The following is a 57,671-nucleotide window of genomic DNA, read 5'->3' as shown; positions in this document are numbered from 1 at the left end:
TTTTTGATAAGATGCAAGATCTGCAGCAGTAATTGCAGTTGACATAGAATGCCTCCTCAATGAGAAAAATATTAAAACAATGTGATCATATTACCACATTACGCCTCAGGTGTGGGCCGTAAGACGTCGGCATATTCTGGATGCGTGTCAAAAGCATGGCGCGCATAGGTGCACAACGGCTCCAAAGTTTTGCCTTCAGCGCGGGCTTGGTCGACTACCGCTTGGATCAATTGTGCGGCAACGCCTTGACCGCGCAGTGAGTCGTCAACATAGGTTTTGTCGATCACATACGAGTCAGCATCAATGTCAGGAAAAGTGACTTCTGCCAGCAATTTGCCATTGGTTTCGTTGAAAATGCGATTTGGTTCATGTTGAAATTCCATAATGCACCTCCGATTTACTTTAATTTTAAAGCCTTGGGCCCCTGAATTCAACCGACGGCGTGGTAAGATACTCCTAGTAGAAACTATTTTGGAGGATGTTATGTCGCAACGAGGATTTGAGATTGTATCAGCGTATCAAAATGAAGGCTTGAAACTGCCCCAACGGCAAACCGCCAATGCCGCTGGGTATGACTTTTTTGCCCGGGAAGATTTTGTGTTGAAATCAATTTGGCGCTATGACTTTATTCGCTTATTTCGCTTGATCAAAAACGAGCACCCCTTGACACCAGATGACATGCAGCGCGCGTCGAGTATTTTAAAGCCGCTATTGGTGCCGACTGGGATCAAAGCTTACATGCAACCCAATGAAGTGTTGATCTTAGCCAACCGTTCATCCAATCCGTTAAAGCGCGGGTTAGTGATCCCCAATGGCATCGGGGTGATCGATGCTGATTATTACAACAACCCGTCAAATGAAGGGGAGATCTTCATTCAAATGGTCAACGCCTCACCGCGCGATGTGGTGATCGCCAAAGGTGAACGCATCGGCCAAGGGATCTTCATGCCATATTTGTTAGCTGATGGCGATTTAGGTAACGGCAACCAACGCACTGCCGGGTTCGGGTCGACTGGCGTGAAGTAATCATTTTGAAAAAGAAGATTTTAGCCCAAGTTGCGTAATCTATTAACAGGAGGGAAGCGCCATGGCAAAAACGACCACGCGTTATGTTTGCAGCAATTGTGGACGCAGTTTTGCGTCTTATTTAGGGCGCTGCCCGAATTGCGGCGCTTGGAACACCATTGAAGAAGAAGTCGTCGCCGCCCCAGCTGCCGCCAAACAAGCGGCGCCACGCCACACGAGCGACGGCCACCAGATCCGCCCGCAACGCTTAGATCAAGTCGAGATCCAAAAAGAAACGCGTATCGGCTCAGGCTTAGGCGAACTCAACCGGGTGTTGGGTGGCGGCATCGTGCCAGGCAGCTTGATTTTGATCGGTGGCGATCCTGGGATCGGGAAATCAACACTGCTTTTGCAAGTGTCAGGCACTTTGGCGCATGAAGGTAGCAAAGTGTTGTATGTGTCAGGCGAAGAGTCGGCTAGCCAAATCAAAATGCGCGCCGGCCGCCTTGGCGTGGGCAAATCGGGGATGTACTTGTACCCAGAAACCGATATGCCTAGCATCGCCCAAGCCATTGACGACATGCAACCAGATTATGTAGTGATCGACTCGGTGCAAACCATGAATGTCCCAGCAATGAGTTCGGCAGTGGGGTCTGTGGCGCAGATCCGTGAAGTCACGGCAGAATTGATGCGCATCGCCAAATCCAACACCATCACGATTTTCATCGTCGGCCATGTGACCAAAGAAGGCGCCATCGCGGGGCCGAAGATCTTGGAACACATGGTGGATACGGTGTTGTATTTTGAAGGCGATATGCACCACACGTATCGGATGTTGCGCTCAGTAAAAAACCGTTTTGGGTCGACTAATGAAATCGGCATTTTTGAAATGCACCAAGATGGGCTTAAAGAAGTGGCCAACCCCAGTGAATTGTTTTTGGACGAACGCTTAGCCGGCGCGACTGGCTCGGCTGTGGTGGTGTCTATTGAAGGCACGCGGCCGATTTTAGTGGAGATCCAAGCTTTGATGACGCCGACGCAATATGGCAATGCCAAGCGCACCAGTTCTGGGATCGACCACAATAAAGTGTCGTTGATCATTGCGGTACTGGAAAAACGCGCCAACTTGATGCTGCAAAATCAAGATGCCTATTTGAAAGCCACTGGCGGTGTGCGGCTGGATGAACCGGCGATCGACTTGGCAGTGGCGATGGCGTTGGCCAGCTCTTATCGCGACAAAGAAATTTTGCCAACGGATTGCTTTGTCGGTGAAATTGGGTTGACGGGTGAAGTGCGGCGAGTCAACCATATCGAAGATCGGATCAAAGAAGCGGCGAAACTTGGGTTTAAACGCATTTTTGTGCCTAAGAATAACCTGCAAGGATGGACGTCTCGTGATAAGATTGAGGTAATCGGTGTCACAAGCATTGCAGAGGCATTACAACGCGTTTTCGCGTGATAGTGATGAGAAATTTTGAAAGGAGGCTTGCATGATGAAAAAACGCGTGATCGCCTTAGTGTTTGGCTTAGTCGGGATCGGCTTAGGCCTAGGCTTTTTACCCGCATTGTGGCAATTGTTGAATCTCGGGGATTCGACTTGGCTCAACAATGCGCTGGTCGATGCGCTGTTGGGACTATTGATCTTTTTGATCTTAGCGGAAGTTTCCGCTGGTTTCATCATTCGCGAGTTAAAGCAAATTGAAACATACTTAGGGAAACAATCCCCAAGTTATCTGTTGTTCGGGAGTTTAGGGACCATTATCGGGTTGGTATTAGCTGCCATTATTTCGATTCCTTTTAATAATTTACCCAACCCATTTGGGGCTTTGATCCCGATCATTTTGATGTTGTTTTTAGGTTATTTAGGGTTTCGAGTGGGGACAACGCGCCGCGATGAGTGGCGCAAGTTGTTGAACATTCGCAAACAGCCTAAAGACACCGGCGAATCTGGCGATATCTTAGCACGCAAAGCGGGCGATAATTTCCGCAAGTATAAGCTGTTGGATACGTCAGTGATCATTGATGGCCGCGTGGAAGCCATTGCCAAAACCGGCTTCATCGAAGGAACCTTGTTGGTGCCAACGTTTGTGGTGCATGAGTTGCAATTGATCTCAGATTCTGCCGACGCGTTGAAGCGCGGCCGTGGTCGGCGGGGGTTGGATATTTTGAACCGCATGAAAGAAGACCCAGAGTTGCATGTGGAAATGTATGATGGCGACTTTGAAGATATGACCGAAGTTGACTCAAAGCTGTTGAAGCTGGCCAAAATGCTAGATGGCATTGTGATGACCAACGACTACAACTTAAACAAGGTGGCCCAATTTCAAAATGTCCCAGTGCTCAACATCAATGCCTTGGCCAATGCCTTAAAGCCAGAAGTCTTACCTGGCGAAGGGATGACAGTTAAAGTGATCAAAGCGGGGACTGAACGGCAACAAGGCGTCGCTTATTTGGAAGATGGCACCATGGTAGTGGTTGAAGATGGGCAATTTTACATCAATCAGCCATTAGCGGTGATCGTCACCAGTGCGATCCAAACCGCAGCTGGCCGCATGGTCTTTGCCAAACCGGCTCATCAACAGAAATCCTTGAAAGATGGCCCAGACAAACATCCTGCTGCTAAAACTGGCAACAATAAATCAACGCCTAAGCGTCGTTGATCGCTGAAGACTCGACAGTATGCCGGGCCTTTTTTTGTTATTTAATTCCTGATGTGGTCAGGAATTTTTATTTTCCGCGTATAATCAAGTCAAACACTTGCGAATCGAGGGATACAGATGAACCTAACAGATGAGATCAACCAGATCAAAGCCATGGGCCATGTGCGTCATTTTGATGTTGGTGAGGATCTGTTGTGTGAAGGCGATCAAGCGCAAAGCTTATTTTTCATTGAAAAAGGCGCAGTCCGTTTGTGGCATAACGATGATGGCCGCGATATCACCTTGCAGTTTTTCTTTGAAAACCAAGCTGTGGCGTCGTTTGAAAGCTTTTATCTGCGGGAGCCGAGTTTGTTTGCCATCACTGCCATTGAAAAAACCACGGCCTTGGCGATCGATGGCGACTTGTTGCGCCGTCAGTTGAAAAGCGATCCTGAGATCATGGCGGCGTTCACCGATCATATTTCGCATCGGTTCATCGATTACGTCAGTTATTTTTTAAACCGCATCGAGCAGTCCCCAGAAACTCGCTATCGCAGTTTATTGGCTAGCGATCCAGCTTTAGTCAAGCGCGTGCCGCAATATGAACTGGCGACTTATCTGGGGATCACCCCAGTGTCATTATCACGAATTCGCAATCGCGTCAAAAAATTTCCGGCTGATTAACAAAGGTTAATGTCGAAGGCCGCTGAAGACGATATGCTGACTTCATCAACTAATGGAGGTCAGTAAAATGACAAAAACAGTAATCGTAACATCTCATCCGTATGATGGTAGCTTCTGCCACGCCTTAATGGAAGCGGCTAAAGCTGGGGCAGAAAAACAAGGACATACCGTTGACGTGATCGATTTGGAAGCCGATCACTTCGACCCCGTGATGCACAGTGCCGACTTGATCGGGTTTTTGAAGCATCACGCCCAAGACGAACAAGCCATTGACTATATTCAACGGTTAAAACAAGCCGATCATTTGATCTTGGTTTTCCCAATTTGGTGGGAATTGATGCCAGCGATGATGAAAGGGTTCATCGATAAAGTGGTGTTTCCTGGGGAAACGTTTGATTACACCAAAGGCGGTGCCGGCATGTCGTCAACGTTGACGAATCTGAAGTCGACGACGATCATGACCACTATGAACACGCCAAAAGCCTTGTATCGCTGGATCTTTGGCGATGCGATCCAACGCGCTTTGGTGCGTGGCACGTTCAAGAAAATGGGCATGAAGCATGTCAAGTGGTTAAGCTGCAACATGGTGAAAAAAAGCAGCGATGCCAAACGCCAAAACTGGTTGGCCCAAGCTGAAAAAATTGGCGCCCAACAATAATGATCTACTAAAGTCGCAACTTGGTTTGCGGCTTTTTTAGTGCCATGACCCAATTTACATGAAAATTTTTATTTTTTCTTGGCAGGGGTTTTCTGAAAGTGTATGATAGGCAATTGGCATTGATTCAATTGGGTCAACACGCGTTGTTGACCGATTCATCTTCAGGAGGAATTATTTTTATGCAAATGGAACCAGATCTTAATCCAGACACCAAAAGCTATATGAAGTGGCCGATGTTGACGTTGTTGACGTTCACCACCATCGTTGGCTTTGAAGATGTCATCTATCCGTTCCAGAACCAAGGTTTGTCCGTGATCTTCTCATGGGTGTTCATGGCCGTCGCTTATGTCTTGCCTTACGGGTTGATCTCAGCGCAAATGGGCTCAACGTTCAATCAAGCTGGCGGCGGTTTGGCCAGCTGGTCCAAACACGCGTTAGGCGAAGGGGCCGGGTATTGGACCGGTTGGATGTTTTGGGCCAGCTTGATGCCTTATACTGTCGATGTCGCCAATTCCGTGATCGTGTCGCTGTCTTGGACGATCTTAGGCAACAACACCTTAGACAAGTACATGAATAATGTGATGTTTGGGATCTTCACGTTTGTGGTGATCGGCTTGTTCTTGTTGTTCCAAAACTTAGTCCAAAAATCTTTGGAAATTTTAGGCATGTTAGCTGGTGGCGCCATGTTTGTGATGACAGTGCTGTTTGTCATCATGACGGTAGTCGGCTTGAAACAAGGCGTGCACATTGCCACGCAACCGTTCACTTGGTCTGCGTTTATTCCCAAATTCGACACCCATTATTTTGCCACGACTGGGTTGTTGGTGTTCGCCGTGTCTGGGGCTGAGGTTGGGGCGGCTTATGTCACCAAGTTGCGCAATCCAAGATCCGAATTTCCTAAAGCAATGTATTTGTTGATCGTCTTGACCGTATTTTTAACGGTATTTGGGTCATTGGCGTTAGGCGTGTTCTTCAACGCCCATCACTTGCCAAACGACTTAAAAATGAACGGGGCCTTTTATGCGTTTGAGCGTTTAGGCGAAAGCTTAGGCTTAGGCAAGTTGATGTTACACATTTACTCGTTTGTTTCCTTCATTTATATGTTGTCACAACTAGGCGTGTTGTTGGATGCTTCCAGTCGCGTGTTGTCAGGGGATTCGTCAGATCGTTACATGCCAAGTTGGATGCGTAAGCTCGACCGTACTGGCCGGCCGATCCATGCGTACACGTTGACGGCGCTACTTTGCTTGTTCTTACTGTTATTGTCAGGAACGCTACCTTCTATCAACTCGATTTTTAACTGGTTGTTGAACTTAAATGGGATCGTGACGCCTTATAAGTCTTGCTGGTTATTCTTAGGCTTTATCGCTTTGCGGTTGCATGAGGAACGCTTTGATTCCCCATTTGTCTTCATTAAAAACAAAGGCTTGGCGATCACTGTTGGCGTTTGGGGCTTCTTGTTTGCCTTTATCTGCGCCAGCTTAGGCGTGTTACCACAAGAAGGCGCATTATGGTCTGGCTTGTGGTGGCATGAATTGATCATGAACATTGTGTCTGTGGCGGTGTTGTTTGGCGTCGGTGGTATCATGCCGATCTTAGCGCGGCGTGAACAAAAGCAGCAGTCTTTGCTCAAGCATTAAGGTGACACGGTGCAATTGTTGCTGGTGTTTCACCAGTAAAACCGCTATCATAAATGTATAGTCTTTTATGAAAGCTGTGAGTGCAATGTTTTGGATCATTTTATTGGTGGTATTTGCCATCGTGTATTGGCGTTATCGCAGCTGGTTTGAAACCCCTAAAGGTCGCTTAACTTTAGACGTGGTGATTTTGGTGATCGTGGCTGCGTTAGCGTTGCTTCATGGATTTAAAGGCTCGATGGTGATGTGGATCGAAGCTTTGATCGGATTAGTTTCGATTTACGATGCTGTGATCCAGATCCGCCAATTGCGTCAAAAATAAATTTTTCAGTCGCTGTCTCGCGTTGAGGCAGCGACTTTTTTGGCAATTGATGATAGCGCTTGCATTATTGCCGATGGCTTGAGATAATCCGCTTGAGGGGTGAGGAAATGCATAATCGCTTTTATCAAGCGTCAGGGCTTCAGGCACTGTGGGCTTTTGGCGCCAATGTCGTGAATGTTAAAGGCCGCTCCAGTCGTCGTGAATATTGGTGGGTGTGTTGCTAGCATGTTGAGTCCAGTGGGGTTGCTGGCGATCGGAGCGGATCGGTTGCGTCAAGTGCCAATGATCGTTTATGCACTGGTTTTGGTCGTGATCTTGGTGCCGAGTGCGACGCTTCAGATTCGCCGATTGCGCGAAGCTGGGATCGATTTGCGTCAAGGCATTGCGGTGATGCTGATCGAGTTAGGCGCGGCGATCGTTTTTTTGACGCTGCGTGGTTTGATCGGCCAATTGGCTTTGGTCACGTTGTTGGCAAGTGGTGGCGGGTTATTATGGTGGTCGGCCAAACCCAGCATGAAGTGAGGGGATTTTTTCTGCAAGTGATGTGTGTCTGTGGTACACTAGTAACGCATTGTTTAAGAAAAATGGAGGCGTAATGCATTGGCAGATCGACCAATTCGGGTGCGCTATGCACCAAGTCCTACCGGCCATCTTCATATCGGAAATGCCCGGACGGCACTGTTCAACTATCTTTTCGCACGTCATTACAATGGCACGATGGTACTTCGTATTGAAGATACCGATCAAAAACGTAACATTGCTGATGGTGAAAAAAGCCAAATCGAAAACCTGCACTGGTTAGGGATTGATTGGGATGAAGGTCCAGATAAAGGCGGCGACTTTGGGCCGTATCGTCAGTCTGAACGCAAAGACATCTACATGAAATACATCAACCAACTGCTGGCTGAAGGCAAGGCTTACGAATCTTACAAGACTGAAGAAGAATTGCAAGCCGATCGTGAAGCCCAACAAGCCAACCACGAAATGCCTCATTACGTATACGAATATGAAGGTTTGACTGAAGCACAAAAGCAAGCCAAGATCGACGCGGCCAAAGCCAAAGGATTGACGCCGGTCATTCGCTTCCATATTCCAGAAGATAAAACGTATGAGTGGCAAGATATCGTCAAAGGTGATATTTCCATTGATGGCAATACCATCGGCGGCGACTTTGTCATTTTAAAGCGCGACGGGATGCCAACTTATAACTTTGCCGTTGTTGTTGATGATCATTTGATGCAGATCACTCACGTTTTGCGTGGGGATGACCATATCGCCAACACCCCAAAGCAAATGGCTGTTTACGATGCGTTAGGTTGGGAAGCGCCAGTCTTTGGCCACATGACCTTGATCATCAACGGCGCCACTGGCAAAAAGCTTTCCAAGCGTGATGAAAATGTCCTGCAATTCATCGAACAATATCGCGAATTAGGCTACTTGCCAAACGCCATGTTCAACTTCATCACCTTGTTAGGCTGGTCGCCTAAAGGGGAAGACGAGATCTTCACCAAAAAGGAATTCATCAAATTATTTGATGAGCACCGCTTAAGCAAGTCACCAGCACGTTTTGACCAAAAGAAACTCGAATGGGTCAACAACAAGTACATCAAAGAGACCCAACCTTCAGAGCTGACGGCTTTGGCGTTGGAGAACTTGATCGAAGCTGGCCGCATCCCTGCCGATCCTGACGCCAACACCATTGAATGGGCGCGGCAAATGATCAGCTTGTACATCCCACAAATGAGTTACACCCAACAAGTGGTCGACTTGTCGAGCATCTTCTTTGAAGATCGCGATGAATTGACTGAGGATGAAATGAAAGAACTTCAAGATGACAACGCCTTGCCGATCATCAAGTTATTGAAGCAAAAGCTTGAAGACTTAGATGTGTTCACGGCTTACTTCATCAACCAAGAAGTTTATCAAATTCGCTTGGCGTTAGGTGTTAAAGGTCGCAAGCTGTTCATGCCGGTGCGCATCGCTGCCACCTTCCACATGCATGGCCCGCAATTGGCTGAAACCATGGAACTCATGGGTCGTCAAAAAGTCATGGCCAACATCGATCGCGTCTTAGCCTTGATCGAAAAATAAGTCTCATTGAAAAATCATCTCCTTGTGAGGTGATTTTTTTTCATCTCGCCAGCGAAGACTTTCACACGTAAAATTAACCAATTTCTCATGCTTGGGGTACAATCAGACGTATCCAAAGCACACAGGAGGGGCTTATGACGCAAAATATTGCTGTATTAGACACCTGGCAACCTGAATTCGTGGCATTGCGCCGCATGTTACATGCTCATCCGGAACTGGGCTTGGCCACGATCGAAACTGCCAAGCTGGTGGCGGCTAAACTGCGCGACTATGGCTTTGCTGTCAGCGAGCATGTCGGCGGCTATGGCGTCGTCGGTCAATTGCGCCGCGGCCATTCTGCCAAAACCATTGGCTTGCGCGCAGATATGGATGCCTTGCCGATCACCGAAGCCACGGGACTGGCGTATCAAAGTCAAGTGGCTGGCTTGATGCACGCGTGCGGCCATGACGGCCACATTGCCACGATGCTGGCCACAGCGCGGTATCTGGCGGAATATGGTGAATTTGATGGCACCGTGAATGTGATTTTTCAACCTGGTGAAGAAGGGGTGCACGGCGCGGCGAAAATGATCGCCGATGGCTTATTTGACCGCTTCCCTTGTGACATGTTGTTTGCATTTCACAACTGGCCGCATTTAGATGATGGCACGATCTATTTGCAACCAGGGGCAGTGATGGCCAGTTCTGATCGCATGCGCATCACCATTCAAGGGCATGGCGGCCACGCGTCTGCGCCTGAGCGCACCGTGGATCCGATCGTTGTCGGCTCGGCGTTGATCCAAAGCCTCCAATCCGTGGTGGCGCGTAACACCTCGCCTTTAGATGCAGCAGTCGTCACAGTAGGAAGCTTTTTGGCTGGGGCCGCAGAAACTTATAATGTGATCCCAGATTCTGCGCAACTGTTTTTAAGCATTCGCACGCTGGATGAGGCGGTGCGCGATGCCACGATCGCCCATATCGATCAAATCGCGCAAGGCGTTGGCCAAGCTTATGGCGCCGATATCCGCTGTGAGCATTTTCAGATCTCTGCGGCTGTGATCAATGCCAAATCCCCAGTGAAGCTGGCGCAACAAGCGGCCAAGCAAGTGTTTGGCGACAAGATCCGCACCCAATTTGACCCAGTGATGGCCTCAGAAGATTTCGCTTATATGCTTGCGCAAGTGCCTGGGTGTTATGCGCTGATGAGTGGTGGGAAAAACAAGCCTTATGTGCACACCAGCCGTTTTGATTTTGACGACAGACTGATCGCCCCAATGGCCAGTTATTTTGTCCATATCGTCCAATCGTACCTGAAATTATAAACAGATGTTTGTAAAAAGTAGATTGACAGATAATTTGAATACAATTAAAATGTGCAACATACGGTGAACGATTGCCAATCGTTTTCTCATAATCGTTCACTGGCAACTGAATCATTTCACTTTACCACTAACGAATGCGCGTCTTTTACGCCAATGGGGGGATTCAAATGTCACATCCAATGAAATGGGCCACCGTCACTGTCGTTTTTGCCAGTTTAGGCGTCTTGCTGGCGGCTTGTGGACAACACACCACTACCGCCAAGCAAAAAGTCTTCAAGTCCACTGTCAATGCCAATCCAGACACGTTAGATCCTGCCCAGTATACGCTCAGCGTTTCTGCAGAAGTGATCAACGCCGAACAACAAGGCTTGTACACGCGCGACGCCAATAACAAAGTGGTGCCAGGGGTGGTGAAAGCTTATACCACTAACGCCAACAAAACGGTATACACTTACACCTTGAAACACACCAAATGGGCCAACGGCAAACCCGTGACCGCCGCGGATTTCGTGTATGCGTTTGAGCGGTTGGCCGATCCTAAAGTCGGCGCCAGTCAAGCAGCACGCGTGGATTTTTTGCAAAATGGCCAAGCTGTGCGTACCGGCGCCAAGCCGCTATCAAGCCTTGGTGCCAAAGCGTTAGGCACTTACAAGTTGCAGCTGACGTTATCTGAGCCGTTGACTTATTTGAAAGATTTGTTGACCGGTACTGCTTATATGCCTGTCAACCGCGCGTTTGCTACTAAAGCTGGTAAGAAATTTGGGACCAGTTCAGCGTATGTCTTAGCCAATGGGCCTTTTAAAGTCAAAGGCTTCAGCGCCAAAGACGACACCTGGACTTATGTGAAAAATTCACAGTTCTGGAACAAAAAAACGGTGAAACTCGATCAAGTCTCTGTGCGCGTGGTCAAAGACTCCAGCACTGCCGCCAACTTGTTTAACACCGGCAAAATCGATTATGCGGCGTTGACGTCAGAAAACCTCAGTCGCTTCACCAACAATAAGGCGCTCCATCAAATCACGACGCCAACGATCGGGTATTTAAGCATCAACGCCAAGCGTTCGGCCACCGCCAATGTCCACTTGCGCCGGGCGATCGCAGAAAGTTTTGATAAAGGCAAATTCGCCAAGAATGTCTTAAAAGACGGCTCCAAAGCCTTAGATGGCCTGATCCCCAGCAACTTATCCACCAATCCTAACACCGGTGTCGATTACCGCAAAGATACTGGCAATTTGATCACGTTTGACCCAGCTGATGCCAAAGTTGAGTGGGCCAAAGCCCAACAAGAACTTGGCAAGTCAACGTTGAATTTGACCTTGTTGACGGCAGATACTGAAGACGCCAAAAATGCCGGCGAATTCTTGCAAGGCCAAATTTCGTCGCATTTGCCAGGGTTGCACATCACGTTAAAGTCGATTCCGTTAGCTCAGCGGATCGCCTTGGAGCGTTCAGGCGATTATGATATCGCCTTTGGGACTTGGGCACCGGATTTTGACGATCCGATCAACTTCTTGGATATTTTCCAATCCAGTGGCCAGTTGAATTTCTCGCGCTATGATTCTAAAGCCTATGATGCTGACTTGGCCAAGATCCACGGGGCTTTGGCGGCACAGCCTGAAGCGCGCTATCAAGCGTTGCAACAAGCCGAAACGCGCTTGATCAAAACCGACGTGGCCATTGCGCCAGTGTATCAAGTGGGGTTAAGCTATGTGCAAAATCCGAAAACGTCGCATTTGGCCATCATTCCGTTTGGTTCCACAGTCAACTATCAATATATTGAGGTGAAGTAAGATGAAACCATTGATCGCCATCATTGCCAATCAATATGATTTTGCAGAAAAAGTGTTTCACAATCATCCGGCCACGTATGTCCCCCAGTTTTACGTTGATGCAGTTTATGCCGCAGGCGGTACGCCGGTGATCTTGCCCCTAGTGGCCAAAGAAGCCGCTAATCGCTATGTCGACCAATTCGATGGCTTCTTATTAACTGGCGGACAAGGCGCGTCGCCGTTTTTATACGGAGAAGAGCCGCAACCGTTGATGGGGCAAACATCGCTGCGCCGCGATGAGTTTGAATTGGATCTGATCCAAGCGGTGCGCGCTTCTGACAAGCCGATCTTAGGGGTGTGCCGGGGGATGCAAATGCTCAACGTTGGCTTAGGCGGCACGCTTTGGCAAGACTTGCGCTACCGCCAGCAGCCAGTAATCAAGCACATGCAAGTGCCAACACCTGATACGCAAGGGTCACATTATGTTGAGCTCACCGCAGGCACTTATTTGGCCAAAGCCTTGGGTACCACGCATTTGGTCAATTCGCTTCACACCCAAGCGCTAAAAGACGTGGCCGCTGACTTGACAGTCATCGCACAAGCCCATGATGAGGTGATCGAAGCGGTGCAATCCAATGACGCTCGCCATCGGATCTTTGGGGTCCAGTGGCATCCGGAAATGTTATACGCCAACGATCAAGCTCAGCTGGCACCATTTGAGCATTTGGTGGCGTTGGCTGAAGGATAACGTGAAAGCAGTTTTGTGCCCAACGCATGAAACTGCTTTTTTGTATGGCGCAAAAAAACAGACCATCTGGATGATGGCCTGCTAAAATTCGGCAAAATTTTATCAAATGACGTGGAAGTTACTGACGAGAGTGGATCAAATCGCGTAACTCGCCGATCAATTCGTTCGGATGGCGAGTGGCGCCAGCAACGGTTTTGATGTTCAACAAGTCCATGGCAGTTAAGTTATGTGAAATCGAGTTTTTCCCATAAGAGCCAGTGCCTAACGTCAATGAAGGGGCGAGTTTGTTGAACAAGCCACCGATGCCGCCAAGCGATGCTGGGGTGTTGACCAATACACGGCAAGCAGGCATTTGTTCGCCAAATTCGTCTGCCAACTGGCTATCAGTGGTATGAATGGCTGCGGTGTGCCCTAAGCCGCCGTATTCCAACAATGCACGGCAAAGCGCAAAGCCTGAGCGGTGATCATTGGCGATATACATGGATAAGACTGGGCATAGCTTTTCGCCAGATAACAAGTAGTTAGGCCCGATGCCGTCGAGTTTGGCGATCAACAACTTCGTGCCTTTAGGAACCGTGAGCCCAGCGAGTTTGGCGATATGTTCTGCTGATTGGCCAGCGATCGGACCGCGCACAGTGCGACGTGTGGGGTCGATGACGGTATCTGCCAGTTGCGCCACTTGGTCGTCTGGTACAAAGTAAGCGTGGTGTTTTTCAAAGCTGGCTTTGATCTGTGGGAAAATGGCGCGATCAACCACGATCGAGTTTTCTGACGCGCAGATCATGGAGTTATCAAACGACTTGGATAAGGTAATGTCGTTGACAGTTGCTTCAACGTCAGCACTAGCTTCGATATATGCTGGCGCATTACCAGGGCCGACACCTAAAGCAGGCTTGCCAGTGGAATAAGCGGCTTTGACCATGCCTGGGCCGCCAGTGGCTAAGACCAACGCCACGCCTTGGTGATTCATCAAGGCGCTAGAAGCTTCAATGCTTGGTTGGTGGATGTATTGGATCAAGTTCGCTGGCGCGCCAGCACGCACTGCAGCTTCTGCCAAGATCTTGCAAGTGGCGGCACCGCATTGTTGGGCTTGGGGATGTAAGCCAAAAATGATCGCATTGCGGGTCTTCATGGCCATCAAGGCTTTAAAGATCACCGTGGAAGTCGGGTTGGTAACTGGCGTAACGCCGGCGATCACGCCAAGCGGTTCGGCATATTTTTTAATATGGTCGAGTTTGTTTTCGGCGATCAGGCCAACTGTTTTTTGATTTTTCATGCTGTCCCAAATATATTGGGAAGCGTAAATATTTTTGATCGCTTTGTCTTCAGCATTGCCACGGCCGGTTTCTTTCCAAGCCAAGAAGGCTAAGTCTTTGGCATGGGCTAATGCAGCCGACACCATCGCCTCACACACGGCATCGACTTGTTCTTGGGTGAAGTTTTGATAAGCTTTAAACGCGACTTGGGCATTTTCAACCAGTTCGTTCACAGCGGATTCAACTTGTGCTTGGGGATTCATTTGCGTAACATTGTTTGACATTTCCACAGCTCCTCTTTGCATTTCTGAAGCTATCGTAACCTCTGTTTTGCACTTTGTAAACACCGTGAAAACGGCGCGAAACAGGGAATCGTGGGTGTATTCAAAGCGGCATTCATGAGCGGCAAAAGGCCGATGTCATCCCGTCTTTGTGAGAATTATCACGGAATGTGTTGAAAATGGCCACGTTTTCAATAAACAGGTAATGATACAGAAGTTTTTTTGTTTCAATACAGACAGGTCGTTCAAGGTTGCCAAGTGGATTCGTGGTATAATAGTGCGTAAAATCAATTTTGTCATGAAACGACAAAATCGAATAATAGGAGGGCGTGGTATGCAGTCAATCCTGACGCATTTATGGACGTGGTCGACCGTCGCCAATGCCATCGATATTTTGGTGGTGTGGTATGTCTTGTACCGCTTGATCATGCTGATCCGCGGGACCAAAGCCGTACAGCTGCTTAAAGGCGTCTTCGTGATCGCGATCATTAAAATCGTGTCGTGGTACTTACAACTTAAAACCGTGGGCTATATCACGGATATGATCATCACCTGGTCAGTACCGGCGTTGGTGATCATTTTCCAACCAGAGATCCGCCGCGGGTTGGAACACTTAGGGCGCGGTTCGGTGTTGCCATGGACCAGATCCAATCAACACGTTGAAGAACAGCGCATGGTATCGCAATTAGACAAAGCGATCCAATACATGAGCAAGCGCCGCATCGGGGCGTTGATCACCATTCAACAAAATACCGGCTTGGAAGATTACATCGAAACCGGGATCCCAATCGACGCAGATATTTCCGGCGAGTTGTTGATCAATATTTTCATTCCGAACACGCCGTTGCATGATGGCGCAGTGATCATTCGTGATAATCGCGTGGCAGTGGCGGCCGCCTACTTGCCGCTGTCAGAATCCAGTGCCATTCCCAAAGAACTTGGCACCAGACACCGCGCGGCTGTGGGGATCAGCGAAGTGACCGATGCGCTGACCGTGGTGATCTCTGAAGAAACCGGTGGCGTCACAGTCACCCATAACAACCATTTGATCCGCGACTTAACGCGCGAAGATTATTTGAAGTTGTTAACGGCGCAATTAGTGCCTGATGATGATGACCAAGCGCAAAGTCCGATCATGGCTTGGTTTGCCTCTAAGTTTGGAAAGTCGGGGGCAAAGCGATGAAACGATTGAATGATTTTTGGGAAAGCAAGTGGGCTTATCGGCTGTTGGCATTCTTGCTGGCAGTGGGCTTATTCGCTTATGTCAATGTACAAAATATCAACAACACCCGCCAAGACGCCGCCACTGGCAATTCGATCACTGCCACGGCGAAGCGTACAGTGTCAGTGCCGTTGCAACTTAATGCTGACAGCGATAAATATTTCATTACCGGCTATCCGCAAAAAGTTAAAGTGACCATTGAAGGTGCGGCGTCGTTAGTGACAGTGACGGCCAACACGCAAAACTTCCGGATCATTGCCAACTTGCAAAACCTTGGCGTTGGGACCCATCAAGTGCGCTTGACAGAAAGCGGGTTGAACAAAGACCTCACTTATAAGATCAAACCGGCGATGATCACTGTTAAGATCCAAGACCGTAAAACCCGCCGGATGCCGATCCAAGTGCATTACAACAAAGATTCGCTGGCGCCAGGCTATACCGTTGGCGAAGAACGCTTGTCTGCAGACACGGCTGAGATCACTGGGGCCAAAGGCGAGATCAATCGCGTGTATCAAGTGGTTGCCAATGTGGTGATGAAGCGCAACACCAAAGCTTCAGTCAGCCAAGAAGTGATCTTGCAAGCACTTGATGAAGACGGCAATACGGTTAATGTGGTGGTATCACCAGAAACCGTGCATGTGACCTTGCCAATCTCGATCCCATCTAAATCCGTGCCGCTGACGTTGAAACCCACTGGCAGCGCCCCTGACGGCAAAGCTGTGACGGTGACGTCAACGACTGATCACGTGACGATCTATGGCGCCAGCTCGGTGCTTAAAGGGATCGATTCGCTGAATGTGCCGGTCAATATCAGTGGCATTGCCAGCAACCAAACCAAAACCTTGACGCTGGCCAATTTGTTCCCGAAGCTCACTGACTTTTCACCGCAAAGCATTAAAGTGCAATATGAAGTCAGCGACATCACCAGCAAAAACTCGAGTTCCCAAGCGAGCTCTTCCAGCGCCAAATCCAGTAGCAACAGCAGCGCCAGTAGCAGTAGTTCCAGTGATGCGTCTCGTGACAGCAGTAGCGCAAATGACTAATAGGAAATGAGGAAGAATTAAAATGACGAAGTATTTTGGTACCGATGGTGTGCGTGGTGTGGCCAACTCTGAGTTGACCCCAGAAATGGCATTTCGTTTAGGCCGTTGTGGCGGGTATGTCCTGACCCAACATAACCAAGACAAAACGCCGAAAGTGCTAGTTGCGCGCGACACCCGGGCCAGTGGTGAAATGTTAGCCAGTGCCTTGACTGCCGGATTATTATCCGTCGGCATTGAAGTGTTGAACTTAGGGGTGATCACCACGCCGGCAGTGGCTTACTTGATTCGCGTGCAAAGTGCCGCAGCTGGGATCCAGATCTCCGCTTCACATAACCCAGCGCAAGATAACGGGATCAAATTCTTTGGCCCAGACGGCTTTAAGTTGTCTGACGACACAGAAGATGAAATCGAAGCCTTGTTGGATGCGCCAAAAGACACCTTGCCACGCCCATCTGCAGAAGGTTTAGGCTCAGTGACTGAATATCCTGAAGGGGCATTGAAGTACACCCAATTTTTGGAACAAACCTTATCGGATGATCTGGCAGGCATTCATGTGTGCTTAGATGCCGCCAATGGGGCTACTAGCGGTTTGGTATCGCGCTTATTTGCTGATTTGGATACAGAATTTGAAACCATGGCCACTAAGCCTGATGGCATCAACATCAACAAAGGCGTCGGCTCCACGCATCCAGAAGCATTGGCGAAATTCGTCGTCGAATCTGGCGCCCAAGTCGGGTTAGCTTTTGATGGCGACGGCGATCGCTGCATCGCCGTAGATGAAAATGGTCAAATCGTTGATGGCGACAAGATCATGTTTATTTTAGGCAACTACATGAAGTCTCAAGGTCGCTTGAAGCAAGATACAGTGGTGACCACGGTCATGTCAAACTTAGGGATGTATAAGGCATTGGCTGCCAATGGGATGAAGTCGGTGCAAACTGCGGTTGGCGATCGGCATGTGTCTGAAGAAATGCGCGCGCATGGCTACAATATCGGTGGGGAACAATCTGGCCATGTGATCTTGTCAGATTACCATAACACCGGCGACGGCATGCTCACTGGGATCCAGTTATTGCATGTGATGACTCAAACTGGCAAGCCTTTATCTGAATTGGCTGCACCAGTAACGACTTATCCCCAAAAGTTGGTCAATGTGCCAGTTTCGGATAAAAACAACTGGAAACAATACCCTGAGATCCAAGCTGCCATTGATGAAGTCGAAGCCAAAATGGCTGGCGACGGGCGCGTGTTGGTTCGCCCTTCAGGGACTGAAGCCTTGTTGCGGGTCATGGCAGAAGCTAAGACGCAACCGCTTGTTGATGAATATGTTGACAGCATCGTTAAAGTGGTCAAACAAGTGATGGGCAACTAGTTTCAGCGTCAGCAAAAACCGCCTTTCCGAGATTCGGGAAGGCGGTTTTTGGCTATCTGGGCAATAAAAAACCGACCTGCTCATAAGTAGGTCGGCTTTTTTGCATTAGGCTTCGTCTTCGTCTGGCCATTCTGCGCTGGTGTAGACGTTTTGTACGTCATCATCATCTTCCAAAGCATCGATCATGTTTTGGAAAGTTTCCAGCTTGTCTTCTGGGATCGGCACAGTGTTTTGGGGCACCATGGTCAATTCAGAAGTGGTGAACTTGAAGCCTTGTTTTTCAAGGGCATCACGCACTGCGGTGAAGTCTTTGGGATCCGTGTAAACAGTGAATTCATCTTCAGTGGTTTTCAGATCTTCTGCGCCAGCATCCAAAACGGCTTCAAACATTTGATCTTCGTCCATATCGAGGTCTTCACGATCGATCACGAACATCCCTTTGCGGTCGAACATGAACGAAACCGCACCAGCGCCAGCCATGGTGCCGCCGTGACGAGTGATCGCCACGCGCACAGAGCTAGAAGTCCGGTTTTTGTTATCAGTCAAGGCGTGGACCAATACACCGATACCGGCTGGGCCGTAGCCTTCGTAAGTGACTTCATCATAACGGGTCGCGTCGCCGCCATCCGCTTTATCTAAGGCACGCTTAACGTTGTCTTTAGGCATGTTAGCCGCACGGGCTTTGTCCATAACTAAGCGAAGCGCCGGGTTGTTGTTGGGGTCGGAACCACCTTGCTTAGCTGCCATGAAAAGTTCACGGGAGATCTTTTGGAAAATTTTTCCGCGCTTAGCATCTTGGGCGTTCTTACGACCCTGAATGTTATGCCATTTGGAATGTCCTGACATAATTATTAACCCTCTTTTCTTAAAGTTTCGGAACTCATAAACGTTAATATTGTACCAAAAAACTCAGCGTCTCACAACGTGTTTTCGCCTAGTACCGGCAGAAACCAGCAACACGATCACCACGGCGACGGTTGCCGCAATGGTATCGAGCAACACATCGTCAAACGTCGGCTGGCGGCCACCCGTCAACATTTGGTGAAATTCATCAAAGGCTGCCAATCCCGCCGCACTTAAAATCGTCAAAATCGTGCGTAACCAAGTCGGTTTGACGAATTCGCGCAAGCCTAAGCTGGCAAATAACCCGATCAAAAAATAAGTGGTGACATGAGCGGCTTTGCGCATGAAAAATTCCACAAAAGCAAAATAACCACTGGCTTTGACGCTGACTGGATCGCCGGCGTAAGTGAAGTGGATCGCCGACAGTTGGGCTTTAAATGGTTGGTTGGCTAATACACGCTCAAGGAGTGGTACGGCAGTTTGTTGTTTATAGGTCATGCTAGAGCTGACAAATAAGGTGGCGATCACCACTAAAGCCAATAATAGCCATGAATAGCGACGAAGAGTTTTCAATGGGTTCATCCTTTCAAAATCAATGCCCCCAGCTTACCACAATCCGGCGCTTGACTACATGAAAAAACCACCAAGAACAGTCCTTGGTGGTCAAGTTGGTTATTCAACGGTGACAGATTTTGCCAGATTGCGTGGCTTATCCACATCATAGCCGCGATCATAGCTGGTGTAATAAGCCAGCAGTTGCCCGGCAACGATGGTGACTAATGGCGACAATAGCGGATCGATATCGCCGATCACCAATTCGTCGTCAGCTTGGGCTAAGTCATGCGCTGCGATATGCAAGACTTTCCCGCCGCGCGCTTGAACTTCTTGCCCATTGGCGCGGGTGTGTTCAGCAGTGATCGGATCAGTGATGAACGCCACTACTGGCGTGTCTTTTTCGATCAAAGCGATGGTGCCGTGTTTGAGCTCGCCAGCCGCAAAGCCTTCCGCTTGGACATAAGAAATTTCTTTAAGCTTCAAAGCCGCTTCCAAGCTGACAAAATAATCGGTGCCTCGCCCAATGAAAAAGGCATTACGGGTCGTGGCAAACATGGTGGTGGCCAGTTCATGTAACTGATCTTTTTGATCGATCAACGCTTGTTGGCCAGCAGCCGCTAACGCCAACTGATGGGCGACGTCAAATTCTTCCGCGGCAGGGTGGTTCAACGCCGTGCCTAAGGCTTTGGCGACTAAGGCTTCAACGGCGATTTGAGCCGTATAAGCTTTAGTTGACGCCACGGCGATTTCAGGGCCGGCATACAATTCCAACGCAAAGTCAGCTTCGCGCGCCAAGGTGGAAGTGCCGACGTTGGTGATGGTCAAAGCCGGGTAGCCTAACGCTTTGGTTTTGACCAACACTTGTCGAGAATCGGCGGTTTCGCCACTTTGGCTTAAGAAAATAAACATCGGGTGCTTGGACAACATTGGCATATGGTAGCCAAATTCACTGCCTAACACGACTTCAGTAGGGATACCAGCGAGTTGTTCAAATAACGGCTTGCCCACTAAGCCGGCATGATAGCTAGTGCCAGCGGCGACGATATACAAGCGGTCTGCTTGGGTCAACGCGTCTAACAAAGCTTGTGGCAACACCACATGCCCAGATTCATCCAAGTATTTTTCGGCTAAGCGGTGCATGACGACTGGTTGTTCATCGATTTCTTTGAGCATGTAGAAAGGATAAGTGCCTTTGCCCAAGTCGGCAGCGTCCATTTTGACTTCAAAAGCGTCGCGGTGGATCACGTCGCCATTTAAGTTTTCGATGGTGATGCTGGTTTTGGTCAAGGTCACGATCTCTTCATCTTTGACTTCGATGAATTGGTTGGTGACATCAAGCATCGCCAAGGCATCAGACGCCACGACGTTGAAGCCGTCGCCTTTGCCGATCAACAGTGGGCTTTTGTTTTTGGCGACATATAACGCCTCTGGTTGGGTGCGATCCACTAAGGAAAAGGCATACGAGCCGTCGACTAACTTCAAAGTTTTGCGCAGCGCGGCTTTGGCATCTAAGCCGTCTTGTTGGGCAAATAATGCGATCAGTTGCACCACCACTTCAGTATCAGTGCTGGAATGCAATTCGACATCAGTTAAATATTCTTGACGCAAGCTTTGGGCGTTGGTCACCACCCCGTTATGGACCAAATAAAAGCGGCCATCGTTAGAGACATGCGGATGGGCATTGGCTTCAGTTGGCGCGCCATTAGTCGCCCAGCGGGTATGGCCGATGCCGATGCTACCTTGGATATCAGGGGTCAATGCGGCTTCAAGATTTTTGATCCGGCCGACACGTTTGACCAAATAGTCATGGCCGTTTTGGTCGTTGACGTAAACGCCAGCAGAATCATAGCCGCGATATTCAAGCTTTTCCAAACCGTTTAACAACACTTGCGTCGCATCATCGCGACCGATCACACCAACAATTCCGCACATAGTCAAGGACCTCACATTTTGATTTTTCTAGAATTGGACTAGATGATTGTCTGAAATCGGTTTTCCAGAGTACGAGGCTAACTATACCTAGCAGACGGCTTAATGTCAAATATAAATTTTATTGGTATGGCAAATTTAAGAAAATTGGTATAGGTCATTTAAGCCGTCAAAATGTAATAAAAGTTTTGGCCGTTTTTTGCAAATCTATTAAGTGAGGGGGAATGACGATGCAAGACTTATTTGATTGGCTCCAACAAGCCGTCGATGCCGCGGCCAGCGATGTGTATTTGTTGCCACAAGCAGATGGCTACCACTTATTTTTCCGCTTGGCTCAAGGTTTCGTGTTGCAAGCAGTGCTACCCAATGAAACGGCCCAACGCTGGATCAATTATTTGAAATATCAAGCCAACATGAATGTGGCTGAGCATCGGCGGGTGCAATTAGGCGCGGTGACCATTCGCTATCCCCCGGTGCTGTTGCGTTTAAGCACAGTGGGTGATGTCGCGCAACACGAAACGTTGGTGGCGCGGTTGATCTATGGGATCCCTAGCCTTGATGCCACTGGCCAGCGCACTGTTGCCAGTTTGGCGAATAGTTTGTCAGCGCGCGGCATGCTGGCGTTAAGCGGCGCCACGGGTAGCGGCAAAACCACCTTGTTGTACCAACTGGCGCAAACCCTTGCGGTGGACAAAATGGTGATGACCATTGAAGATCCAGTCGAGATCTTGCATCCTGAGTTTTTGCAGTTGCAAGTCAATCCGCAAGCCGACATGACTTATGCCACCTTGTTAAAAGCCGCTTTGCGCCATCGACCGGATATTTTGATCATCGGCGAGATCCGTGATCGCGAAACTGCTGAAGTCGCGTGTGAAGCGGCGATCTCTGGGCATATCGTGTTGACCACCGTGCATGCGCGCAGTGCCGAATTGGTGCCATTGCGGTTGAAAAGCTTAGGCGTGGCTGAGGCGTTAGTGGATGCGGCGATCGTCGCCAGCGCGTCGGTGCAATTGGTGTTTGTCCCCACCAAGCATGCGCAAGTTGAGTTGGTGCGCTGGAAAGAAGGGGTGATCGATGAAAAAAGTCAACTTGGCTGATCAACTGCGCTTTTGTCAGCTGGTGGCGGAATTGTTAAATGCCGGCTTCAGTTTGAATCAAGCGTTGGTTTATTTAAGTGCGGCCATGCCCAAATACAAAAATCACTGGCAAGCGCTACAACAACAATTATCCAGTGGCGTTGAATTGGCGATCAGCTTGGATCAAGCGCATTTTCATCCGTTGATCGTCCAGCAAGTGACCTTGGCGCAACAACACGGCCAATTGGCAGAAAGTTTGGCGCATGCTGGCGAATATTTGCACTTGCAAGTGACCAACCGCCGCAAGTTGAAACAATTAATGGTGTATCCCAGCGTCTTGATGGGTTTATTGGTGAGTTTGCAGTTGGTATTGTGGCTAGGCGTGTTGCCCAGTTTGCAAATGCAAACCACTGCCAATAACTGGGTGCCAATGGCGGCGGTAGTTGGTAGCGTGATCGCAGGTTTTACCATCTGGTGGGTCGTTAAGCGCCTGCCAGCGACGACGCGCTATCAGGTGAGCCAACTGATCCCAGTGGTGCGTGGGTTGGTCAATGACTATTATCGTTATCAATTCGCAGTTGGTGCGAGCCACTTTTTAACGGCAGGATTGGCGTTAAGTGCGTATTGTGAATTGCTAGCTGGCTTATCCGATAGTGTGCTAGCTGCCACCGGTCAAGCGGTGGTGGCGCAATTAGCCGCTGGCGCTTCACCGCAACAAGCACTACAGCAACGCTTGATCTATCCGCCGATCGCCGAATTAGTCGGTTTAGGACAAGCGCAACCATTAGTGGCGCGTGGGGTGGCGTTATTTGCCCAAGCTTTGTTTGCGCGGTTGAATCAGCGCTTTGAACAAGTGATGGCGTTGGTACAACCGGTATTGTTTTTGGTGATCGGCGCACAGATCGTCTTGGTGTATATGGGGATGCTAGGGCCGTTATATAACAGTGTCAATCAATATTAGGAGTTCACAAATGAAAGCAAAACGCAAAAAAGGCTTTACCTTAATTGAAGTGTTAGCCGCCTTGGGGATCATTATCGTGTTGACGTTAACGTTAGTGGTCACCATTCGCGCCCAATTACAAAAAGCCAATGAAGAAAATCTCCGCTCAGTGGCCGCCGCGATGAATATGCAAATCGCTGTGGCGTATGAGCAAGTCGACCGTAAAGATTCAAACTTTTCTACCATTGCGTCGTTGCAGTCGGCAGGGATCATTACCGCCGAACAAGCCGATCGCGCCAAAGCAATGACTTATACGCCTGGTGCCAAGCCACCTGAGTTCACCGTCGAATGAAAAAGGCTGGGTTTACTTTGATCGAATTGTTGGTGGCCTTGGCGATCAGCGTTGCGGCTTTGATGACCACGGTATATTTTGGCCATCAATGGTGGCAACGCCAAGTTGAAAATCAATTTTTTGCCGATTTTCAGCGCGATTGGGCCCATTTGCGGCAAGTGGCGTTGACCGATGGCGAAACTGTGAATGTGAAGTGGCATTACGATCGGCAGGAATTTGTTTTTCAACAGATCCACCAAGGCGCAGGGGTGCATTTACGCAGGCCGCCATGGGTCAGAGTCGATTACGATTTGTATTGGCAATTGAACTGGACTGGCGGCAATTTCACCAGCCCGCAAACGATCGGCTTTTATCGCGCCAATGGCCAACACGTCACGTTTGCTTGGCAACTGGGAACGGGGGTGTTATTACGACACGACGAATAAGTGGGTTGCTGATCGCTGAACATTTGGCGGCGATCAGTGTGTTTGCGCTGGTCATCGCTTGGCTGAGCGGGATTGCAACTTATTCGCGCACGCAACTGACGCCGTTGCGCTTGCAAGTTTTAGCGTATCAAGTGGCCAATGTGGCATTAGTCACTGGGCAAGAACATGTGATGATGGCTGGGGATGAATGGCTCGTGGAGGTGAGTGACAATGGCGTCAAAGTGGCCGATCCGACAGCCCACTTCACCCAAACGCTCAGGCGTGACGCTGATTGAAACCTTAGTGGCGTTAGGGTTGTTGGTGGGGATGTTCATGATGTGGCAACCAGTGGTGCGCAGTTTGGGCCAGTTTCGCTGGCGAGATTCAGAAGTGTTAGCCGTTAACGCGTTTGCCCAAGCGGTGCAAAAACAAGTGAGCACTGGCGATACTTTAGCACTCGATGACGCGCGCTTGGTGATTCAAAAAGGTGCCAGCAACAAAACGGTGCAAAAATATTCTGGCAAAAGTGGGGAGTTGATGATTTTTTCCACCACCGATCACGGCGGTTTTGAGCCGATTTTAACTGACGTCGACAGTTGCCAATGGCGTTTGGTGGACTCAGCGGCAGCTTACAGCTTGACCATGAAAAGTGGCCGCGTTTATGAAGGAGTGATCGTCAGTGATGAAAAAACGCGGTAGTGCATTATTGTCGGCAATGCTGATTTTATTGGTGGTGACGTTATTTTCGATCCGGGCGATGCAGCAAATTGCGCAATGGCGTGCTGATTATCAGCGGACGTTAAGTCATGAAAAAGCCACGTTCAATGCCCGTTTTGACGCGTGGTCGCAGCAACGATCAGACCCATGATGCGCGGCTTGATTTCTGTTGTGTTGAAACTCGTGCGCCGCTTGAGTAGAATTGAGAAGAAATGAAATGGAGGGTCTCAAGTGGCAAACGAACAATTAAAACAGCTTTATGACGTGTTAGACGATACCACCGCCTTATTGCACAGCCAATTGCGGAGCACTTATTTGGATGCGGCCATTGAATCCGGTGAAAACTTAATGGCCCACACGGTCCATCAAGAAGATGGCTTGCCCAACCAAGCGACGGTTGACAAGCTGACGGCACAATATCAAACTATCGACCTCAGTGACTATTCTGCTGAAGAATTGCGCCAAGCCTTGCAATTGGTGCTAGTCAAAGCCGTCCAAACCGATGGCATCGAGCCCAATAAGCAAGTGACGCCTGATGCCATGGCTAGCTTGGCAACTTTTGTGGCGACGACCTTCCACGCCAATATGCCAGAAACCATGACTGTCGCCGATCCTTCTGTGGGCAGTGGCAACTTGCTGTATGCCGTGATGAATCAGCTGCATGCTGCCAGTGAAGTGAACGTCAAAGGCGTTGGTATCGATAATGATGACACTTTGTTGGCGTTTGCTGATATGAGTGCTGGATTGCAACATTTGGATGTGCAACTGTTCCACCAAGATGCCTTAGCTGACTTGCCAGTCACTGATGCTGATTTGGTGGTGGCGGATCTGCCAGTGGGGTATTATCCGCTTGATGAACGCGCCAAAACCTTTGAAACTGCGGCCAAATCTGGGCATTCTTATGCGCATCATTTGTTGATCGAACAAAGCTTAAAAATGCTCAAGCCAGGCAGTTTTGGGCTGTTTTATGTGCCAGCAAATGTCTTTAAATCCAAAGAAGCGGCAGGTTTGACGGCTTGGATGACCAAGGCGGCGCATTTTCAAGGCCTGTTGAACTTGCCAGAAAGCTTGTTTGCCGATCCGGCGGCGCAAAAGTCGCTATTAGTGTTGCAAAAACCAGGCGATCACACCAAACAAGCCAAACAAGTGCTGTTAGGGACTTTCCCAGCGTTTGATGACCGCAAAGCCTTCGCTGAATTTATCGCCAACGTCCAAGCATGGGCGAAGGCGAACTTGGCGTAGGAGGGCATATGGCAAAAATTCTTGCAATCAATGCCGGTAGTTCCACGCTGAAGTGGCAACTGTTTTCAATGCCTGAAGAAATCGTGTTGGCCAAAGGGCTGATCGATCGCATGGGCATGCGGGAATCAAGCATCACCATGAGCGTCAACGGGCAAGTGGTGATCAAGCGTGATCAAGATATTCCGACGATCGCTGCGGCGGTGGCGGCAGTGATGAATGCGCTGAAAGAATCTGGGGTGATCTATGACCTTAACGAGCTTAAAGGCGTCGGCCATCGGATCGTGGCTGGTGGCGAAGTCTTTTCACAATCAGCGATCTTAGATCATCGCGCCTTGGCCCAAGTGGATGCGTTAGCCGAATATGCACCGTTGCATAACCCACCAGAAGCTGCAGCCGTGCGCGCTTTTGCGCAGCGTTTGCCTAAAGTGCCTCAAGTGGGCGTATTTGACACGGCGTTTCATGCCACGATGCCACCAGTGAATTATCGCTATGCCATTAAACAAGAATATTATGACCAATTCGGCGCGCGCAAATATGGGGCGCATGGCACCAGCCATCGCTATGTCGCCAGTCGCGCGGCGGCGTTATTAAAGCGGCCTTTAGCGCAGTTGAATTTGGTGTCGATGCATTTAGGCTCTGGTGCTTCAGTCACCGCCATTAAAAACGGGCAGTCGTTTGACACTTCAATGGGCTTTACACCAGTTGCTGGGTTAGCGATGAGTACGCGCAGTGGCGATATTGACCCATCGTTGGTGTTGTTTTTGATGCAAAAAATGCACCTGCGCGATCCACAAAAAATGATCGATATTTTAAACCGTGAATCTGGACTGTTGGCATTGTCCGAATTGTCGCCGGATATGCGCGAATTGCAAGCCTCGGCGCCAACTGATGCTAAAGCACGCTTAGCTTTAGATGTCTTTAATAACCGCGTGATCAAATATGTTGCTGGGTATTTGGCTGAATTAGGTCATGCCGACGGGTTGATTTTTACTGCGGGTATCGGCGAACATGACCCTGACGTGCGCGAAGCGGTGATTTCAGGCCTGTCAATTTTTGGCGTGAAGTTAGATGCTCAAGCCAACTTGGATCCACAAGGCGAAACGTGTTTGTCGACGCCAGACTCTACGATCCCAGTGTTCATGATCCCGACCAACGAAGAATTGATGATTGCCAGAGACGTGATGCAGTTGGTTTGACCCATCAAGCTAGGGTTGCGACAAATCGTCGTGACTGCTAGCTTTTTTGGTGTGCGACGTTGATAATAACGGTAAAGCAGTTAATGGAGGATCAACATGAGTTTGTGGAGCATCGGCTACATCATCATTGTCATCATTGCCTTAGGGGTCACCATTTGGTTTCGCACCAAGATCCGCATCCCAGCCAAGCCGCGCTGGTTTTGGCGTGGGTTATATTTAGTGGCCGCCGCCATGGTTGCGGCAGTCACATATTTTACTGCCAACAATTTTGATGGGTTGATTTCAGGTGGCTTCATCGCGGCGATGTTTTTGGTGTTTGCATTATGGCAGCGCGGGTTAACTGAAGATTCGGTGATCAACGGGTTAGGGTCGGTGCGCCAATATCGGGTGCTGACGGCGATCCAGCTACAACCGTTAGATGATGGGTGTCTACTGGCGGCGATGGTCGGCAGTGTGGCGGTGGTACGCTTGAAATTCAACCGGCCAGCTGCGGAAGTGGCCAAATTCTTGCGCCAAAAAATGGATCCCAAACGCGTGATCATGGTGTCGTGATCACAATATCTGTTTGTAATTTGTGAACAGGCGTGTATAATTCTTGTTATGTCTGGAGGGGAAGCATGCAACAGTCTGAAAATCAAGAGTTAGCACGTAATTTGAAAAGCCGCCATATTCAGTTGATGGCCATTGGCGGCACGATCGGTACCGGCTTATTTTTAGGCGCCGGGCAATCGATCCACTTAGCTGGGCCATCGATTTTATTGGCCTATTTATTAGCCGGGGGCATGTGTTTTATGTTGATGCGTGCGCTTGGCGAATTGTTGATGTCTGACTTGTCGCAACATTCATTCATCGACTTTATCAAAAAATACTTAGGCGATTCTTGGGGCTTTGTGACCGGTTGGACCTATTGGATCTGCTGGGCAGCATTGGCGATGGCAGAAGTCACAGCCGTAGGGACTTACATCCGCTTTTGGTTGCCAAATGTGGCGCAATGGGTACCAGGATTGTTGACCCTAGTGATTTTGTTGTTGGTCAACTTGATTTCCGTTGGGTTGTTTGGCGAAGCTGAGTTTTGGTTCGCCTTGATCAAAGTCGTGGCCATCATTGCCTTGATCGCCATTGGCATCGTGTTGATCGTGACCAACTACAAAACGCCCAGCGGTCATGCTAGTTTAGGCAACTTGGTCAATTATGGCGGCTTTTTCCCGAAAGGCGCCAAGGGATTTTTCATGGCGTTTCAAATGGTGGTGTTTTCCTTTACTGGGATCGAGCTGGTGGGATTGACGGCCAGCGAAACTGCCGATCCGCAAAAAACCATCCCAGATGCCATCAACAAATTGCCGATTCGCGTGATCTTGTTTTATATCGGGGCTTTGTTGGTGATCATGGCCATTTATCCATGGAACACGGTATCTGCCAATAACAGTCCGTTTGTGACGGTATTTTCCAATATCGGCATCAATGCTGCGGCAGATATCGTCAACTTCGTGGTGTTGACTGCCGCAGCCTCAGCATGTAATTCCGGTTTATATTCCACTGGACGGATGCTGTTTTCCTTAACCTTAGAAAGCAAATCACCGCGCATGCACCGCTTGTCGAAGCTGTCACGCCGGCAAGTGCCAGCGCGGGCTTTGGCTACTAGTGCAGCGGTGATCGGCATCGCGGTGATCTTAAACATTTTCTTGCCGGCTTCAGTATTTACGTTGGTGACTAGTGTGGCCACCATCAGTTTCTTGTTTGTTTGGGTGATGATCGTGTTGGCCCATTTGAAATTCCGCAAAGCCCATCCCAAAGGTGGGCAATTCAAAGCCCCGTTGCATCCATTTGGGGACTATTATGTGTTAGCGTTTTTGGCGATGGTCGTGGTGGTCATGTTATTTAGCCGCGAAACTGCGATCGCCGAAGGGTTGGCAGTGATTTGGATCGGCGGGTTGTACCTGAGCCGCAAGCACCGCAATCAAAAATTGGTCAAATGAGGACGCGCCAGTGACTGGCGTGTTTTTTTGTGCCTTGATATGCAACCGGCTTGCACTGTGATCACACAACTGGTCAATGAAAAAATCCGGCGAAGTTTTCCAATCGATCAGGCACTGACCTTTTCAAGTTGTCATAATAATATTTTTCCATATGACAATGGACATATTAAATTGTTGATAATAAAGGCTTAATTTGCTTGTTTCAAAAATCCGAGTTAACATAATCTTGACGATGATTTTCTGAAAGGAGTCTGTTTATGAACACTGTCACCTTAAAAGTCACTGATCAAGCCATTGCGATTACGAATTTGGCTGACCCTAGTGCGCCGAGTCAAATGCGGATCACCTATGATCCAAAGCTGAGCATCGGCAAGAACTTGGAGAAGATCCGCGTGGCGTTAGTCGGTATCGATTTTGACGCAGTGATCATTGAAAATCCGCTGAGTTATTCTTTTTCTGATACCGTCGTGGGCTTGAATCACCAGCGCATCGATATTGGCTTGGCTTTGATGAACATGTTCAACAAGCCCGTAGTCGCTGCGCCTGCTGTGCGTCGCTTGGGGTTAAAACAGGCCCTTGAAGCCAAACGTGATTTGGCCAGTTGGCACTTGGATTATTACGGTCAATACAGCGGCGCGCGTAATTTCGGGCAAGAAGCGATGTTGACGATCGGCAACGGCTTTTTAGGCTTACGTGGTGCTTATGTGGAAGCCAACGCCGATGACGATAACTATCCAGGCCTTTATGTTGCCGGCGTCTACAACCAAAATACGACTCAGATCGATGATCAAGCGATCGTCAATGAAGACTTGGTCAACTTACCAAACGCTCAGTATTTGAGTTTTGCCATTGACCACGGGCAACGCTTCGCGATCAAGAAATCTGACATTACCGATATTTATCGCAGTTTAGACCTTAAAACCGGCCAACTGCACACCACCATGTTGGTGTCTTTAGCTACTGGTCACCAATTGATGGTACAAACCACCAAAGTCGCTGATATGACGCACTATCATCAATTTGCGATCCGCTATCGGCTCACGCCATTGAATTTTGCTGGGACGATCAGTTTGTTTGCTGGTATCGACGGTACTGTCGTGAATCAAAATGTGGCCAGATATGCGCCCTTTGATAGCCAACATTTTGACGTCACTGGGTTGCAAAGCGATCAAAACCTGGCCATGTTGACTGGTCGGACCAAACATAGTGGCATCGATTTTGCCTTGACTAGCCGCTTTGATGCGTCTGCGGATGTGACCACGCAAGCCAAAGGGCAGATCTTGTTACAACAAGTGGACTTGCCTGCAGCGCCTGGTCAAAGCGTGGTGGCTGAAAAAACTGTGGGCGTTTATACCAGCCGCGAAACCCCAACAGCACTCAGTACCACTGCTTGGCAACATGGACGCGACGGCAGTTTCAATGACGCGGCAAAGCATACCGAGCAGTTTTTGCAACACGTTTTGGCCAAAGGCGATGTACAAGTTGCCCCAGATGTGACCAGCCAAAAACTGTTGCGCGTGAATATTTTCCACCTGTATGTGGCTGGTGCGGCATTGGCCACTGGGGAGTTGGATGCGTCGATTGGCGCGCGTGGTTTGCATGGCGAAGCCTATCGCGGGCATATTTTTTGGGATGAAATATTCATGATGCCTTATTTAGCCGCGCATGCGCCAGCTTTGGCCAAAGCGATGTTAACTTATCGCGCCAAGCGTTTGCCACAAGCCCAACAAGCCGCACAAGCACTGGGGTATGACGGGGCCATGTATCCTTGGCAATCTGGCTTGGATGGCAGTGAACAAGCCCAAAAGCTGCATTTGAATCCCTTGACCGATCAATTTGATCCAGATGAATCGGCGCGTCAACGCCATGTCAGCTTAGCCATTGCTTATGATGTCTGGCTTTATAACCACTTCAATCATGATCAAGTTTTCATGCAAACCAGCGGAAGCAAAATGGTGGCAGAAATCGGCAAGTTTTGGCTGAGTAAAGCGGAATTTGATCCAGCCACCAAGCGTTACCACATTAAAGGCGTGATGGGACCGGATGAATTTCATGAAAATTACCCGCATGCCAAAGCCAAAGGATTAACTGACAATGCCTATACCAACCTAATGGTCGCTTGGCTGTTTCAGTGGTTACATGACCTGCAGCCGCAAACCTTGACGCCAGCGACGCTCACCCAAATGGATCAAGTTCGCCGCCGGTTGACGTTAGACATCAATGACGATGGCATCATCGGCCAGTTTGCAGGCTACTTTAAGTTGGCGACGCTGGATTTTGATGATTATCACAAACAATATGGCGATATTTCCCGCTTGGATCGCATTTTGAAAGCAGAAGGCAAAACGCCTGATGCTTATCAAGTCGCCAAACAAGCTGACACCTTGATGGCCTTTTACTTATTGGATGAGCCAGTCGTCCATCAGTTGATCACTGACATGGGCTACAGCTTACCTAAAGATTACTTCCAGCAAAATCTCCAATATTATTTAGACCGCACCACGCATGGTTCGACGCTTTCGCGAATCGTTTATGCCTTATTGGATGCGCGGGCTAGTCGCGTGGATCAATCGTGGTCGCTATATCACCAAGCGTTGTTGTCCGATTATTACGATATTCAAGGTGGCACCACCGCAGAAGGCCTGCATTTAGGGGTGATGGGGGCGACCCTTGATGTGGCGACGCGCGTTTATGCAGGGGTGGATGCTTTAGGCGAAACCTTGCGCATCGACCCAAATTTACCCAAGGCATGGCGTGAGATGCAGGTGACGCAGCATTTTCAAGGGACTTCAGTGACACTTGAAGTCAGCCATCAAGCTGTGGTAGTGGTTGCCGATCATGATCTGAACGTGTTGATCCAAGGCCAGCCACAAGTCTTGAAAGCTGGGAAAAAACAACGATTTTTGTTGAGAAAGGATAACGTCTATGACAAAATTTAGCGCATTAAAAGGGGCATTATTTGATTTAGATGGCGTGATTTGTGATACCGCGCGCTTACACGCGCAAGCTTGGTCTGCCATTGCTAAAAAAGTGGGCACCACTTGGACGCCGCAACTGCAAGCGAGTCTGGCTGGAATCGACCGGATGCATTCACTGGAAAAGATCATCGCGGCCAGCGATATCCCGCGGACTTATTCTGAAGCGGAAAAACAAGCATTGGCGACTGAAAAAAATACCCAGTACTTAAAGCTGGTCGCCAGGTTGAAACCGACTGATATTTTGCCAGGCATCCGCGTTTTTTTGGATCAATTGAAGCAACATGGCTATCCAATTGCGTTGGCGTCATCTTCAAAGAATGCGCCCTTGGTATTGCAACATCTGGGTTTAGCTAACTTTTTCACAGAAGTCGTTGACCCCGCCACTTTGAGGCATGGCAAGCCCAATGGTGAAATTTATGCTAAAGCGGCCGCTTTGTTGCATTTGGATCCAGCCCAATGCTTTGGTGTCGAAGATGCCCAAGCAGGCGTGGCGGCGATCAATGACGCTGGTGCGACTTCGATCGGTATCGGCGATGCCAAGGTCTTGCATGAAGCGGATGTGGTGTTGGCGGATACGGCTGAATTAACGCTGGCCAACATTCAACGCGGATTGGTAGGTGAGGCGCGTGGCTAAAGCACTGGTATTTTTTGACTTAGATGGCACGCTGTTGCAAGCGGACAAGTCAGTCACTGCAGAAGTCGTCGCCGCGATTAAAGCATTGCGACAACATGACGTTGTCCCGGCCATCGCGACTGGGCGCAATGTGTTTGAAGTACAATATGTGTTAGACGCCACTGGCATCGACACGATCGTTGCCGCCAATGGCAGTTATGTGCAAGCCCATGGTCAAGCGGTTGCCCAAACTAGGCTGGATCGCCAAACCGTGATGCAATTTAATGCCTACGCCAAAGCTCATCATGATCCGGTAGGTTGGTATAACCAAGCTGGGTTTGCGTTAAGTGCGGCCAACGCTGACACCAAAGCCAATTACCAGCTGTTGCAACTGGACGCACATGTCGAGCCTGATTGGTATCAAACCCACCCAGTGAATTTCATGTTTGTGTTTGAACGAGACCAAGATAGGATCTTGCCGCCAAAGTTTCCACAATTGAGTATGGTGCGCAACAATCCCCGCGGCTTGGACGTGATGGCCCAAGGCGTCACCAAAATGTCTGGCATCAAGCAGCTTTTGGCACAACCTCAGTTTAGGGGTGTCACCACCTATGCCTTTGGCGATGCCGAAAATGATCTGCCAATGTTTGCCGGCGTCGATCATGCGATCGCCATGGGCAATGGGCAACCTGCCGCCAAGCAACAAGCTGAATACGTGACTTCGGCTAATGATGATCATGGTATCGTCAATGGATTGAAACATTTTGGCTTGATTTGATCGCGCACTTGTAAACCGCGTCAATTGGCGCGGTTTTTTGGTGCCTTCAAGCTTTCGGGTATACAATAAAGCCATTGTCGATAAGAGGTAAACAAAATGCAAAAACCAATTCAAGTGGTGTTAGCGATCGATTCATTTAAAGGCAGCGCCACGAGTGCCCAAGCAGAATCTTGGGTCAAAGCCGGCTTATTGCGCGCGCAAGCTGATGCCAAAATCACCCAAGTGCCGATTGCAGATGGCGGCGAAGGCACTGTCGCGGCTTTGACTGCCGCTTTACACGGCACGATCATCACCCAATCAGTGTCTGGGCCACTTGGCCAATTGGTATCAGCGCAATGGGGATGGTTGGATCCAGACGCTGCGGTTATCGAAACGGCGCAAGCCAGTGGGCTACATTTGACTTCCGGTAGTTTAGACGACGCCATGAAGGCCTCGACTTATGGCGTGGGACAATGTGTTAAAGCGGCGATCGACCGCGGTGCGCACACGATTTATGTTGGCTTAGGTGGCTCGGCGACAACAGATGGTGGCGTCGGCATGGCCGAAGCATTAGGGGTCAGGTTTTATGATGCATTTGATCAGCCGATCGCACCAGGGGCCAAAGGCTTGGCCGCCTTAAAGCGTATCGACGTGTCGCAACGTTTGCCGCAACTTGATGAGGTGTCGGTGATCTTGTTGTCTGATGTCACCAACCCGCTGGCCGGTCCCAATGGTGCAGCGATGATTTATGGCGCACAAAAAGGCTTAACAGCAACTGCTAGGCGTAAGGTGGACCGTGACTTGCAACATTTAGGTGCGCTGATGGCTAAAACGGTTGGTCTCAATATCGCCGATCAGCCAGGCGCTGGGGCAGCGGGTGGTTTAGGGGCGGGATTTTTAGCGTTTACTCAAGCGCAAAGCCGCAGTGGCATTGACGAAATCTTGCAGTTAGTGGGGTTAGATGATGCGTTAAGGCAAGCAGATCTGGTGATCACTGGCGAAGGACGCATCGATGCCCAGTCGCTAAACGGCAAAGCACCATTAGGCGTGGCCCATGCCGCCAAGCGCCAGCAGGTGCCAGTGGTGGCTTTAGTCGGGGCGCGAGCGGCGGACTTAGGGGATGTGTATGCACTGGGCATTGATGCGGTGATGCCCATCAGTAGCGGCCCGCAAAGCTTGGCTGAAGCAATGGCGTCAGTTAAGCCGAATTTGATGGCGGCTGGCGAAACGGCTTTGCGGATATTTTTGCTGAAGCAATAAGGTAAAAAAAGGCCAATGACTTTTCTGCAAGTGGTACAATTATATTTATCACTTTTCAGAAAGAAGCCTCAACCATGCCTACCGCCAAGAAATTATTCACCAAAGACACGATTTTGATCCTGCTCGGAAGTTTTTGTTACATGTCCAATTCCATGTTAGTCAATCCATTGATCGTCGGTTTCACCACCAGTTTAGGGGAATCTGCGGTGGTTGCGGGGGTGATCGCAGCGGTAATGAACGTCACTAGTTTGTTGTTTCGGCCGTTTGCAGGGCAATTGACCGATCGGGTCTCGAAATTCACCTTGGCATTGACTGGCGGGATCTTGTTGTTGATCGCAGGGATCGGCTATGCAGTAGCGACTGCCGGGTGGATGATCGCCGTGGTGCGGGTGATCAATGGACTAGGCTTTGCGCTGTGTTCCGTGTGCATGGCCACGTGGCTGTCGGGATTGTTGCCGCGTGAGCGCATCGGTGCTGGGATGGGTTATTATGGCATGATGAATGCGCTTGGCATGGCGATCGCGCCAGCTTTTGGGATCTTTATTTACCAACACTTCAATTACCGCTTGGCATTTATTGGTGCAGCGGTGTTGTCTTTGGCGATGATCATCATGATCCAGTTTATCGGCGACCACGGGCAACCGCGCAAACTTGCCAAAGCCCCTAACGCTGGGAAAATGCGCATTGTACAGCCTAAAGTCGTGCCAGTAGCGTTGATCATCATGTTATTGTCGATCCCATATTTTGCGACCCAAGCTTATTTGGTGGAATATGTGGCATCACGGCATTTGCATGTGATGGTCGGGAGTTTCTTTTTGATCTATGCCGCGATTTTATTAGCGTTGCGGTTAGGGCTGAAAGATTATTTCGACCGCTTGCCGTTTAAATATTTTCTGGCGGCAGGGGTATTGGCCAATTTGATCGGGATGCTGGGCATGACGTATTTGGTCAACAACTGGATGATGGTCGTGGCGGCTTTTGGCTTGGCAGGCGGCTATGGGGTGATGTATTCAGTTTGCCAAGCCACCAGCTTGTTGATCGCGCCATTAAATGAACAAGGTTTGGCCAATTCCACGTTTTATATCGGCATGGATGCAGGCATGGTGTTAGGCCCGATCATCGGTGGGATATTGTTTGGCGGCGTGGCGCATGTGTGGTTTTACCCAATTTTGCTGCTGACGTTGCCATTAGTTGGCGTGGTTTATCTGGTATTTCGTCGGCAACTGGCACAACAATAAAAATTTGTGGTAAGATAAAAGCGTCTCGAGGGAGGTTCAGACATCAACCGGTCTGGCCGAGACACATAATTCCGTGAATGCGTCCGATTTTGCGCGAGAAGCGGAAGGAGACAGGCATACGCAATTGCTGCGGTGCCTGTTTTTTTAGCCAAAATTTGCCTAAGCGCTGGGTTGTGTTACACTACGCTCATCGAAATGGAGGTGATATGTTGAAATTCAAAACGCGTTTTTTGCTGATCTTGTTAGTGTTTGCTGGCATTTTCGCTTGGCGTTACGGCTTATTGCCGCGCTTGCCAGCGTTTGTACCGGCGCAATCGCAGATCTCAACGTCTTCGCCTTCTTCTTCGTCGTCAAGTTCCGCGGCCACGCCAGTTGAAGCCATCGTGTCCGGGAAAGCTTTGTCTACCACGTACTACTATCACTTTCAACCAGGCTTGTCTGCCACTGATCAAGCATTGTTTAAACAAGCCATCGCCGCTTACAACCGGACTGGCATTGTGAAACTCATCGCCGGCACCAGTAAAACCGCCAACACATTGACTTTAGGCAGTTATTCTAAAGTCATGCCGGCATCTGCGCAAACTTTTGAGTTGGGCCACGGCGGGCCGCAAATTACTGAAACCTGGTCGGCACTAGGCTCTTCGGTGGTCAACCGCGCCAGTGCTGAATTAAATATCGCCTATCAATCCCGCTTGTCGTTGGCCGTCGCGATGCATGAACTCGGCCATGCGTTAGGGCTGGATCATGCCACCAGTACCACGTCGGTGATGTATCCTATTGATCAAGGCGTCAGTCAGTTATCTTCAGGCGACTTAGCCGGCTTAAAACAAATTTATCAACCACAAAAATAACGGCCATCACAGCCGTTATTTTTATGCGGTTTTAAGCCAAGGATTCAACTTGGCAGCCCCAAATTCTAAATATTGCCCTAATAAAATGCGCGCACAAGCGTAACTGTCTTCAAGCGCGTTATGATGGTGTTCTAACGGGATGTGCATCGCCGCACTGACAGTGTTCAACTTGTAGTTCGCTAACCCTGGCATCAACGCACGCGAGGTTTTGACTGTGTCGATCACTTGATAATGCGGGATCGGCATACCGTAACGCTCCAAACTGCGCTTGAGCACCGACACGTCAAATGGCGAATTATGTGCCGTGACGATCGAAGTGGGCGTGAAAAAGTTTTGAATGTGCGGCCAAAGTTCTGGAAAAGTCGGCGCATCTGCGACTTGATCTGGCGTGATTCCATGCACGTCGATGTTGCGTGCGCTAAATGGGACTTGTGGGTTGATCAAGGAATAAAAGGCATCAACGATCTGGGTGTTTTTGACCACGACTAGCGCCACTGAGCAAGCTGAAGCCCGTTGCGCGTTAGCCGTTTCATAATCCATGGCAATAAAATCCATAAGCGCTCCTATAAGACGTTGTCGACGACCAGCTCAACTGGGCAATGATCTGAGCCCAAGATCTCGTTGTGGATCGACGCATCTTGCATAAATGGGACAAAGTCTGAACTGGCCACGAAATAATCGATCCGCCATCCCGCATTGCGCGAACGGGCGCCGAAGCGGTAGCTCCACCAAGAATAAATATCTTTTTGGTCTGGGTAAAAATGCCGGAAAGAGTCCACAAAGCCGTGGTCTAATTGGGTGGTGAAGTCAGCGCGTTCTTCGTCTGTAAAGCCGGCATTGTGGTGATTGGACGTCGGATTTTTCAAATCGATCGGCTGGTGGGCAACATTGAGATCGCCACAATATACCAAAGGCTTTTTAGCGGCTAAGGCTTTGGTGTAAGCTAAAAATGCCGCATCAAAGCCTTGACGAAATTCCAGGCGCTTAAGTTCACTGCCGGAATTTGGGGTGTAAATGGTGATGAAGTAAAATTTGGGGTATTCTAAAGTGATCACGCGACCTTCCGTGTCAAATTCTGGCACGCCGATCCCGTAAGTGACGTTCAGCGGTTCATGTTTGGTTAAGATCGCGGTGCCAGAATAGCCTTTACGTTCAGCGTAGTTGAAATATTGGTGATAGCCTGGCAAGTCTAGCGTGGCTTGGCCAGCTTGCATTTTGGTTTCTTGTAAACAAAACCAATCTGCATCCAATGCTTTGAAGCTGGTTTCAAAATCATGTTTCAATACGGCTCGCAAGCCGTTGACATTCCAAGAAATCATTTTCACAATTATCACTCCGATCCCCTTCATTCTACTAAAGATTCCGACAGGCGACAAATGTGTTACACTAAATGAGATTTCCAAAACGAAAGGACTGTTGAGCTGTGGCGGCATCCACATTAGAGCAAATCACGTTGTTACACGACGAACCTTTGAGCCACTATACGTTTACGAAAACTGGCGGTCCTGCTGATCGATTAGCATTTCCCAAATCCATCGCCGAGATCCAGGCTTTATTGGCTTATGCCAAAGACGAGCAGTTGCCGCTGACTTTTATCGGTAACGCGTCAAACCTCATTGTCAAAGATGGCGGCATTCGCGGGTTGGTGATCATCTTAACGGCAATGAAGCAGATCAAAGCGCATGGCCACACCGTCCAAGCTGATGCTGGGGCACGCTTGATCGATACCACTGAAGCGGCGTATCAAGCCGGCTTGACGGGCATGGAATTTGCCGCTGGGATCCCTGGCTCAGTTGGTGGCGCGGTGTTTATGAACGCTGGCGCATATGGCGGCGAAGTCAAAGACTGTTTGCAGTCCGTCACGGTGTTGACCACTGCCGGCGAATTGAAAACTTATTCAAACGCTGACATGGCCTTTTCTTATCGGCATTCGTTGGTCCAAACAACTGGCGATATCGTGGTCAGCGCCACATTTGGGTTACATCCAGGCGATAAAGCCGCGATCCGTGAGCAAATGGATACGCTCAATGCCCAACGCGCAGCTAAACAGCCGCTGGAATATCCTTCTTGTGGGTCAGTGTTCAAGCGGCCAGTGGGACATTTTGTCGGCCCAATGATCCAAAAAGCTGGACTGCAAGGTCATATCATTGGCGGCGCGCAGATCTCCACCAAACACGCAGGCTTCATCGTGAACTTAGGCGGGGCGACTGCCACGGATTATTTGGATATGATCCATTTGGTCCAAAAAACTGTCGCGGAAAAATTTGATGTGCAATTGGAGCCGGAAGTGCGGATCATCGGTGAAGATCTGGCCTAAAGCTGGCGACTAGCAAAAATGCTGGTCGTTTTTTTGTAGTTTCACGTGAAACTATACCAATATATGATATATTTCGAATATTCCCCATTATATAAGGTTCAGATAAATGACAAGACACGAAACAAATTTAGAAAAACGCTTGCATTTTGACGGTAAGGGTGGTATCTTTTGAGACAGGAAGGTGAGTCGCTTAGGCCAGGCGATTCGTTCCACCTTTTCACAGGCGGCAGTGCCTGTGTTCCGAGTGAGGCGATCCCCAAACCGTTGACACCAGTTGACGCTTTGGCCTCACGAAATTGCAGTATCGATGCTGATCTCGTTGAAACGAGAGGTCAAGTACTAGCGGATGAAACACCTCATGGCGACATGAGAGGCAAGCGAGTTTGGTTGGGGTAATGCCGATTTTACTAGCATTGTTTCGACATTTCGCCAAATTCCTTGAGACGGCGGTGCGATCGTAACTGAATAAAAAATCGTTGAACTGCGAAGGTCCACGAAATTCACCGGAATTTCGTGGATTTTGTGCGTCCAAAATTTGGTCAGTTCCGCCGTAATGGTATACTGAAGCCAAACGATGTCCAGAAAGGATCCGGCTATGCATCTGATCGAAGCTGTCATCTTGTTATTGATGTTGGTGATCGCCTCAAACGTGATCAGCCATTATTTAGTGGTCATTCCCGTGTCACTGATCCAAATCGCCTTGGGGTTGTTGGTGGCGGTGGCTTTTCACGTGACGATCGCGATGAACACCGACTGGTTCATGCTGGTGTTTACGGCGCCGTTACTGTTTAACGACGGCCGACATTTCCCTAAAGCTGAGTTATGGGCGTTGCGCGGGCCGATCATTGGCAATGCCATTTTCTTGGTGTTTGCGACCACATTTATTGGCGGATTTTTCATTCATTGGTTGATTCCAGCTTTACCGTTAGCAGCAAGCTTGGCGTTAGCCGCGATTTTAAGTCCAACGGATCCGATCGCGGTGCAATCCATTGCCCAACGCGTCCACTTGCCAAAAAGTATTTTGCACTTGGTCAGTGGCGAAAGTTTGATCAACGACGCCAGTGGGCTGATCGGGTTTAAATATGGCATCGCGGCCACCGTCACTGGCAGTTTTGTTGCCACGCAAGCCATTGGCGATTTCTTTTTTGTGGCGATCGTTGGGGCTTTGGCCGGATTGGTGATGATGTTGGCGTTAAATGCGCTAAGGGTGTGGTTGTTGCATCAAGGCATCAATGATGTGATTTTACATACCGTGTTGAACCTGACGGCACCATTGGTCATCTACTTAGCTGTTGATGAAGGGCTACATGCTTCAGGCGTCATCGCGGTGGTCGTTGCCGGATTGTTGAATAACGCGCGCGGCAATCGCTACATCCAAGCACTGCCTGAGTTACGGATCGTCACCGAACGGACTTGGGATATTGTGGTGTACTTGCTCAACGGGATCATTTTTTTGATTCTAGGAATCGAATTACCTGTCGCCATGCATGCGACCATCGTGGCGCGTGATGTCAACACCTTTCAGGCTTTGTTTGATGTGGTATTGGTGTACGGGGTGGTGCTTGGACTGCGGATCGCTTGGGTATGGGGTTATCAGCGTTTAGGCCATCAAGGACATGTCGGCTTTAAAACTGCGTTGTTATCTGGTGTTTCTGGTGTGCGCGGGGCGATCACGTTAGTCGGGGTGTTGGCGGTGCCTTTGACTTTGGCCAATGGAACAGCTTTTCCAGCGCGACATTTGATGTTGTTTATCGCCGCTGGGTTTGTGGTGTTGAGTTTGATCGTCGCGGTGATCGGCTTGCCACTGTTGACCGCCAGCCGCACGCCGTTGACGTTGCGGGGATCAACGGTCTCAACTGATGAAGCCGAACCTGATGGCGATGCGCCGCGGGCATTGACTTTTACTCAAGCGCAGCGCTTCTTATACCAAATGGCAGTGCGCCGCATTGAATCAGAACGACGCGAAGACAATCAAAAACCGGCGCTAGATCTGATCACTGAATATCAAAACTTGATCCGCAGAGTGGATCTGCAAGCCGACACCTCAGAAGCCGACATTCCGCCGATCATCAAAGATGAATTGACGTTGCGCGGTATCGGCTTAGATGGCGAATTGAAAACCTTAGCCGAGCTCAAGGCGACGTTAGATCCGAAGCGCTATGCCAAAGTCAAAAAGCGTTTGGTCAACCGCCGCGCTGATATTGATGCGATGTTGGCGCATAGTGGCCGTCAAACCCTGCGCATGCATTTGGCCAAATGGCGACTCAATGTGATGCAAAGCTCAAAACACTGGGTCGGCTTACGCCATACTAATAGCGCCAGTGATCAAGCCAATTTGGCTTTGGAAAAAGATCTGGCCAAAGGGGGCTTGAAATATGTTTCGGCGTATTTGAAACGCCCTGACCAGCGGCATCATCACTACAATCGTCAAGTGATCTATGCGCTGATCGTCCAGTATCGGCACCGTATCGCCAGCGTCAAAGCGATCTCCGCCCATAAATCGACGCAATACGAAGGGCAATTACAACAGCTGCGGGCGATTGCTTTGGCGGCAGAACGCGCGGCGGTCCATGAATTGTTGACGCAAGGCTATATCGATGCCCATTTGGCTCAGCGCTTGAGCCAAGCGGTCAATAACACAGAAACTGCAGCAGCGTTAAGTGCTGAAGAAGTGTAAAAAAGCTTTCGATCGGATTTTTTCAACTCGATCGAAAGCTCTTTTACTGTTGGTGCCACAAAAAAAGGGCATATAATAAGGCGATGACGGCGTAAACCAAACTGGCAAGACTCAAATAAAGCAACCAAGGCCAGCCCATCACGGTTTGACCGATCCAAAACAAGAATGCCAAGATACTCGCTTGAATCGTGCGCTGTAACATCGCTTGCGTGGCTTTATTCAAAGCTGACCTCGATGAAATTATGCTTGGCATTGGTGATATGGCTCAGCGTCAACCATAATTCTTTAGGTGTCGGCGGTTCGTCTGGATCGATCAGTTGGGCTAACCAACTGACCAATTCCGGATGATCCGGAATGAAGTCATCATCTAAGCGCGTGGCTTCTAAGCGGTCGTCTGGAAAAACTTGATGTTGATAAGGAAAAATGATCGTATCTGGTAAGCTGAAGGCCACGACATTTTGTAAACCTCGAGCAATTGGTTGGTATGTGCTCGGGTGCGTGTGTAAATAGGTTAAAAGCATTGGCGCGATTTTCACAGTCAGACCTCCTACTTTAGTCTGTATAGGAACTGTTCAATTTATGATAGCATGAAAATTAACCGAGAACAAAATCATTGTGATGAAATCGATTTCCCAACCTTTTGGAGGTAGCCTGATGACCATTCAATTATATTTAGTTCGCCACAGTGAAACCCAGATGAACCGCAACAGTCAACTGCAAGGCATCACCGACATGCCACTGACGCCAAAAGGTCGCCAACAAGCGGCGAAAACGGCAGAATTGCTGGCGGATGTGCCATTTACTGCTGCCTATAGCTCTGATCGCTTGCGGGCAGTCGACACGGCTAAAATTATTTTAGCCAAACACCCCAATATCACGTTACATCGTCGTGCCGGCTTGCGGGAATACTACTTTGGCGGTCTAGAAGGAATCACCAATAACCAATTGATCTCCGCTTCCCTGGCGCGTTATGGTGTAGCCACGATGACACATGCATGGACGCGCGGTCAGCGCTTTGCCCAACTGATCCGCAACTTTGAGAAAATGGATCCCACCAAACAAGCTGAAACCTTGCCTGAATTACGGCTGCGGGTGCAAACCAGTTTTGCCCAGATCGTGGCAGCGCAACCTGCTGATGCCAAAGTGTTAGTGGTGGCACATGGCGTGTTTTTAAGTGCGATGGTGGATCTATTGGCGCCTGAAAAACTACCGGTTGGTTTGTTGAAAAATGCTAGCGTGACACGTTTGGATGTCGCTGATGGTGCTTGGCAAGTCCGTGGGGTGAATTTGACGACTGCCGCGGACTTAGCCCAAATCGACCAGCAAGTTGCCACAAAATAATTTACAGAAAATGGCTGAATCCGACTAAAGACTGTTGCAATTTAATTTGGCTCGCGTATAATGACAAGTTGTCACATGACATAATGTCATGAAACCGCGAGCGCATTCACGGCGTTGATTGTTTCCATAAAATCAACGCCGTTGTTATGAGCACAATGGCAATCACAATGCCAGAAAGGAGTAGCCAATGCCGAAACCGACATTTTTTCGACTTCCGGAAGAAAAACGCATGCGTTTGGTCAAAGCTGCTTATGCAGAATTTACCCGAGCACCATTTGCGGATGCTAGCATTTCCCATATCATTAAAGATGCTGGGATCCCGCGAGGAAGTTTCTATCAATATTTTGAAGATAAAAGTGATATCTTCTTTTACCTGCTAGATCGCATGCGCGACAGCGCCAAAGGCTTGACGCAGCGCACATTAGACGAGCAAAAAGGCGACTTTTTTGCCACCGTAGCGATCCTTTTTGACAAAGCCATTGATGTGTTAGTTGATGGCTCATATGCACCGTTTTACCGCAATGTCTTTATGTACATGGATTTTCATGCCGTTGCAAAACTATCGCCGACGACTCATCATCCCAAAGATAAAGGCCAATTCGTGGAGCTGATAGTCTCTGGTATTGATCGCAGTCAATTAGATGTGCGATCTGATGACGAAGTGCGGATGCTGGTGCATTTAGTATTAGGTTTATTTATGCAAACTATGGGCTATTATTACAATCATTTAGCTGACGGGGAAGATACTTCCGTCCTTGCTTTAAAGAAACGTATGGCGCAATTGCTACAATGGCTCAAATATGGCGCAACCACAAAGGAGGAAGCACATGATTAAACTTGCCAAAGGCCGCATGTCGGCGATGGCAGTCCTTGGGGCAGTCTTATTTATGGTGGTGCAAGTCATCGCCAGTTTATACTTACCGAACTTGACCTCTGATATTGTTAACAATGGGGTCGCCAATGGGGATGTCACCTACATCTGGCACACTGGGATCAAAATGGTCCTGTTTTCACTGTTAAGTGTTTTAGCGGCGGTAGGCAACGTCTTTTTGGCGGCGCGTACCTCGCAAAAACTCGGCCAAAATGTCCGTCATGATGTCTACAAAAAAGTGCTGAACTACTCCCATGATGAAATGGATACCATCGGCACCAGCTCCTTGATCACTCGGACGACTAACGATGTCACCCAGTTGCAAAACGCTTGGATGATGATCTTACGGATGATGATTATGGCGCCAATTATGTTGGTCGGGGCTAGCTTTTTGGCTTATCAAAAAGATCATGCGTTGACTTCGATTTTCTTAGTTGTGATTCCGATCATGTTGATTTTTGTCGGTATTTTGATGAAGTTTGCGGTGCCGTTGTTCCGCAAAATGCAGGAAAAAACTGATCGGATCAACTTAGTCTTTCGTGAAGGTTTGACTGGGGTGCGCGTTATCCGGGCGTTCCGTCAAGATAACTTTGAACAAAAGCGCTTTGATGTGGCCAACCAAGACTACACGCAAAACGCGATCAAAGTAAACACCATCATGGCTTTGGCCTTGCCGATCATGACGTTGATCATGTCTGGCACCAATATTGCCATTATTTGGTGGGGTGGTCATTTGATCGGCCAACAAGCGTTGCAAACTGGGAACATGATCGCCTTTATGACTTATGCCATGCAGATCTTAATGAGCTTCATGATGCTGTCTATGATCTTAATGTTCATTCCACGGGCGCAAGCTTCAGCTGTGCGGATCAACGAAGTGTTGGATCAATCCAGCCCCATCGAATCTCCAGTGTCACCTAAAGCCGTTGGCTATACGCCAAGCTTACAATTTGATCAGGTGGATTTTCGCTATCACGGCGCTGAAGAACCAGCGCTGTCTGGTATCGATGTGGACATGAAAGCTGGGGAAACACTAGCCATTATTGGTGGTACCGGTTCTGGTAAAACCACGATGATCAACTTGATCCCACGTTTTTATGATGTGGAAAAAGGGGCCGTGAAAGTTAACGGCACTCCGGTTCAAGAATTAGATCTCAAAGCATTGCATCAAGCCGTTGCCTTTGTGCCTCAAAAAGCCGTCCTATTTTCTGGAACGGTTCGCGACAACATGAAATACGGCAATCCTGATGCCACTGACGAACAGATCTGGCATGCTTTAGATATCGCCCAATCACGTGACTTCATCGCGGAAAATCCCGAAGGCTTGGATTATCACGTTGAACAAGGCGGGGGCAACTTCTCTGGTGGGCAACGTCAACGTTTGGCGATCGCCCGCGCGTTGGTCAAAGACGCCAGCATTTATGTGTTTGATGATTCGTTTTCAGCATTGGACTTTAAAACCGATGCCAACTTGCGCAAAGCATTGCGTGAAGATGAACAGATCTCCAAGCGCGTGGTGGTCATCGTCGGCCAACGGGTTTCCACAGTTGCAGATGCCGACACCATCGTGGTCTTAGACGACGGAAAAATGGTCGGTCGCGGCAGTCATAATGAACTCAAGGCAACCAACACCACTTATCAAGAAATCATCAAGTCACAAATTCGAGAGGGGGATGAAGCCTAATGGCAGAAAATTCTCAATCCAGTCGGCCAACTGGCGGCATGGGTCGCGGTCATGGTCCAGGCGCTCATGGCGGTTTAGTTGAAAAGCCGAAGAATTTCTGGGGCACCGTCACACGCTTATTTGGTTACATGAAAAGCCGGATTGTCGCCATTATCGTGGTATTGCTTTTTGCAATCGTGTCCACGATCTTTCAAATCCGCACCCCTAAGATCTTAGGGCAAGCGACAACGGAAATTTTCAAAGGCTACATGAAAGGTGTCTCCCAGCAAAAAGCCGGCATGAAAATGGCTGAGTTCCCGATCAACTTCACCAAGATCGAACATATCGTGATCACCGTGATCTTGATGTACTTGGCTTCAGCGTTATTCAGCTTCTTGCAACAATACATCATGACGCGCGTGGCGCAAAACACGGTGTATGATCTGCGTAAAGAACTTAAAGATAAAATGAAGCGCGTTCCGATCAACTACTACGATACCCATTCCAATGGGGATATCATGTCGCGGGCGATCAACGATATGGATAATATCGCCTCCACGCTGCAACAATCACTGACCCAAATGGTGACAAGTTTATTCACCTTTATTGGGACCTTGTGGATGATGCTATCGATTTCTTGGAAGTTGACCTTGATCGCGTTGATCACCATTCCGTTATCATTGGTCGTCGTTGGCATCATCGCGCCGAAATCGCAACGCTTCTTCGCGTCACAGCAAAAAGCGTTAGGGTTGTTGAACAACCAAGTTGAAGAAAACTTTGCCGGCCAAGTGGTGTTGAAGTCCTTTAACCGCGAAGAAACGGCGATGGAGACCTTTGATGCAGAAAACCAAAAGTTCTTCAATGCTGCTTGGAAAGCCCAGTTCGTTTCTGGGGTGATCATGCCATTGATGATGTTTATCAACAACATCGGTTATGTCTTCGTGGCCATTGTCGGTGGCGTTGGGGTCACTAACGGGACCGTCACGTTAGGTAATGTCCAAGCGTTCTTGCAATACACCCAACAGTTCTCCCAGCCGATCTCACAATTAGCCAACTTGGCCAACACGATTCAAAATACTGTGGCCTCTGCAGAACGTGTCTTTGAAGTGTTAGATGAAAAGGACATGGAAGATACGCCTTCTGGTGTGCCAGCAGTGCCAAATGATCCTAACAAGTTAGTGATGGATCATGTGCAGTTTGGTTATGATGGCTCTGAGTTGTTGATGAAAGATTACAACTTGGAAGTTAAACCAGGGCAAATGATTGCCATTGTCGGCCCAACTGGTGCCGGTAAAACCACGGTCATCAACATGCTTGAGCGCTTCTATGACGTGAAAGGCGGCTCGATTCGCTTAGACGGTGTGGATACGCGCGACATGTCGCGTGAAGACTTACGCAGTCATTTCGCCATGGTGTTACAAGATACTTGGTTGTTCACGGGTTCTATTTGGGACAACTTGAAGTATGGTAACGAATCTGCTAGTGATGATCAGATCATGGCCGCTTCTAAAGCCGCCCATGTGGATAACTTTGTACGGCAGTTGCCAGATGGGTATAACACCATTTTGGATGAATCTGCTTCCAATATTTCCCAAGGGCAACGGCAATTGTTGACGATCGCGCGGGCGTTTGTCGCCGATCCGGATATTTTGATCTTGGATGAAGCCACCAGTTCTGTGGATACCCGGACTGAAGTGCATATTCAACACGCGATGAGTCGCTTGCTTGAAGGCCGTACCAGCTTCGTGGTCGCACACCGGTTGTCCACGATCCGCGATGCCGACAACATTATCGTCATGAATCACGGTTCTATTATTGAAACGGGTAATCATGACGCCTTGATGGCCGCAAAAGGCTTTTATGCTGATTTGTACAATTCTCAATTCTCTGGGAACGTCGCCATTTAAGCTTGAAACCTCAAGTCACTGACTTGGGGTTTTTGTTTACAAAAAATCCATCGTCAGGCGGAAGACTGGCGGTGGATTTGGCGTAAACTAAAAGTAAAAGGAGTGACGCACATTGAATAATTGGTTAAATCGACAAATGCATGATCCCCGCGGGTTATTGCTAGGGATCCTGATTTTTCTCGGATGGTTGTTATTGATCCGGCATTTTCCCCTGATCGGCTGGGGCATTTTCTTGGTGGTCGTCGTCATTGTGGTGATCGTGCTGGTTCAAGCGGTCAAAAAGCAGTGCTGACTCAGCGGTGTTTGTGGCGCATAAACGTGGCATAGTGCAAAATCGCCGCTAGTAATGTGAAGAAAAACACCACAAAGCTAATATAACGCCACCAAAATCCGGAAATCGGTAGCAGCAATTGTAAACTCATGGTCGCCAAAGCCATCACCGCCACCATCATAAATAACAAACCGTATCGTTTCATGGTTTCATCATCCTTTCGCACCCGCTTGGGCACAGTCAAGGCCAACTTTTTAGCTGCGGCTAACTTGGCGGCAGGAATCGTCGTCATTCCCCAAGTATGCGGCAAGACCAATTCGCCAGCTTTGCGCAAACCCGCTGTACTCATGGCTTTGTCTAAGGTGGTGAAGCACGCATCGGTTTGATGGGTGAAGGTATTGTCAAAGCCACTGGCAAAACAACTGGAAATGCTCACATACACTTTGCCACGGTATCGACCGGGTAGCGAGTCCCCTTTGGCCGTCATGCGTACCATGCGCGGCCGCAAGCAGTCTAGCGCTTGCTTCAGCGGTCCAGCGACGCTACCAAAGTAAGTGGGGCTGACTAATACCCACACATCTGCTTGCGCAAGCTTGGCTTCCAGCGCATCTAAATTCACGTTTGATGTGTGTGGGCAATCCGGATGCAAAAAGCGGGTATTTAAGTCGATAAACTCAGTGGTGCCAGGTAAATCGGCCAATAAATGTTGGGTCAGCTGGGCCGTGAGCCCATGCGGATCTTGTCCGCCAAACAAAGCGACTGTATGCATTTTCAACACCTCAACATGACGCTACCAAGTTGCATCAGCCTTGTCAACGCGTCAATGCCGCGCTTAGATAAGCCCATTCATAAATAAATTTCGCGTGGTAAAATGGGAACCAGATTGGAAGTGGTTGAATGACGCCGACAAAACATATGCTACAAGAATTAGTCACTGATCGTGTCGTGCCTGGTGTATCGGCGGCAATCATGGCAGGTGATACGGTGTGGTCTGAAGCAATCGGGGATGCGCAATGGCTGCCTACAGTGAAACCACTGCAGCCAGGCATGGTTTATGATCTGGCCAGCTTGACCAAAGTGTTAGGCACCACCACCGTATTTTTACAGGCGTTAGCCCAAAACCGCGTCCAAATCGATCAACGGCTTCATGACTGGTTACCAGAGTTTTTGCCTGACACCACCTTCCGCGAAGCGTTGACGCATACCAGCGGGTTAGAAAGCTATATCCCCCATCGCGATGAACTTGATGCACCATCCTTGCGTCAAGCACTGATCGACACGTTAAAGCCCACTGGGCCTAAAAGCGTCTTGTATCGCGATTTTAACTTTTTGCTGGTGGGTTGGGCGTTGGAAAATGTGTATCACGAAGCCATTCAAACGGTGATCCAACAGCAGGTCTTGACCCCATTGCAGCTGTACACCGCCAGCTTTCACCCAGATCCTCGCTACACGGTACCGACGACTTTCGCCGATGGTCACTTGCTTAAAGGCCAAGTGCATGACCCCAAAGCCCGGATCTTAGGCGCACATGCTGGCTCAGCGGGCTTATTTGCCAGTTTGCAGGATCTGATCACTTTTACCCAATATGCCTTTGGTCAGCGGCAGTCGCCGGCATTTCCTGCAGGTGAGTTTGCCCTGCTGGAACAAGATTTTGCTGGTGGACGCTCACTTGGTTGGGACTTGCGCCATGATCAAAAAGGCGGCACTTGGTTGTATCATACCGGCTACACAGGCGGGTTTTGGCTCATGCAGCCGCAAACGCAACAAGCGCTGATCGTGTTGTCCAATCGGGTGCACCCTTCGGTCAATGCCAACTTTTTGGCCAGAAGAGATCAGATCGTCGCGCAATATTTCACAGACGTGGTAAAATGAAAGCGGTAAAGAATATCTGTTTTTCAGGAGGGTACAATGACTGAACCATTATTCCTAGCACCTGTATTTCATGAAAAAATTTGGGGTGGCCGCAAACTTGAAACTGAATTTGGCTACCAGATCCCTGATGGTAAAATCGGTGAACTGTGGGCGATCTCCGCGCATCCTAATGGCCCATCGACCATTGAAAACGGGCCGTTGGCTGGCAAGACTTTGACGCAAGCATGGGCAGATAACCAAGATTATTTTGGCCATCAAAAGTCCAAAGTGTTCCCATTGTTGACCAAGATCCTTGATGCCAACGCGTCACTTTCTGTGCAAGTGCACCCAGATGATGCCTATGCTGCCGCCCATGAAGCGCCAGGGGAATTGGGTAAAACGGAATGCTGGTACGTTATTTCCGCAGAACCTGGTTCATATTTGATCTATGGCCACCATGCCAAAACTCGCCAAGAACTCGCTGACATGATCCATGCTGGTGATTGGGAACACTTGTTGCGCAAAGTTCCAGTGAAAACTGGCGATTTTGTATACGTTCCAAGTGGCACCATTCATGCGCTGAACAAAGGCATTATGGTTTTGGAGACTCAGCAGTCATCTGACACCACGTATCGCTTGTATGATTATGACCGCACCGATGCCCAAGGTCATAAGCGGGAATTGCACTTACAACAATCCATTGACACCACCACGGTGCCATCTGTTGATCCTAAACTCGACATTCAAACTGAACATAAAGACGACGCCACGATCACCACGTTTGTGCAAGCGCCGATCTCCCCATTCTTCTCAGTTGAACGCATTGAATTGAATGGTACTGTGCATCAAACACCAAAAGCGCCATATACCTTGGTTTCTGTCTTAAAAGGTAACGGCGAATTTGCCGCTGACGGCAAGACTTTCCCGATCAAAAAAGGCACGCATTTCTTGATTCCAAACCAGATCAAAGCATGGGACTTTACTGGGGATATGGAGATCATCACCTCCGAACCTGGCGAAGAAGCCTGATCACAAAAAACTCGCCAACTGGCGAGTTTTTTTAGTCTCGAGAAACGCGTTGATTGACTGCTTGTGCGGCGGCCAAATCACTGGTGGTCCAAGAATGGATACCCCATTGGTAAAACCCGAAACTCACGACGCTGATCAAGACGAAATCCCACGGGTAATGGATCCAATCAGCGCCATTGAATTGATGCGCACCAGCGTAAGACATGAGCGAAATGAAGATCAGGTAAACCAGCAGCCATAACGCCGGTTTGATGGCACCGCGCAGTTCTTTGAAGCCCATTTTCCATTCGTAATAAAAATAAAACGGCAAACCCACTAAAATGATCATGATCACTTGCACTGTGGTTGGCCACATCGCCCAATACACCGCCAAGCTTGTGAGCACAAACGCGATCGGCGCAATGATCGGCAAATGTTTCAAGCGCACCGGACGATACAAATGTGCGCCTAACTTGCGCAAAGAAACTGCTGTCACCGGGCCGGTCAAATAGGCGATCAATGTGGCAGTGGATAACACGGTGGCCAGGACTGCCCATGAGCGAAACGTTGATACCATCACGATGGACAAGACGGTATCTGCCAGCATTGCCATACGGGGAATACGATATTTCGGATTGAGTTTGCCTAAAAAATGCGGCAGGTGGTGATTGGATTCTAAGGCAAATAACGCTCGCGCGGCGGTGGCAGCAAATGATACCCCAGTGCCAAATGGGGAAACAAAAGCATCCATATACAGCAGTACACTTAACCAATTGAGTCCCAGCAACATTGCCAAATCAGCAAATGGTGAGGTGAAATTCAAGCCGTTCCACCCAGCAGTGGCTAACACATGCGTCGGTACTGCGGTGATGAACGTGGATTGAAGCAACACATATAAGACCCCAGAGATCAGCAAGGAAATGGTGATCCCACGCAAAATATTTTTTTCTGGGTGCTCGATTTCAGCGCCCATATTGATGATGGTTTGAAACGCGTCAAACGAAAAAATGATCCCAGCGGCACTGGTGGCACTAAAAATCGCGCTGGTACCATAAGGGAAGAATTCATGCCAGCTGGTGCCATAGTTTTGCGGATGAAAACCAGACATCGTCAGCAAAATGATCGTCAACAAGGGCATGCCGATTTTAAAAATCGAGATCAAGCTGGTGAAGTGGGTGAGGACTTTAACGGACCAATAGTTCAACAGCGTGAAGACAATGATAAAGCCAAATACCACCAATAACCCGACGTTGGTGACCACGCCATTGGCCATTAAGTGATGCGTCCATTTGGCCCAAGCCCAAGGCCACGTTGACATGTATTGCACCGCCGCCACCGCTTCGATCGGGATCAAGGTGATCAATGACACCCAATTGGCCCAAGCGGCAATGAAACCAAGCAGTGAGCCATGCGAATATTGCGCATATTTACTCATCCCGCCAGCTTCTGGGAACATCGCGCCGATTTCGATATAAGTATAAGCAATGATCCCGATCACCAAGCCCCCGACTAACCAAGATAAAATAGCAGCAGGACCGGCGATCTTGGTGGCTTCCCAAGCGCCAAAAAGCCAACCGGATCCGATCAATGACCCTAAGGCCAACATCACCGATTGGAAAAGTGAAATTTTTTTGATGTGCATCTTAGACTCCAGTGTTTTCAAGATTGCTTTCAGTGTACTCGTTGTGTGAACGCATGTCACGCATGTCAAGGCACTGATAGATGACTGCGGGCACTTGAACAACACAAATCACCAATATTTAGTAAAACACATCAATTCCGTGAATACACAAAATTTAGTGATTTGTTGTGAAATCATCTGCTAAACATTAATACAGATTTGAATAAGCTTTGATACAATGGATGAAAGCGTTATACTAAATGCATAAGGAGGAGTCAACCATGAAAACAGCAAACATTTTACTGATCGGCGACGGGGCGATCGGCTCCAGTTACGCGTTTAATTTGCTCACGGCAGGCATCGGCGGCAGCTTAGGCATCATTGATGTGAACACTTCGCGGGTGCAAGGCGATGTTGAAGATCTCGTCGACGCACTGCCTTACACTGGTCAAAAGAATATTTACGCCGCCACATATGCAGATGCGCAATATGCCGATTTGATCGTGATCACTGCCGGCGTCGCGCAAAAACCTGGCGAAACGCGCTTGCAACTGCTACAAAAAAATGCCGGCATTATCAAGTCCATCACCAGCCAGATCATGGCCAACCATTTTGACGGGATCATTTTAGTGGCGTCAAATCCCGTCGATGTGTTGACCGAATTGGTCTTGCAACTTACCGGCTTGCCGAAAAATCATGTGCTAGGGTCCGGCACAGCGCTGGATTCTGCGCGTTTGCGCTCTGAGATCAGTCGGCGTTATAACGTGGACGCGCGTTCCGTGCATGGTTACATCATGGGCGAACACGGTGATTCAGAATTTCCGGTGTGGGACTACACGACTATTGGCGGCCAGCCGATCAAACAATTCATCACCGGCCAACGCGCAGCGGATGATCGCGAAGCCATTGGCGAACGGGTCAAAACCGCTGCCTATTCGATCATTGAGAAAAAAGGTGCCACCTTTTACGGGATCGCAGCGTCACTGACGCGCTTAACTGCAGCGATCGTTAATGATGAACGGGCTGCTTTTGCCATGTCAGTGCATTTGGATGGCGAATACGGATTGTCTGGTGTGGCCATCGGCGTGCCGGTGATTTTAGGTGGCGACGGGTTGGCACGGATCTTGCAACTGGATCTCAACGCTGACGATCAACAGCGCTTGGAAGATTCTGCCAAAGTGTTGAAAGATAATTTGGCGGCAGTCCTGTAACAAAGCGATCCCTCAATCAAAAAAATGCTACCTGTTGACAAAGACGTCAAAGGTAGCATTTTTTGATTGGCGGTTACTTCTTCATGATCATTTTGACTGCTTGTTGGATCCGGGCATCTTGATCAGCATGGTCTGTGGTAAGTAGACAGTCTTTGAGATTTTCAGCAACGATCAAGCCGATCAAGTTGTCCAAACTCGAACGCACGGCAGTTAGCTGGCTAACAACATCTTGACAGTCGACATTATTTTCCATCATGCGCAAGGTCCCTTGCAGTTGGCCATCAGCACGTTTCAGCCGATTGGCCATGGCTTTGTTGTAATGTAAGGTCATGATTTTTCTCCTGTTAACAAGTCTGATCGCACTTGCTGATACAAGCCGATCGCACCATCTAAGTTTTGCACGTTAAATCCATGTTGCCGCAACAGCCGTTCAGCCAAATAACTGCGCAAGCCGGTTTGACAACTCACGATATACGGCTTGGTGGGATCCAGCTGATCTAAATGGTCGCGCAGTTGATCAAGCGGTAAGTTGCGGGCTTGGGTGAAATGCCCTTGGGCGTATTCGTCAGGCTCGCGCACATCGATCAATTGCTTGCCTGAAGCCAAAGCTTGCGGCAATTCATGCCACTGGATCGTGTCAGAAAGCCCTAAAGCCACATTGCTGGCCACGTAACCAAGCATATTGACTGGGTCTTTGGCCACGCCAAACGGTGGGGCGTAAGTCAGTTCCAGCTCTGGCAAGTCAAACACGCTGTGCTTGCCTTTGATCGCGGTGGCCAATACATCGATGCGTTTATCCACACCGCTTGGACCAACTGCTTGAGCACCCAGCAGTTCGCCGCTGGTCGGGACAAAAATCGCCTTGAGCCAAAGTGGTGATGCGCCTGGATAATAAGCGGCGTGATCTTTTGCTGAAATGTGAACGACTTTAAACGCCAAGCCGAGCTTTTTGGCCTGAGATTCGCTCAAGCCGGTGGTAGCAGCCACTTGGTCAAACACCCGCACGATCGCAGTGCCTAGACTGCCGCGGTTTTTGGTGTTAAGGCCAGAAAGCACGTCAGCGACTTGCCGGCCTTGGCGGTTAGCGGGGCTAGCCAAAGCGATCAATGCCGGCTGATTTGAGACTTGGTTGGTGACTTCGATGGCATCCCCAACGGCGTAAATGTCTGGTTGCGACGTTTGATAATGCGCATCGACCGCGATCCCGCCGGTAGGACCGAGTTGAAGACCAGCCGCTTTTGCCAGCTCGGTGTTTGGTTTGACCCCAACTGACAGTAAGATCAAGTCAGCTGGGAGGATTTCACCTGAAGCCAAGGAAATGTTGCGCTTACCGATTTGCGAAACGGCATCGTTTATATGCACCGTCACACCATGCTGGCGTAACGCTTGCGCAAGCGGTGCGGCCATTTCGTCATCAAGTGCTGGGAAAACGTGGCTGCCGGCTTCCACCAAGCTAACAGTGAGGCCGCGTTTGACCAGACTTTCTGTCATTTCCAACCCAATGGCACCGCCGCCGATCACCACAGCGGTTTGGACATCAGTGGTGTTGAGGTAGCGATCGATCCGATCCATATCAGGGATGTTTCGCAAGGTGAAGACGTTATCCGCTTGGCTTAAACCTGGTAGTGCCGGCACTGTCGGCTTGGCGCCAGGCGACAAGATCAAGGCATCATACGCTTCTTGGTAAGTCTCTTTGGCGGCTTGAACGGTGACACATTTGGTTTTAGGGTCGATCGCAATCACTTTGCTGTTTTCTCGCACATCTAAGTTAAAACGCGCTTTGAGTTTCGCCGGGGTTTGCACCAGCAAGTCGTCACGGCTGGTGATCTCGCCACCTAAGTAGTAAGGCAACCCACAGTTGGCAAAGGAAACATGCGGGCCTTGTTCAAACACGACGATCTTTGCGTCTTCTTGTAGCCGGCGTAAGCGCGTGGCAGCAGACATACCGCCAGCCACGCCACCAATGATCACATATTTTTTTGTCATGAGATCGTCCTCCCTTGCCATGCCAGCATCCCACCGGCAACATTGGTGACATCCAGTCCACGTGCTTTGAGTTGCTTGTAGGCGCGCTTAGAGCGAGCCCCTGAGCGACAGATCACAAAAAGCTTGGTATGAGTTGGCGGCACGTATGCTGAGATGCGCCCAAGCGGGACATTTTTAGCGCCGGCGATGTGACCTGCACGAAATTCAGTGGGTTCGCGCACATCAAGCAACTGGGTGCCGCGGGTATGCAATTGCGCGGTTAGTTCATTTGGGGTGATGCTTTGAACTGGTGAGAACAACCCAAACATGGTTACACCTCCAAAGCCTGTGGCCAAGCAGAAACGCCACCGGTCACGTTGGTCACCTGGGTACCCACCGAGTGGAGAAATTCAGTCGCGTGGGCGGAACGCACGCCAGTTTGGCAAATGATATAGGCGCCATCGGGGATTTCTGGATAACGTTCAGCCAGCTCGCTAAGTGGCACATTCTTGGCGCCGGCAATGTGGCCGGTGGCGAATTCAAAGTCTTCGCGTACGTCGATGATCGTGGGATGGTCAGCCAACTGGTGAGCTAAAGTCGTTGCGGTGATGTTGTTCATGAAAGTCCTCCTGAAGTTTTTGAAATACCTACGGGGGTATTACTGACTAGATTAAGTGTATACCCCAGCAGGTATTCAGTCAAGTGAATATGGTTGACCATGGGTCGTGATCAGCGAGTCAGTCATTGACACGACAGTCGCACGGCAAGCTTCAAATCGCCGGCAACAAAAAAGCTGCCTTTGACAAGTTTGTCAAACGCAGCAATTGCGTGGTTATTGGTCGACTTTTGCGACCATCACAGAAGGGATCGTGATGTCGCCACCCATTGTGGATTCATAGGTGATCAAGCCTTCAGAAATACCTGAAATGGTGATTTGGTCATCTTCTAGTACGCGAGAAGTCACGCTGGTAGCAGACCACTCACAAAGCATCATTTGGTCGTAGTCACCATTGATCGCCAAGCGCACTTGGACCGTGTCAGAGTCTGAGTCTTCCATCACTTGCGCCACTTCACCTGAGAATTTCACTTTTTGGCCTTCGTAAGTATCAGGTGTGCGCGCCAATTGATCATAAGTGATGCCTGTATCATAGCCGCGAGCTTCTTCTTCGGCTTTCTTTTTAGCCGCAGCGGCGGCATCTGCCGCTGCTTTTTTGGCTTGTGCCGCTGCTTGCGCGGCTTGTTTTTCCAGCTCGGTGATTTTATCTTCGCGGGCTTTGATGCTGGATTCATCCACATAAGATTTTTGGGCAGGCGACAGTTCGTTGAACGCTTTGCGAACCGCTTGGACTTTGGCTTTGTCGTCAACCGTCAAGGCATAAGTTTCTGGTAGTGCTTCTAATTGGTCGGTGACTTTCTGCGCTGCCGCCACGTCTTGGGCGCGTTTTTTGGCATCGGCTTTTTCTAGCTTTTCATAAGGCGACATTTTTTCGTGATAGCGCGCGTTTTTGTGTTGCAAAGTGGCCAAGTCATCGGCTTTGTCCCGAAAGGCCAATTGGGTTTGCGACAAGCGCTCGCTGGTGCGGGTTTGTTTGGCAGCCAGCACTTCATATTGGTGGTTTAAGTGTAAGTGGCCGATCCAAACGCCTACAACCACCAAACAAAATATTGCCCCTAAGCTGATAAACGTCCGCTTAAAGTTTTGTGAATAGTGCTGATCGCGCCACACCAACCATAACCCCAATGGTAATACCAGTACGATCGCGATCATTGTCCCTTGATCTGTCTGAAGCCAGCGCCATCCGCGGTCGAGATAGGTCTTTATCAAAATGATTCCTCCAAAATAATCCTTATTTTATCGTGCAGATAACAGCATATCAAAAACGGATCCCGCGTTTTACAATCAAGTTAGCCACTATCGTTAGCACTCAGACAAAATAAAAAACACCAAGTCGATACGACCTGTTATCATTAAAGTTCCTACACAATTAATGAAAGAGGTATCGTCTTGATGCA

The 57,671-nt window shown here is 49.2% G+C and carries 59 protein-coding genes (1 of these 59 running past the window's edge); 42 read left to right on the top strand and 17 right to left on the bottom strand.

Features of this window, described 5'->3' with window-relative positions; translation table 11 throughout:
- Together ACKTSG_RS05250 and ACKTSG_RS05245 are read right to left on the bottom strand one after the other, a co-directional pair.
- Positions 1-45 carry the beginning of a C1 family peptidase gene (locus ACKTSG_RS05250; protein ID WP_407892648.1) on the bottom strand. The gene continues 1,296 nt to the left of window position 1, outside the view, so only the first 45 of its 1,341 coding nucleotides appear in the window; its start codon is at positions 43-45; its stop codon lies off the left edge, out of view.
- A gap of 53 nt (positions 46-98) precedes the next feature.
- Complete coding sequence (locus ACKTSG_RS05245) at positions 99-383, bottom strand: GNAT family N-acetyltransferase (protein WP_407892646.1); 285 nt, start codon at positions 381-383, stop codon at positions 99-101.
- A gap of 100 nt (positions 384-483) precedes the next feature.
- On the opposite strand from ACKTSG_RS05245, the gene ACKTSG_RS05240 reads away from it, so the two are divergent.
- From ACKTSG_RS05240 to ACKTSG_RS05185, 12 genes are all read left to right on the top strand, one after another.
- A complete protein-coding gene (locus ACKTSG_RS05240; protein ID WP_407892644.1) occupies positions 484-1,026 on the top strand; it encodes a dCTP deaminase/dUTPase family protein in 543 nt (180 codons plus the stop codon).
- A gap of 61 nt (positions 1,027-1,087) precedes the next feature.
- Positions 1,088-2,464, top strand: coding sequence for a DNA repair protein RadA (gene radA, locus ACKTSG_RS05235; RefSeq protein ID WP_407892642.1), 1,377 nt, complete (start codon positions 1,088-1,090; stop codon positions 2,462-2,464).
- 34 nt (positions 2,465-2,498) lie between these two features.
- Entirely contained in the window at positions 2,499-3,665 is a 1,167-nt protein-coding gene (locus ACKTSG_RS05230) for a PIN/TRAM domain-containing protein (RefSeq protein ID WP_407892652.1), read from the top strand.
- Positions 3,666-3,782: 117 nt separating this feature from the next.
- Positions 3,783-4,328 carry a Crp/Fnr family transcriptional regulator gene (locus tag ACKTSG_RS05225; RefSeq protein WP_407892640.1) on the top strand — a complete coding sequence of 182 codons (546 nt, stop codon included), beginning with the start codon at positions 3,783-3,785 and terminating at the stop codon, positions 4,326-4,328.
- A 67-nt stretch (positions 4,329-4,395) separates the two neighbouring features.
- A complete protein-coding gene (locus ACKTSG_RS05220; RefSeq protein ID WP_407892638.1) occupies positions 4,396-4,986 on the top strand; it encodes an NAD(P)H-dependent oxidoreductase in 591 nt (196 codons plus the stop codon).
- Between the two features lie 179 nt (positions 4,987-5,165).
- Positions 5,166-6,626 carry an APC family permease gene (locus ACKTSG_RS05215; protein WP_407892636.1) on the top strand — a complete coding sequence of 487 codons (1,461 nt, stop codon included), beginning with the start codon at positions 5,166-5,168 and terminating at the stop codon, positions 6,624-6,626.
- A gap of 85 nt (positions 6,627-6,711) precedes the next feature.
- A complete protein-coding gene (locus ACKTSG_RS05210) occupies positions 6,712-6,945 on the top strand; it encodes a hypothetical protein (RefSeq protein WP_407892634.1) in 234 nt (77 codons plus the stop codon).
- 225 nt (positions 6,946-7,170) lie between these two features.
- Positions 7,171-7,467, top strand: coding sequence for a hypothetical protein (locus tag ACKTSG_RS05205; RefSeq protein ID WP_407892632.1), 297 nt, complete (start codon positions 7,171-7,173; stop codon positions 7,465-7,467).
- A gap of 78 nt (positions 7,468-7,545) precedes the next feature.
- Positions 7,546-9,036, top strand: a complete 1,491-nt coding sequence (gene gltX / locus ACKTSG_RS05200) for a glutamate--tRNA ligase (RefSeq protein WP_407892630.1) — start codon at positions 7,546-7,548, stop codon at positions 9,034-9,036.
- A gap of 134 nt (positions 9,037-9,170) precedes the next feature.
- Positions 9,171-10,337 carry an amidohydrolase gene (locus ACKTSG_RS05195; RefSeq protein ID WP_407892628.1) on the top strand — a complete coding sequence of 389 codons (1,167 nt, stop codon included), beginning with the start codon at positions 9,171-9,173 and terminating at the stop codon, positions 10,335-10,337.
- A gap of 167 nt (positions 10,338-10,504) precedes the next feature.
- A complete protein-coding gene (locus ACKTSG_RS05190) occupies positions 10,505-12,127 on the top strand; it encodes a peptide ABC transporter substrate-binding protein (protein WP_407892626.1) in 1,623 nt (540 codons plus the stop codon).
- A gap of 1 nt (position 12,128) precedes the next feature.
- Entirely contained in the window at positions 12,129-12,854 is a 726-nt protein-coding gene (locus tag ACKTSG_RS05185) for a gamma-glutamyl-gamma-aminobutyrate hydrolase family protein (protein WP_407892624.1), read from the top strand.
- 118 nt (positions 12,855-12,972) lie between these two features.
- Here ACKTSG_RS05185 and ACKTSG_RS05180 read toward each other — a convergent pair whose 3' ends face one another.
- Entirely contained in the window at positions 12,973-14,394 is a 1,422-nt protein-coding gene (locus ACKTSG_RS05180; RefSeq protein WP_407892622.1) for an aldehyde dehydrogenase family protein, read from the bottom strand.
- Positions 14,395-14,725: 331 nt separating this feature from the next.
- Between ACKTSG_RS05180 and cdaA the strand changes: the two genes are divergently transcribed.
- The 3 genes from cdaA to glmM are packed head-to-tail and all read left to right on the top strand — an operon-like array spanning position 14,726 to position 18,028.
- Positions 14,726-15,574 carry a diadenylate cyclase CdaA gene (gene cdaA, locus ACKTSG_RS05175; protein WP_407892619.1) on the top strand — a complete coding sequence of 283 codons (849 nt, stop codon included), beginning with the start codon at positions 14,726-14,728 and terminating at the stop codon, positions 15,572-15,574.
- 5 nt (positions 15,575-15,579) lie between these two features.
- Complete coding sequence (locus ACKTSG_RS05170) at positions 15,580-16,656, top strand: CdaR family protein (protein ID WP_407892650.1); 1,077 nt, start codon at positions 15,580-15,582, stop codon at positions 16,654-16,656.
- Positions 16,657-16,678: 22 nt separating this feature from the next.
- Positions 16,679-18,028, top strand: a complete 1,350-nt coding sequence (glmM, locus tag ACKTSG_RS05165) for a phosphoglucosamine mutase (protein ID WP_407892617.1) — start codon at positions 16,679-16,681, stop codon at positions 18,026-18,028.
- A 105-nt stretch (positions 18,029-18,133) separates the two neighbouring features.
- On the opposite strand, the gene ACKTSG_RS05160 is transcribed toward glmM, so the two are convergent.
- The 3 genes from ACKTSG_RS05160 to glmS form a co-directional block, all read right to left on the bottom strand.
- A complete protein-coding gene (locus tag ACKTSG_RS05160; RefSeq protein WP_407892615.1) occupies positions 18,134-18,874 on the bottom strand; it encodes a YebC/PmpR family DNA-binding transcriptional regulator in 741 nt (246 codons plus the stop codon).
- Positions 18,875-18,937: 63 nt separating this feature from the next.
- Positions 18,938-19,444, bottom strand: coding sequence for a VanZ family protein (locus ACKTSG_RS05155; RefSeq protein WP_407892613.1), 507 nt, complete (start codon positions 19,442-19,444; stop codon positions 18,938-18,940).
- 99 nt (positions 19,445-19,543) lie between these two features.
- Complete coding sequence (gene glmS, locus ACKTSG_RS05150; protein ID WP_407892611.1) at positions 19,544-21,358, bottom strand: glutamine--fructose-6-phosphate transaminase (isomerizing); 1,815 nt, start codon at positions 21,356-21,358, stop codon at positions 19,544-19,546.
- Positions 21,359-21,585: 227 nt separating this feature from the next.
- Between glmS and ACKTSG_RS05145 the strand changes: the two genes are divergently transcribed.
- From ACKTSG_RS05145 to ACKTSG_RS05065, 17 genes are all read left to right on the top strand, one after another.
- Positions 21,586-22,452 carry an ATPase, T2SS/T4P/T4SS family gene (locus ACKTSG_RS05145; RefSeq protein WP_407892609.1) on the top strand — a complete coding sequence of 289 codons (867 nt, stop codon included), beginning with the start codon at positions 21,586-21,588 and terminating at the stop codon, positions 22,450-22,452.
- Positions 22,430-23,392 (top strand): type II secretion system F family protein, encoded by a 963-nt coding sequence (locus tag ACKTSG_RS05140; RefSeq protein WP_407892607.1) that lies wholly within the window; start codon positions 22,430-22,432, stop codon positions 23,390-23,392. Before ACKTSG_RS05145 ends, ACKTSG_RS05140 begins: the two co-directional genes overlap by 23 nt.
- A 10-nt stretch (positions 23,393-23,402) precedes the next feature.
- Positions 23,403-23,723: a type II secretion system protein gene (locus ACKTSG_RS05135; protein WP_407892605.1), complete on the top strand. Its 321-nt coding sequence runs from the start codon at positions 23,403-23,405 to the stop codon at positions 23,721-23,723.
- Complete coding sequence (locus tag ACKTSG_RS05130) at positions 23,720-24,148, top strand: prepilin-type N-terminal cleavage/methylation domain-containing protein (RefSeq protein ID WP_407892603.1); 429 nt, start codon at positions 23,720-23,722, stop codon at positions 24,146-24,148. Before ACKTSG_RS05135 ends, ACKTSG_RS05130 begins: the two co-directional genes overlap by 4 nt.
- A gap of 5 nt (positions 24,149-24,153) precedes the next feature.
- Positions 24,154-24,423, top strand: coding sequence for a hypothetical protein (locus ACKTSG_RS05125; RefSeq protein ID WP_407892601.1), 270 nt, complete (start codon positions 24,154-24,156; stop codon positions 24,421-24,423).
- Complete coding sequence (locus ACKTSG_RS05120) at positions 24,359-24,826, top strand: hypothetical protein (protein WP_407892600.1); 468 nt, start codon at positions 24,359-24,361, stop codon at positions 24,824-24,826. The genes ACKTSG_RS05125 and ACKTSG_RS05120 overlap by 65 nt, the downstream gene beginning before the upstream one ends.
- Positions 24,810-24,995: a hypothetical protein gene (locus tag ACKTSG_RS05115; RefSeq protein ID WP_407892598.1), complete on the top strand. Its 186-nt coding sequence runs from the start codon at positions 24,810-24,812 to the stop codon at positions 24,993-24,995. Before ACKTSG_RS05120 ends, ACKTSG_RS05115 begins: the two co-directional genes overlap by 17 nt.
- Positions 24,996-25,075: 80 nt before the next feature.
- A complete protein-coding gene (locus tag ACKTSG_RS05110; RefSeq protein WP_407892596.1) occupies positions 25,076-26,086 on the top strand; it encodes a class I SAM-dependent methyltransferase in 1,011 nt (336 codons plus the stop codon).
- 8 nt (positions 26,087-26,094) lie between these two features.
- Positions 26,095-27,282: an acetate/propionate family kinase gene (locus ACKTSG_RS05105; protein ID WP_407892594.1), complete on the top strand. Its 1,188-nt coding sequence runs from the start codon at positions 26,095-26,097 to the stop codon at positions 27,280-27,282.
- 96 nt (positions 27,283-27,378) lie between these two features.
- A complete protein-coding gene (locus ACKTSG_RS05100; RefSeq protein ID WP_407892592.1) occupies positions 27,379-27,834 on the top strand; it encodes a hypothetical protein in 456 nt (151 codons plus the stop codon).
- Positions 27,835-27,899: 65 nt separating this feature from the next.
- Positions 27,900-29,258, top strand: coding sequence for an amino acid permease (locus ACKTSG_RS05095; protein ID WP_407892590.1), 1,359 nt, complete (start codon positions 27,900-27,902; stop codon positions 29,256-29,258).
- A gap of 257 nt (positions 29,259-29,515) precedes the next feature.
- Entirely contained in the window at positions 29,516-32,197 is a 2,682-nt protein-coding gene (locus ACKTSG_RS05090; protein WP_407892588.1) for a glycoside hydrolase family 65 protein, read from the top strand.
- Positions 32,184-32,870 (top strand): beta-phosphoglucomutase, encoded by a 687-nt coding sequence (gene pgmB / locus ACKTSG_RS05085; RefSeq protein WP_407892586.1) that lies wholly within the window; start codon positions 32,184-32,186, stop codon positions 32,868-32,870. The genes ACKTSG_RS05090 and pgmB overlap by 14 nt, the downstream gene beginning before the upstream one ends.
- Positions 32,863-33,627: a Cof-type HAD-IIB family hydrolase gene (locus ACKTSG_RS05080; protein ID WP_407892584.1), complete on the top strand. Its 765-nt coding sequence runs from the start codon at positions 32,863-32,865 to the stop codon at positions 33,625-33,627. The genes pgmB and ACKTSG_RS05080 overlap by 8 nt, the downstream gene beginning before the upstream one ends.
- A 96-nt stretch (positions 33,628-33,723) precedes the next feature.
- On the top strand, positions 33,724-34,866 hold the full coding sequence (locus ACKTSG_RS05075; RefSeq protein ID WP_407892582.1) for a glycerate kinase: 1,143 nt from the start codon (positions 33,724-33,726) through the stop codon (positions 34,864-34,866).
- Between the two features lie 74 nt (positions 34,867-34,940).
- The gene (locus ACKTSG_RS05070; protein WP_407892580.1) at positions 34,941-36,104 is read left to right on the top strand and encodes an MFS transporter; all 1,164 of its coding nucleotides are present in this window, start codon (positions 34,941-34,943) and stop codon (positions 36,102-36,104) included.
- Between the two features lie 206 nt (positions 36,105-36,310).
- Positions 36,311-36,955 (top strand): matrixin family metalloprotease, encoded by a 645-nt coding sequence (locus ACKTSG_RS05065; protein WP_407892578.1) that lies wholly within the window; start codon positions 36,311-36,313, stop codon positions 36,953-36,955.
- Positions 36,956-36,976: 21 nt separating this feature from the next.
- Here the strand turns inward: ACKTSG_RS05065 and ACKTSG_RS05060 are convergent, their stop codons facing one another.
- Together ACKTSG_RS05060 and ACKTSG_RS05055 are read right to left on the bottom strand one after the other, a co-directional pair.
- On the bottom strand, positions 36,977-37,510 hold the full coding sequence (locus tag ACKTSG_RS05060; RefSeq protein WP_407892576.1) for a 3'-5' exonuclease: 534 nt from the start codon (positions 37,508-37,510) through the stop codon (positions 36,977-36,979).
- An 8-nt stretch (positions 37,511-37,518) separates the two neighbouring features.
- Positions 37,519-38,280, bottom strand: coding sequence for an exodeoxyribonuclease III (locus ACKTSG_RS05055; RefSeq protein ID WP_407892574.1), 762 nt, complete (start codon positions 38,278-38,280; stop codon positions 37,519-37,521).
- A 98-nt stretch (positions 38,281-38,378) separates the two neighbouring features.
- Between ACKTSG_RS05055 and murB the strand changes: the two genes are divergently transcribed.
- Both murB and ACKTSG_RS05045 read left to right on the top strand, forming a co-directional pair.
- Positions 38,379-39,272, top strand: a complete 894-nt coding sequence (murB, locus tag ACKTSG_RS05050; protein WP_407892572.1) for a UDP-N-acetylmuramate dehydrogenase — start codon at positions 38,379-38,381, stop codon at positions 39,270-39,272.
- Between the two features lie 595 nt (positions 39,273-39,867).
- Positions 39,868-41,949 carry a cation:proton antiporter gene (locus tag ACKTSG_RS05045; protein ID WP_407892570.1) on the top strand — a complete coding sequence of 694 codons (2,082 nt, stop codon included), beginning with the start codon at positions 39,868-39,870 and terminating at the stop codon, positions 41,947-41,949.
- A gap of 43 nt (positions 41,950-41,992) precedes the next feature.
- On the opposite strand, the gene ACKTSG_RS05040 is transcribed toward ACKTSG_RS05045, so the two are convergent.
- Together ACKTSG_RS05040 and ACKTSG_RS05035 are read right to left on the bottom strand one after the other, a co-directional pair.
- Positions 41,993-42,172, bottom strand: a complete 180-nt coding sequence (locus ACKTSG_RS05040; protein ID WP_407892569.1) for a hypothetical protein — start codon at positions 42,170-42,172, stop codon at positions 41,993-41,995.
- Positions 42,165-42,485, bottom strand: a complete 321-nt coding sequence (locus tag ACKTSG_RS05035; RefSeq protein ID WP_407892567.1) for a hypothetical protein — start codon at positions 42,483-42,485, stop codon at positions 42,165-42,167. Before ACKTSG_RS05035 ends, ACKTSG_RS05040 begins: the two co-directional genes overlap by 8 nt.
- A 118-nt stretch (positions 42,486-42,603) precedes the next feature.
- On the opposite strand from ACKTSG_RS05035, the gene ACKTSG_RS05030 reads away from it, so the two are divergent.
- The 5 genes from ACKTSG_RS05030 (at position 42,604) to ACKTSG_RS05010 (ending at position 48,023) form a co-directional block, all read left to right on the top strand.
- Positions 42,604-43,290: a histidine phosphatase family protein gene (locus ACKTSG_RS05030; protein WP_407892565.1), complete on the top strand. Its 687-nt coding sequence runs from the start codon at positions 42,604-42,606 to the stop codon at positions 43,288-43,290.
- 187 nt (positions 43,291-43,477) lie between these two features.
- The gene (locus ACKTSG_RS05025; protein WP_407892563.1) at positions 43,478-44,125 is read left to right on the top strand and encodes a TetR/AcrR family transcriptional regulator; all 648 of its coding nucleotides are present in this window, start codon (positions 43,478-43,480) and stop codon (positions 44,123-44,125) included.
- Positions 44,118-45,845: an ABC transporter ATP-binding protein gene (locus ACKTSG_RS05020; protein WP_407892561.1), complete on the top strand. Its 1,728-nt coding sequence runs from the start codon at positions 44,118-44,120 to the stop codon at positions 45,843-45,845. The genes ACKTSG_RS05025 and ACKTSG_RS05020 overlap by 8 nt, the downstream gene beginning before the upstream one ends.
- A complete protein-coding gene (locus ACKTSG_RS05015; protein ID WP_407892559.1) occupies positions 45,845-47,731 on the top strand; it encodes an ABC transporter ATP-binding protein in 1,887 nt (628 codons plus the stop codon). The genes ACKTSG_RS05020 and ACKTSG_RS05015 overlap by 1 nt, the downstream gene beginning before the upstream one ends.
- Before the next feature lie 112 nt (positions 47,732-47,843).
- Complete coding sequence (locus ACKTSG_RS05010) at positions 47,844-48,023, top strand: hypothetical protein (RefSeq protein WP_407892558.1); 180 nt, start codon at positions 47,844-47,846, stop codon at positions 48,021-48,023.
- 1 nt (position 48,024) lies between these two features.
- On the opposite strand, the gene ACKTSG_RS05005 is transcribed toward ACKTSG_RS05010, so the two are convergent.
- The gene (locus ACKTSG_RS05005; RefSeq protein ID WP_407892557.1) at positions 48,025-48,771 is read right to left on the bottom strand and encodes a flavodoxin family protein; all 747 of its coding nucleotides are present in this window, start codon (positions 48,769-48,771) and stop codon (positions 48,025-48,027) included.
- 128 nt (positions 48,772-48,899) lie between these two features.
- Here ACKTSG_RS05005 and ACKTSG_RS05000 point away from each other — a divergent pair, with 128 nt between their 5' ends.
- Both ACKTSG_RS05000 and manA read left to right on the top strand, forming a co-directional pair.
- Positions 48,900-49,874 (top strand): serine hydrolase domain-containing protein, encoded by a 975-nt coding sequence (locus ACKTSG_RS05000; RefSeq protein WP_407892555.1) that lies wholly within the window; start codon positions 48,900-48,902, stop codon positions 49,872-49,874.
- Positions 49,875-49,910: 36 nt separating this feature from the next.
- Positions 49,911-50,882: a mannose-6-phosphate isomerase, class I gene (gene manA / locus ACKTSG_RS04995; RefSeq protein ID WP_407892553.1), complete on the top strand. Its 972-nt coding sequence runs from the start codon at positions 49,911-49,913 to the stop codon at positions 50,880-50,882.
- A 31-nt stretch (positions 50,883-50,913) separates the two neighbouring features.
- Here the strand turns inward: manA and ACKTSG_RS04990 are convergent, their stop codons facing one another.
- The gene (locus ACKTSG_RS04990; protein WP_407892551.1) at positions 50,914-52,503 is read right to left on the bottom strand and encodes an APC family permease; all 1,590 of its coding nucleotides are present in this window, start codon (positions 52,501-52,503) and stop codon (positions 50,914-50,916) included.
- Positions 52,504-52,763: 260 nt separating this feature from the next.
- On the opposite strand from ACKTSG_RS04990, the gene ACKTSG_RS04985 reads away from it, so the two are divergent.
- Positions 52,764-53,693, top strand: coding sequence for an L-lactate dehydrogenase (locus ACKTSG_RS04985; RefSeq protein WP_407892549.1), 930 nt, complete (start codon positions 52,764-52,766; stop codon positions 53,691-53,693).
- 73 nt (positions 53,694-53,766) lie between these two features.
- On the opposite strand, the gene ACKTSG_RS04980 is transcribed toward ACKTSG_RS04985, so the two are convergent.
- The 5 genes from ACKTSG_RS04980 to ACKTSG_RS04960 form a co-directional block, all read right to left on the bottom strand.
- Positions 53,767-54,024 carry a metal-sensitive transcriptional regulator gene (locus tag ACKTSG_RS04980; RefSeq protein ID WP_407892547.1) on the bottom strand — a complete coding sequence of 86 codons (258 nt, stop codon included), beginning with the start codon at positions 54,022-54,024 and terminating at the stop codon, positions 53,767-53,769.
- On the bottom strand, positions 54,021-55,679 hold the full coding sequence (locus tag ACKTSG_RS04975; protein ID WP_407892545.1) for an FAD-dependent oxidoreductase: 1,659 nt from the start codon (positions 55,677-55,679) through the stop codon (positions 54,021-54,023). The genes ACKTSG_RS04980 and ACKTSG_RS04975 overlap by 4 nt, the downstream gene beginning before the upstream one ends.
- Complete coding sequence (locus ACKTSG_RS04970; protein ID WP_407892543.1) at positions 55,676-55,987, bottom strand: rhodanese-like domain-containing protein; 312 nt, start codon at positions 55,985-55,987, stop codon at positions 55,676-55,678. The genes ACKTSG_RS04975 and ACKTSG_RS04970 overlap by 4 nt, the downstream gene beginning before the upstream one ends.
- 2 nt (positions 55,988-55,989) lie before the next feature.
- Positions 55,990-56,277 carry a rhodanese-like domain-containing protein gene (locus tag ACKTSG_RS04965; protein ID WP_407892541.1) on the bottom strand — a complete coding sequence of 96 codons (288 nt, stop codon included), beginning with the start codon at positions 56,275-56,277 and terminating at the stop codon, positions 55,990-55,992.
- Between the two features lie 213 nt (positions 56,278-56,490).
- Complete coding sequence (locus ACKTSG_RS04960; protein ID WP_407892539.1) at positions 56,491-57,483, bottom strand: hypothetical protein; 993 nt, start codon at positions 57,481-57,483, stop codon at positions 56,491-56,493.
- Positions 57,484-57,671 lie beyond the last annotated feature (188 nt).

The sequence above is a fragment of the Lacticaseibacillus salsurae genome, assembly GCF_045862175.1.
GTDB lineage: Bacteria > Bacillota > Bacilli > Lactobacillales > Lactobacillaceae > Lacticaseibacillus > Lacticaseibacillus salsurae.
This window is presented reverse-complemented; position numbering and strand designations above follow the sequence as displayed.

Bases quoted from the DNA above. Each gene is read 5' to 3' on its own strand.
- ACKTSG_RS05245 (WP_407892646.1), bottom strand. From the start codon at position 383: ATGGAATTTCAACATGAACCAAATCGCATTTTCAACGAAACCAATGGC.
- ACKTSG_RS05240 (WP_407892644.1), top strand. From the start codon at position 484: ATGTCGCAACGAGGATTTGAGATTGTATCAGCGTATCAAAATGAAGGC.
- radA (WP_407892642.1), top strand. From the start codon at position 1,088: ATGGCAAAAACGACCACGCGTTATGTTTGCAGCAATTGTGGACGCAGT.
- ACKTSG_RS05230 (WP_407892652.1), top strand. From the start codon at position 2,499: ATGAAAAAACGCGTGATCGCCTTAGTGTTTGGCTTAGTCGGGATCGGC.
- ACKTSG_RS05225 (WP_407892640.1), top strand. From the start codon at position 3,783: ATGAACCTAACAGATGAGATCAACCAGATCAAAGCCATGGGCCATGTG.
- ACKTSG_RS05220 (WP_407892638.1), top strand. From the start codon at position 4,396: ATGACAAAAACAGTAATCGTAACATCTCATCCGTATGATGGTAGCTTC.
- ACKTSG_RS05215 (WP_407892636.1), top strand. From the start codon at position 5,166: ATGCAAATGGAACCAGATCTTAATCCAGACACCAAAAGCTATATGAAG.
- ACKTSG_RS05210 (WP_407892634.1), top strand. From the start codon at position 6,712: ATGTTTTGGATCATTTTATTGGTGGTATTTGCCATCGTGTATTGGCGT.
- ACKTSG_RS05205 (WP_407892632.1), top strand. From the start codon at position 7,171: ATGTTGAGTCCAGTGGGGTTGCTGGCGATCGGAGCGGATCGGTTGCGT.
- ACKTSG_RS05195 (WP_407892628.1), top strand. From the start codon at position 9,171: ATGACGCAAAATATTGCTGTATTAGACACCTGGCAACCTGAATTCGTG.
- ACKTSG_RS05190 (WP_407892626.1), top strand. From the start codon at position 10,505: ATGTCACATCCAATGAAATGGGCCACCGTCACTGTCGTTTTTGCCAGT.
- ACKTSG_RS05185 (WP_407892624.1), top strand. From the start codon at position 12,129: ATGAAACCATTGATCGCCATCATTGCCAATCAATATGATTTTGCAGAA.
- ACKTSG_RS05180 (WP_407892622.1), bottom strand. From the start codon at position 14,394: ATGTCAAACAATGTTACGCAAATGAATCCCCAAGCACAAGTTGAATCC.
- cdaA (WP_407892619.1), top strand. From the start codon at position 14,726: ATGCAGTCAATCCTGACGCATTTATGGACGTGGTCGACCGTCGCCAAT.
- glmM (WP_407892617.1), top strand. From the start codon at position 16,679: ATGACGAAGTATTTTGGTACCGATGGTGTGCGTGGTGTGGCCAACTCT.
- ACKTSG_RS05160 (WP_407892615.1), bottom strand. From the start codon at position 18,874: ATGTCAGGACATTCCAAATGGCATAACATTCAGGGTCGTAAGAACGCC.
- glmS (WP_407892611.1), bottom strand. From the start codon at position 21,358: ATGTGCGGAATTGTTGGTGTGATCGGTCGCGATGATGCGACGCAAGTG.
- ACKTSG_RS05145 (WP_407892609.1), top strand. From the start codon at position 21,586: ATGCAAGACTTATTTGATTGGCTCCAACAAGCCGTCGATGCCGCGGCC.
- ACKTSG_RS05140 (WP_407892607.1), top strand. From the start codon at position 22,430: ATGAAAAAAGTCAACTTGGCTGATCAACTGCGCTTTTGTCAGCTGGTG.
- ACKTSG_RS05135 (WP_407892605.1), top strand. From the start codon at position 23,403: ATGAAAGCAAAACGCAAAAAAGGCTTTACCTTAATTGAAGTGTTAGCC.
- ACKTSG_RS05130 (WP_407892603.1), top strand. From the start codon at position 23,720: ATGAAAAAGGCTGGGTTTACTTTGATCGAATTGTTGGTGGCCTTGGCG.
- ACKTSG_RS05120 (WP_407892600.1), top strand. From the start codon at position 24,359: ATGGCGTCAAAGTGGCCGATCCGACAGCCCACTTCACCCAAACGCTCA.
- ACKTSG_RS05115 (WP_407892598.1), top strand. From the start codon at position 24,810: ATGAAAAAACGCGGTAGTGCATTATTGTCGGCAATGCTGATTTTATTG.
- ACKTSG_RS05105 (WP_407892594.1), top strand. From the start codon at position 26,095: ATGGCAAAAATTCTTGCAATCAATGCCGGTAGTTCCACGCTGAAGTGG.
- ACKTSG_RS05100 (WP_407892592.1), top strand. From the start codon at position 27,379: ATGAGTTTGTGGAGCATCGGCTACATCATCATTGTCATCATTGCCTTA.
- ACKTSG_RS05095 (WP_407892590.1), top strand. From the start codon at position 27,900: ATGCAACAGTCTGAAAATCAAGAGTTAGCACGTAATTTGAAAAGCCGC.
- ACKTSG_RS05090 (WP_407892588.1), top strand. From the start codon at position 29,516: ATGAACACTGTCACCTTAAAAGTCACTGATCAAGCCATTGCGATTACG.
- pgmB (WP_407892586.1), top strand. From the start codon at position 32,184: ATGACAAAATTTAGCGCATTAAAAGGGGCATTATTTGATTTAGATGGC.
- ACKTSG_RS05075 (WP_407892582.1), top strand. From the start codon at position 33,724: ATGCAAAAACCAATTCAAGTGGTGTTAGCGATCGATTCATTTAAAGGC.
- ACKTSG_RS05070 (WP_407892580.1), top strand. From the start codon at position 34,941: ATGCCTACCGCCAAGAAATTATTCACCAAAGACACGATTTTGATCCTG.
- ACKTSG_RS05065 (WP_407892578.1), top strand. From the start codon at position 36,311: ATGTTGAAATTCAAAACGCGTTTTTTGCTGATCTTGTTAGTGTTTGCT.
- ACKTSG_RS05060 (WP_407892576.1), bottom strand. From the start codon at position 37,510: ATGGATTTTATTGCCATGGATTATGAAACGGCTAACGCGCAACGGGCT.
- ACKTSG_RS05045 (WP_407892570.1), top strand. From the start codon at position 39,868: ATGCATCTGATCGAAGCTGTCATCTTGTTATTGATGTTGGTGATCGCC.
- ACKTSG_RS05030 (WP_407892565.1), top strand. From the start codon at position 42,604: ATGACCATTCAATTATATTTAGTTCGCCACAGTGAAACCCAGATGAAC.
- ACKTSG_RS05025 (WP_407892563.1), top strand. From the start codon at position 43,478: ATGCCGAAACCGACATTTTTTCGACTTCCGGAAGAAAAACGCATGCGT.
- ACKTSG_RS05020 (WP_407892561.1), top strand. From the start codon at position 44,118: ATGATTAAACTTGCCAAAGGCCGCATGTCGGCGATGGCAGTCCTTGGG.
- ACKTSG_RS05015 (WP_407892559.1), top strand. From the start codon at position 45,845: ATGGCAGAAAATTCTCAATCCAGTCGGCCAACTGGCGGCATGGGTCGC.
- ACKTSG_RS05005 (WP_407892557.1), bottom strand. From the start codon at position 48,771: ATGCATACAGTCGCTTTGTTTGGCGGACAAGATCCGCATGGGCTCACG.
- ACKTSG_RS05000 (WP_407892555.1), top strand. From the start codon at position 48,900: ATGACGCCGACAAAACATATGCTACAAGAATTAGTCACTGATCGTGTC.
- manA (WP_407892553.1), top strand. From the start codon at position 49,911: ATGACTGAACCATTATTCCTAGCACCTGTATTTCATGAAAAAATTTGG.
- ACKTSG_RS04990 (WP_407892551.1), bottom strand. From the start codon at position 52,503: ATGCACATCAAAAAAATTTCACTTTTCCAATCGGTGATGTTGGCCTTA.
- ACKTSG_RS04985 (WP_407892549.1), top strand. From the start codon at position 52,764: ATGAAAACAGCAAACATTTTACTGATCGGCGACGGGGCGATCGGCTCC.
- ACKTSG_RS04980 (WP_407892547.1), bottom strand. From the start codon at position 54,024: ATGACCTTACATTACAACAAAGCCATGGCCAATCGGCTGAAACGTGCT.
- ACKTSG_RS04975 (WP_407892545.1), bottom strand. From the start codon at position 55,679: ATGACAAAAAAATATGTGATCATTGGTGGCGTGGCTGGCGGTATGTCT.
- ACKTSG_RS04970 (WP_407892543.1), bottom strand. From the start codon at position 55,987: ATGTTTGGGTTGTTCTCACCAGTTCAAAGCATCACCCCAAATGAACTA.
- ACKTSG_RS04965 (WP_407892541.1), bottom strand. From the start codon at position 56,277: ATGAACAACATCACCGCAACGACTTTAGCTCACCAGTTGGCTGACCAT.